This is a genomic window from Mesorhizobium erdmanii (genome assembly GCF_013170725.1).
Lineage (GTDB): Bacteria > Pseudomonadota > Alphaproteobacteria > Rhizobiales > Rhizobiaceae > Mesorhizobium > Mesorhizobium erdmanii.
In genome coordinates this window covers 4,027,927-4,084,372 of record NZ_CP033361.1, presented here as the reverse complement: position 1 = coordinate 4,084,372, position 56,446 = coordinate 4,027,927, and the positions used below count along the sequence as shown (strand labels likewise).

At 62.7% G+C, this 56,446-nt stretch carries 55 protein-coding genes and 1 tRNA gene (2 of these 56 running past the window's edge); 32 read left to right on the top strand and 24 right to left on the bottom strand.

The window, feature by feature from the left end; all coding sequences use genetic code 11:
* The 7 genes from EB233_RS19790 to EB233_RS19760 all read left to right on the top strand — a co-directional run.
* Positions 1–1,352, top strand: the 3' portion of a protein-coding gene (locus EB233_RS19790) for a pyruvate dehydrogenase complex E1 component subunit beta (RefSeq protein WP_064991396.1). It extends 46 nt beyond the left edge of the window; 1,352 of the gene's 1,398 nt are visible here — the last part of the coding sequence; its start codon lies off the left edge, out of view; its stop codon occupies positions 1,350–1,352.
* Between the two features lie 18 nt (positions 1,353–1,370).
* Positions 1,371–2,732, top strand: coding sequence for a pyruvate dehydrogenase complex dihydrolipoamide acetyltransferase (locus tag EB233_RS19785; RefSeq protein ID WP_171892245.1), 1,362 nt, complete (start codon positions 1,371–1,373; stop codon positions 2,730–2,732).
* Between the two features lie 131 nt (positions 2,733–2,863).
* Positions 2,864–3,499 carry an SGNH/GDSL hydrolase family protein gene (locus EB233_RS19780; protein WP_064988728.1) on the top strand — a complete coding sequence of 212 codons (636 nt, stop codon included), beginning with the start codon at positions 2,864–2,866 and terminating at the stop codon, positions 3,497–3,499.
* Between the two features lie 14 nt (positions 3,500–3,513).
* Complete coding sequence (gene lpdA / locus EB233_RS19775; RefSeq protein WP_064988860.1) at positions 3,514–4,962, top strand: dihydrolipoyl dehydrogenase; 1,449 nt, start codon at positions 3,514–3,516, stop codon at positions 4,960–4,962.
* Between the two features lie 99 nt (positions 4,963–5,061).
* Positions 5,062–5,319: a GlsB/YeaQ/YmgE family stress response membrane protein gene (locus EB233_RS19770; RefSeq protein ID WP_027054263.1), complete on the top strand. Its 258-nt coding sequence runs from the start codon at positions 5,062–5,064 to the stop codon at positions 5,317–5,319.
* Between the two features lie 142 nt (positions 5,320–5,461).
* Complete coding sequence (lipA, locus tag EB233_RS19765; RefSeq protein ID WP_027054262.1) at positions 5,462–6,427, top strand: lipoyl synthase; 966 nt, start codon at positions 5,462–5,464, stop codon at positions 6,425–6,427.
* An 8-nt stretch (positions 6,428–6,435) separates the two neighbouring features.
* Complete coding sequence (locus EB233_RS19760; protein ID WP_064988727.1) at positions 6,436–6,891, top strand: type II toxin-antitoxin system RatA family toxin; 456 nt, start codon at positions 6,436–6,438, stop codon at positions 6,889–6,891.
* A 15-nt stretch (positions 6,892–6,906) separates the two neighbouring features.
* On the opposite strand, the gene EB233_RS19755 is transcribed toward EB233_RS19760, so the two are convergent.
* Together EB233_RS19755 and EB233_RS19750 are read right to left on the bottom strand one after the other, a co-directional pair.
* Entirely contained in the window at positions 6,907–7,389 is a 483-nt protein-coding gene (locus tag EB233_RS19755; RefSeq protein ID WP_064988726.1) for a CinA family protein, read from the bottom strand.
* A complete protein-coding gene (locus tag EB233_RS19750; RefSeq protein ID WP_064988725.1) occupies positions 7,386–8,624 on the bottom strand; it encodes a bifunctional 2-C-methyl-D-erythritol 4-phosphate cytidylyltransferase/2-C-methyl-D-erythritol 2,4-cyclodiphosphate synthase in 1,239 nt (412 codons plus the stop codon). Before EB233_RS19750 ends, EB233_RS19755 begins: the two co-directional genes overlap by 4 nt.
* 242 nt (positions 8,625–8,866) lie before the next feature.
* Here EB233_RS19750 and dusB point away from each other — a divergent pair, with 242 nt between their 5' ends.
* The 8 genes from dusB (at position 8,867) to hflX (ending at position 19,005) form a co-directional block, all read left to right on the top strand.
* On the top strand, positions 8,867–9,895 hold the full coding sequence (gene dusB, locus EB233_RS19745; protein ID WP_064988724.1) for a tRNA dihydrouridine synthase DusB: 1,029 nt from the start codon (positions 8,867–8,869) through the stop codon (positions 9,893–9,895).
* Positions 9,892–11,034 (top strand): two-component system sensor histidine kinase NtrB, encoded by a 1,143-nt coding sequence (locus EB233_RS19740; protein WP_064988723.1) that lies wholly within the window; start codon positions 9,892–9,894, stop codon positions 11,032–11,034. Before dusB ends, EB233_RS19740 begins: the two co-directional genes overlap by 4 nt.
* Positions 11,031–12,491: a nitrogen regulation protein NR(I) gene (gene ntrC / locus EB233_RS19735; RefSeq protein ID WP_019858034.1), complete on the top strand. Its 1,461-nt coding sequence runs from the start codon at positions 11,031–11,033 to the stop codon at positions 12,489–12,491. The genes EB233_RS19740 and ntrC overlap by 4 nt, the downstream gene beginning before the upstream one ends.
* A 129-nt stretch (positions 12,492–12,620) precedes the next feature.
* The gene (locus EB233_RS19730; protein WP_064988722.1) at positions 12,621–14,906 is read left to right on the top strand and encodes a sensor histidine kinase NtrY-like; all 2,286 of its coding nucleotides are present in this window, start codon (positions 12,621–12,623) and stop codon (positions 14,904–14,906) included.
* Positions 14,896–16,257, top strand: a complete 1,362-nt coding sequence (gene ntrX / locus EB233_RS19725; RefSeq protein ID WP_010909346.1) for a nitrogen assimilation response regulator NtrX — start codon at positions 14,896–14,898, stop codon at positions 16,255–16,257. Before EB233_RS19730 ends, ntrX begins: the two co-directional genes overlap by 11 nt.
* 101 nt (positions 16,258–16,358) lie before the next feature.
* Complete coding sequence (locus tag EB233_RS19720) at positions 16,359–17,222, top strand: D-amino-acid transaminase (RefSeq protein WP_027054255.1); 864 nt, start codon at positions 16,359–16,361, stop codon at positions 17,220–17,222.
* A gap of 145 nt (positions 17,223–17,367) precedes the next feature.
* Positions 17,368–17,613, top strand: coding sequence for an RNA chaperone Hfq (hfq, locus tag EB233_RS19715; RefSeq protein ID WP_006202172.1), 246 nt, complete (start codon positions 17,368–17,370; stop codon positions 17,611–17,613).
* Positions 17,614–19,005, top strand: coding sequence for a GTPase HflX (gene hflX / locus EB233_RS19710; RefSeq protein WP_064988721.1), 1,392 nt, complete (start codon positions 17,614–17,616; stop codon positions 19,003–19,005).
* Positions 19,006–19,059: 54 nt separating this feature from the next.
* Here the strand turns inward: hflX and mazG are convergent, their stop codons facing one another.
* Positions 19,060–19,884: a nucleoside triphosphate pyrophosphohydrolase gene (gene mazG / locus EB233_RS19705; RefSeq protein WP_027054253.1), complete on the bottom strand. Its 825-nt coding sequence runs from the start codon at positions 19,882–19,884 to the stop codon at positions 19,060–19,062.
* Between the two features lie 80 nt (positions 19,885–19,964).
* Positions 19,965–21,149, bottom strand: a complete 1,185-nt coding sequence (locus EB233_RS19700; RefSeq protein WP_064988859.1) for an amino acid aminotransferase — start codon at positions 21,147–21,149, stop codon at positions 19,965–19,967.
* Between the two features lie 171 nt (positions 21,150–21,320).
* On the opposite strand from EB233_RS19700, the gene EB233_RS19695 reads away from it, so the two are divergent.
* The 5 genes from EB233_RS19695 (at position 21,321) to EB233_RS19675 (ending at position 25,103) form a co-directional block, all read left to right on the top strand.
* Positions 21,321–21,914 (top strand): histidine phosphatase family protein, encoded by a 594-nt coding sequence (locus EB233_RS19695; protein ID WP_064988720.1) that lies wholly within the window; start codon positions 21,321–21,323, stop codon positions 21,912–21,914.
* Positions 21,915–21,998: 84 nt separating this feature from the next.
* Positions 21,999–22,550 carry a sigma-70 family RNA polymerase sigma factor gene (locus EB233_RS19690; protein ID WP_064988719.1) on the top strand — a complete coding sequence of 184 codons (552 nt, stop codon included), beginning with the start codon at positions 21,999–22,001 and terminating at the stop codon, positions 22,548–22,550.
* Complete coding sequence (locus tag EB233_RS19685) at positions 22,547–23,320, top strand: anti-sigma factor family protein (RefSeq protein WP_064988718.1); 774 nt, start codon at positions 22,547–22,549, stop codon at positions 23,318–23,320. The genes EB233_RS19690 and EB233_RS19685 overlap by 4 nt, the downstream gene beginning before the upstream one ends.
* A gap of 23 nt (positions 23,321–23,343) precedes the next feature.
* A complete protein-coding gene (locus tag EB233_RS19680; protein WP_027054249.1) occupies positions 23,344–24,060 on the top strand; it encodes a Bax inhibitor-1/YccA family protein in 717 nt (238 codons plus the stop codon).
* Positions 24,061–24,227: 167 nt separating this feature from the next.
* A complete protein-coding gene (locus tag EB233_RS19675; protein ID WP_064988717.1) occupies positions 24,228–25,103 on the top strand; it encodes an aldose 1-epimerase family protein in 876 nt (291 codons plus the stop codon).
* Positions 25,104–25,148: 45 nt separating this feature from the next.
* Here EB233_RS19675 and EB233_RS19670 read toward each other — a convergent pair whose 3' ends face one another.
* The 8 genes from EB233_RS19670 to EB233_RS19635 form a co-directional block, all read right to left on the bottom strand.
* Positions 25,149–26,057, bottom strand: coding sequence for an agmatinase (locus tag EB233_RS19670; protein WP_064988716.1), 909 nt, complete (start codon positions 26,055–26,057; stop codon positions 25,149–25,151).
* Between the two features lie 406 nt (positions 26,058–26,463).
* Positions 26,464–27,282, bottom strand: coding sequence for an MBL fold metallo-hydrolase (locus tag EB233_RS19665; RefSeq protein ID WP_064988714.1), 819 nt, complete (start codon positions 27,280–27,282; stop codon positions 26,464–26,466).
* A gap of 3 nt (positions 27,283–27,285) precedes the next feature.
* Positions 27,286–28,080: a TatD family hydrolase gene (locus EB233_RS19660; RefSeq protein ID WP_064988713.1), complete on the bottom strand. Its 795-nt coding sequence runs from the start codon at positions 28,078–28,080 to the stop codon at positions 27,286–27,288.
* The gene (gene metG, locus EB233_RS19655) at positions 28,080–29,630 is read right to left on the bottom strand and encodes a methionine--tRNA ligase (RefSeq protein ID WP_064988712.1); all 1,551 of its coding nucleotides are present in this window, start codon (positions 29,628–29,630) and stop codon (positions 28,080–28,082) included. The genes EB233_RS19660 and metG overlap by 1 nt, the downstream gene beginning before the upstream one ends.
* 139 nt (positions 29,631–29,769) lie before the next feature.
* Complete coding sequence (locus EB233_RS19650) at positions 29,770–30,825, bottom strand: DNA polymerase III subunit delta' (RefSeq protein ID WP_064988711.1); 1,056 nt, start codon at positions 30,823–30,825, stop codon at positions 29,770–29,772.
* A complete protein-coding gene (gene tmk / locus EB233_RS19645; protein WP_027054212.1) occupies positions 30,822–31,496 on the bottom strand; it encodes a dTMP kinase in 675 nt (224 codons plus the stop codon). Before tmk ends, EB233_RS19650 begins: the two co-directional genes overlap by 4 nt.
* A gap of 181 nt (positions 31,497–31,677) precedes the next feature.
* Positions 31,678–32,844, bottom strand: coding sequence for a D-alanyl-D-alanine carboxypeptidase family protein (locus EB233_RS19640; protein ID WP_064988710.1), 1,167 nt, complete (start codon positions 32,842–32,844; stop codon positions 31,678–31,680).
* An 83-nt stretch (positions 32,845–32,927) separates the two neighbouring features.
* Positions 32,928–34,151 carry a septal ring lytic transglycosylase RlpA family protein gene (locus tag EB233_RS19635; RefSeq protein WP_064988709.1) on the bottom strand — a complete coding sequence of 408 codons (1,224 nt, stop codon included), beginning with the start codon at positions 34,149–34,151 and terminating at the stop codon, positions 32,928–32,930.
* A gap of 272 nt (positions 34,152–34,423) precedes the next feature.
* Here EB233_RS19635 and EB233_RS19630 point away from each other — a divergent pair.
* Positions 34,424–34,513: transfer RNA gene (locus EB233_RS19630), tRNA-Ser, on the top strand.
* 689 nt (positions 34,514–35,202) lie between these two features.
* Here the strand turns inward: EB233_RS19630 and EB233_RS19625 are convergent.
* Complete coding sequence (locus tag EB233_RS19625; protein ID WP_064988708.1) at positions 35,203–35,580, bottom strand: hypothetical protein; 378 nt, start codon at positions 35,578–35,580, stop codon at positions 35,203–35,205.
* Positions 35,581–35,928: 348 nt separating this feature from the next.
* On the opposite strand from EB233_RS19625, the gene EB233_RS19620 reads away from it, so the two are divergent.
* The gene (locus tag EB233_RS19620; RefSeq protein WP_064988707.1) at positions 35,929–36,135 is read left to right on the top strand and encodes a Flp family type IVb pilin; all 207 of its coding nucleotides are present in this window, start codon (positions 35,929–35,931) and stop codon (positions 36,133–36,135) included.
* Between the two features lie 120 nt (positions 36,136–36,255).
* Here EB233_RS19620 and EB233_RS19615 read toward each other — a convergent pair whose 3' ends face one another.
* Positions 36,256–36,465, bottom strand: a complete 210-nt coding sequence (locus EB233_RS19615) for a hypothetical protein (RefSeq protein WP_064988706.1) — start codon at positions 36,463–36,465, stop codon at positions 36,256–36,258.
* Between the two features lie 116 nt (positions 36,466–36,581).
* The gene (locus EB233_RS19610; protein WP_064988705.1) at positions 36,582–36,836 is read right to left on the bottom strand and encodes a hypothetical protein; all 255 of its coding nucleotides are present in this window, start codon (positions 36,834–36,836) and stop codon (positions 36,582–36,584) included.
* A gap of 172 nt (positions 36,837–37,008) precedes the next feature.
* Here EB233_RS19610 and EB233_RS19605 point away from each other — a divergent pair, with 172 nt between their 5' ends.
* From EB233_RS19605 to rimO, 5 genes are all read left to right on the top strand, one after another.
* Positions 37,009–37,806 (top strand): sterol desaturase family protein, encoded by a 798-nt coding sequence (locus EB233_RS19605; RefSeq protein ID WP_064988704.1) that lies wholly within the window; start codon positions 37,009–37,011, stop codon positions 37,804–37,806.
* Between the two features lie 60 nt (positions 37,807–37,866).
* Entirely contained in the window at positions 37,867–38,565 is a 699-nt protein-coding gene (locus EB233_RS19600; protein WP_027054208.1) for a DUF2161 domain-containing phosphodiesterase, read from the top strand.
* A gap of 56 nt (positions 38,566–38,621) precedes the next feature.
* The gene (locus EB233_RS19595) at positions 38,622–39,029 is read left to right on the top strand and encodes a DUF930 domain-containing protein (protein ID WP_064988703.1); all 408 of its coding nucleotides are present in this window, start codon (positions 38,622–38,624) and stop codon (positions 39,027–39,029) included.
* Between the two features lie 186 nt (positions 39,030–39,215).
* Positions 39,216–39,902, top strand: a complete 687-nt coding sequence (locus EB233_RS19590; protein WP_064988702.1) for a TerC family protein — start codon at positions 39,216–39,218, stop codon at positions 39,900–39,902.
* A gap of 163 nt (positions 39,903–40,065) precedes the next feature.
* Positions 40,066–41,379, top strand: a complete 1,314-nt coding sequence (gene rimO, locus EB233_RS19585; protein WP_064988701.1) for a 30S ribosomal protein S12 methylthiotransferase RimO — start codon at positions 40,066–40,068, stop codon at positions 41,377–41,379.
* A gap of 76 nt (positions 41,380–41,455) precedes the next feature.
* On the opposite strand, the gene EB233_RS19580 is transcribed toward rimO, so the two are convergent.
* The 8 genes from EB233_RS19580 to EB233_RS19545 form a co-directional block, all read right to left on the bottom strand.
* Positions 41,456–42,523 carry a BMP family ABC transporter substrate-binding protein gene (locus tag EB233_RS19580; protein ID WP_064988700.1) on the bottom strand — a complete coding sequence of 356 codons (1,068 nt, stop codon included), beginning with the start codon at positions 42,521–42,523 and terminating at the stop codon, positions 41,456–41,458.
* 51 nt (positions 42,524–42,574) lie between these two features.
* Complete coding sequence (locus EB233_RS19575) at positions 42,575–43,495, bottom strand: ABC transporter permease (protein WP_064988699.1); 921 nt, start codon at positions 43,493–43,495, stop codon at positions 42,575–42,577.
* Complete coding sequence (locus tag EB233_RS19570) at positions 43,495–44,625, bottom strand: ABC transporter permease (protein ID WP_064988698.1); 1,131 nt, start codon at positions 44,623–44,625, stop codon at positions 43,495–43,497. The genes EB233_RS19575 and EB233_RS19570 overlap by 1 nt, the downstream gene beginning before the upstream one ends.
* Positions 44,622–46,199: an ABC transporter ATP-binding protein gene (locus tag EB233_RS19565; RefSeq protein ID WP_064988697.1), complete on the bottom strand. Its 1,578-nt coding sequence runs from the start codon at positions 46,197–46,199 to the stop codon at positions 44,622–44,624. The genes EB233_RS19570 and EB233_RS19565 overlap by 4 nt, the downstream gene beginning before the upstream one ends.
* A 133-nt stretch (positions 46,200–46,332) precedes the next feature.
* Entirely contained in the window at positions 46,333–47,310 is a 978-nt protein-coding gene (locus tag EB233_RS19560; RefSeq protein WP_064988696.1) for a quinone oxidoreductase family protein, read from the bottom strand.
* A gap of 22 nt (positions 47,311–47,332) precedes the next feature.
* Positions 47,333–48,154, bottom strand: a complete 822-nt coding sequence (pcsA, locus tag EB233_RS19555) for a phosphatidylcholine synthase (protein WP_027054199.1) — start codon at positions 48,152–48,154, stop codon at positions 47,333–47,335.
* A 23-nt stretch (positions 48,155–48,177) separates the two neighbouring features.
* Positions 48,178–48,792, bottom strand: coding sequence for a DUF1326 domain-containing protein (locus EB233_RS19550; RefSeq protein ID WP_064988695.1), 615 nt, complete (start codon positions 48,790–48,792; stop codon positions 48,178–48,180).
* A 14-nt stretch (positions 48,793–48,806) separates the two neighbouring features.
* Positions 48,807–49,736 (bottom strand): DUF2182 domain-containing protein, encoded by a 930-nt coding sequence (locus EB233_RS19545; protein WP_081293961.1) that lies wholly within the window; start codon positions 49,734–49,736, stop codon positions 48,807–48,809.
* A 70-nt stretch (positions 49,737–49,806) separates the two neighbouring features.
* Between EB233_RS19545 and EB233_RS19540 the strand changes: the two genes are divergently transcribed.
* Positions 49,807–51,021, top strand: a complete 1,215-nt coding sequence (locus tag EB233_RS19540) for a UbiH/UbiF family hydroxylase (protein ID WP_064988694.1) — start codon at positions 49,807–49,809, stop codon at positions 51,019–51,021.
* 148 nt (positions 51,022–51,169) lie between these two features.
* Entirely contained in the window at positions 51,170–51,493 is a 324-nt protein-coding gene (gene hspQ / locus EB233_RS19535; RefSeq protein WP_027027770.1) for a heat shock protein HspQ, read from the top strand.
* A 101-nt stretch (positions 51,494–51,594) separates the two neighbouring features.
* On the opposite strand, the gene EB233_RS19530 is transcribed toward hspQ, so the two are convergent.
* Complete coding sequence (locus EB233_RS19530) at positions 51,595–52,224, bottom strand: invasion associated locus B family protein (RefSeq protein WP_015317881.1); 630 nt, start codon at positions 52,222–52,224, stop codon at positions 51,595–51,597.
* A 233-nt stretch (positions 52,225–52,457) separates the two neighbouring features.
* Here EB233_RS19530 and EB233_RS19525 point away from each other — a divergent pair, with 233 nt between their 5' ends.
* From EB233_RS19525 to EB233_RS19515, 3 genes are all read left to right on the top strand, one after another.
* The gene (locus EB233_RS19525; RefSeq protein WP_064988693.1) at positions 52,458–54,275 is read left to right on the top strand and encodes an extracellular solute-binding protein; all 1,818 of its coding nucleotides are present in this window, start codon (positions 52,458–52,460) and stop codon (positions 54,273–54,275) included.
* Positions 54,276–54,291: 16 nt separating this feature from the next.
* Positions 54,292–54,972 (top strand): DsbA family oxidoreductase, encoded by a 681-nt coding sequence (locus tag EB233_RS19520; protein ID WP_064988692.1) that lies wholly within the window; start codon positions 54,292–54,294, stop codon positions 54,970–54,972.
* 832 nt (positions 54,973–55,804) lie between these two features.
* On the top strand, positions 55,805–56,446 hold the 5' portion of the coding sequence (locus EB233_RS19515) for an ABC transporter ATP-binding protein/permease (protein WP_027054193.1). Its footprint extends 1,251 nt past the window's final position; 642 of the gene's 1,893 nt are visible here — the first part of the coding sequence; its start codon is at positions 55,805–55,807; its stop codon lies off the right edge, out of view.

The window sequence follows — 56,446 nt, the reverse complement described above, 5'->3', positions numbered from 1 at the left end:
AGGGCAATCTTTCCAAGTGGTTGAAGAACGAGGGCGACAAGGTCGTCGCCGGCGACGTCATCGCCGAGATCGAAACCGACAAGGCGACGATGGAAGTCGAAGCCGTCGATGAAGGCACGATTGGAAAGATCCTGATCGCCGCCGGCACCGAAGGCGTCAAGGTCAACACGCCGATCGCGGTTCTGCTGCAAGACGGTGAAAGCGCCGCCGATGTCGGCAAGTCCGCTGCTCCCGCCAAGGCGGAAGCGCCTGCGAAGGCCGAGGCTCCAGCCGAGGAGAAGGTGGAGGCTGCGAAGCCAGCCTCCGCCCCGGTCGCGGCCGCGCCGAAAACCGAAATCGCCGCCGATCCCGACATTCCGGCCGGCACGGAAATGGTCTCGACCACGGTGCGCGAAGCGCTGCGCGATGCCATGGCCGAGGAAATGCGCCGCGACGGCGATGTCTTCATCATGGGCGAGGAGGTCGCCGAATACCAGGGCGCCTACAAGATCACCCAAGGCCTTCTGCAGGAGTTCGGACCGCGTCGCGTCGTCGACACGCCGATCACCGAGCATGGTTTTGCGGGCGTCGGCGTTGGCGCTGCTATGGCCGGCCTGAAGCCGATCGTCGAATTCATGACCTTCAACTTCGCCATGCAGGCGATCGACCAGATCATCAACTCGGCCGCCAAGACGCTCTATATGTCGGGCGGCCAGATGGGCGCGCCGATCGTGTTCCGCGGACCGAACGGGGCTGCCGCCCGCGTCGCCGCCCAGCATTCGCAGTGCTATGCCGCCTGGTACAGCCACATTCCGGGCCTGAAGGTGGTGATGCCGTATACGGCAGCCGACGCCAAGGGGTTGCTGAAGGCGGCGATCCGCGATCCGAACCCGATCATCTTCCTCGAGAACGAGATCCTCTACGGCCAGTCCTTCGACGTGCCGAAGCTCGATGATTTCGTGCTGCCGATCGGCAAGGCGCGCATCCACAAGCAAGGCAAGGACGTCACCATCGTCTCGTTCGGTATCGGCATGACCTATGCGGTGAAGGCGGAGGCGGAACTGCGCGGTCTGGGCATCGACGCCGAGATCATCGATCTCAGGACCATCCGCCCGCTCGACCTCGACACGATCATCGCCTCGGTCAAGAAGACCAACCGTTTGGTCGTGGTCGAGGAAGGCTTCCCGCAGAGCTCGGTCGGCGACCATATCGCCAACCAGGTTTCGCAGCGCGCCTTCGATTTCCTCGACGCGCCGGTCATCACCATTGCCGGCAAGGACGTGCCGATGCCTTATGCGGCAAACCTCGAGAAGCTGGCGCTGCCGAATGTCGGCGAGGTCATCGAGGCGGTCAAAGCCGTCGCATATCGCTGAACCGGGCGGGAGGACAAAATGCCAATCAACATCACCATGCCGGCGCTCTCCCCCACGATGGAAGAGGGCAATCTGTCGAAGTGGCTGGTCAAGGAAGGCGACAAGGTTTCGCCGGGCGATGTCATCGCCGAGATCGAGACCGACAAGGCGACGATGGAGGTCGAGGCCGTTGATGAGGGGACGGTCGCCAAGCTCGTCGTTCCCGCCGGCACCGAAGGCGTCAAGGTCAATGCTCTGATCGCCGTGCTTGCGGCCGAGGGCGAGGACGCGGGCGCCGCAGCGAAAAGCGGCGGCGGTGCTGCGCCCGCGAAGGCCGAGGCGCCGAAAGTCGAGGCTCCCAAGGCCGAGGCGCCAAAGGCCGAACCTGCTGCCGCGGCCGCTCCGAAGGCAGAGACGGCTCCGGCCGCCAATGGTCATGCAGTCGGCGAGCGCACCTTCGCTTCGCCGCTCGCACGCCGCATCGCCAAGGAAGCCGGGGTCGACGTATCTGCCGTGACCGGCACCGGCCCGCATGGCCGTGTGGTGAAAGCCGATGTCGATGCCGCGATTGCCGGCGGCGGTGCCAAGGCGACACCCGCGGCCAAGGCTTCTGCGGGCGCTCCGGCTGCTGCCGCCCCTGCCGTGAAGGCGATGTCGGACGACCAGGTGCTGAAGCTGTTCGAGGAGGGTTCCTACGTCCTCGTCCCGCACGACAACATGCGCAAAACCATCGCGCGCCGCCTCGTCGAGGCCAAGACCACCATTCCGCATTTCTACCTGACGCTCGACTGCGAGCTTGACGCACTGCTGGCGCTGCGCACACAAATCAATGCGGCGGCTCCGATGAAGAAGACGGATAAGGGCGAGGCCCCGGCCTACAAGCTGTCGGTCAACGACATGGTGATCAAGGCGATGGCTATGGCCTTGAAGGCGGTGCCGGATGCCAATGCGTCGTGGACCGAAAGCGCCATGGTCAAGCACAAGCATGCCGATGTCGGCGTTGCCGTGTCGATCCCCGGCGGCCTGATCACGCCGATCATCCGGCATGCGGATGAAAAGACGCTGTCCACCATCTCCAACGAGATGAAGGATCTGGCGAGCCGCGCCCGCAGCCGCAAGCTGAAGCCGGAAGAATATCAGGGCGGCACTACGGCCGTCTCCAATCTCGGCATGTTCGGCATCAAAGACTTCGCCGCAGTCATCAACCCGCCGCATGCGACGATCCTGGCTGTCGGTGCGGGCGAAGAGCGGGCGGTGGTCAAGAACGGCGAGATCAAGATCGCCACCGTCATGTCGGTGACGCTGTCGACCGACCATCGCGCCGTCGATGGCGCCCTCGGCGCGGAACTGCTGGTCGCCTTCAAGCGGCTGATCGAGAACCCGATGGGCATGCTGGTCTAGGGAAGGGCAAGGCGGTGCGGATCATCCTCACCTCCTTCAGGGCCTTCCGGCTTTCTCTGGTCCTGGGCGGCATTGTGACGGTCGTGCGCTGGCGGGTGCGCGGGTAGCTCAAATGAAGGCAGATTGAACGCATGAAGACGGTGCTTTGCTACGGCGACTCGCTGACTTGGGGCTACAATGCCGAGGGTGGCCGTCATGCGCTTGAGGACCGCTGGCCAAGTGTGCTGCAGGCTGGCCTCGGTGGCGGCGTGCAAGTCATCGCCGATGGCCTCAATGGCCGCACCACCGCCTTCGACGATCATATGGCCGGGGCCGACCGCAACGGTGCCAAAACGTTGCCCACGGTTTTGGCGACACATGCCCCGATCGACCTGATCGTCATCATGCTCGGCGCCAACGACATGAAGCCCTGGATCCACGGCAACCCCGTTGCAGCCAAGTATGGCATCCAGCGGCTGATCGACATCGTGCGTGGCCATGACTATCCATTCAACTGGGCCGCGCCGCAGATCCTGATCGTTTCCCCGCCTCTTGTCACCCGGACCGAGAATGCCGATTTCAAGGCGATGTTCGCCGGCGGCGATGACGCCTCGAAATTACTTGCACCGCAATACGCGACACTCGCCGACGAAGCCGGCTGCGGCTTCTTCGATGCCGGTACGGTGGCGGTGACCACGCCGCTCGACGGCGTCCATCTCGACGCCGAAAACACGCGAAACATCGGCAAGGCGCTGACATCGGTCGTACGCGTCATGCTGGAATTGTGATCAAGGAGAAAACCGTGGCTGAGAATTACGACGTCATCATCATCGGCTCCGGTCCCGGCGGCTATGTCACGGCGGTGCGTTCCGCCCAGCTTGGCTTCAAGACGGCGATCGTCGAGCGCGAGCATCTTGGCGGCATCTGCCTCAACTGGGGCTGCATACCGACCAAGGCGCTGCTGCGCTCGGCCGAGATCATGCACTATTCCGATCATCTGAAGGATTATGGCCTCAAGCTCGAAGGCGGCAAGATCAGCGCCGACACGGCGGCCGTGGTTGACCGTTCGCGAAAAGTATCGTTGAGGCTGAATGGCGGCGTGGCCTTCCTGATGAAGAAGAACAAGGTCGACGTCATCTGGGGCGAGGCGAAGCTTTCCAAGCCTGGTGAGATCGTCGTTTCCAAGACGGCCAAGAAGCCGATGGAGCCGCAGCCGCCGGTGCCGAAAGGCGTCAAGGGCGGGGGCACCTACACCGCCAAGCACATCATCTTGGCGACCGGCGCCCGGCCGCGCGCGCTGCCCGGCATCGAGCCGGACGGCAGACTGATCTGGACCTATTTCGAGGCCATGGTGCCGAAGGAAATGCCGAAGTCGCTGCTGGTGATGGGCTCGGGCGCCATCGGCATCGAATTCGCCTCCTTCTACCGCACCATGGGCGCCGACGTGACGGTTGTCGAACTGCTGCCGGCGGTGATGCCGGTCGAAGACGCCGAGGTCTCGAAATTCGCGCAGAAGCAGTTCGAGAAGCAAGGCATGAAGATCATTCTCGAAGCCAAGGTCACCAAGGTCGAGAAAGGGGCCAACTCGGTCACCGCGCATGTCGAGATGAAGGACGGCAAGGTCGAGAAGATCACCGCCGACCGCATGATCTCGGCCGTCGGTGTGCAAGGCAATATCGAGGGCCTCGGCCTTGAAGCGCTTGGCGTGAAGACCGATCGCGGCTGTGTCGTCGTCGACGGTTACGGCAAGACGAACGTGCCGGGTATCTACGCCATCGGCGATGTCGCCGGCCCGCCCATGCTTGCTCACAAGGCCGAGCATGAGGGCGTGGTCTGCATCGAAAAGATCGCCAGCTTTCCCGGCGTGCACGCGATCGACAAGCTCAAGATCCCCGGCTGCACCTACTGCAATCCGCAGGTCGCCTCGGTCGGCCTGACTGAAGCGAAGGCCAAGGCCGACGGCAAGGATATCCGCGTCGGCCGCTTCCAGTTCGCCGCCAACGGCAAGGCGATCGCGCTTGGCGAGGACCAGGGCTTCGTCAAGACCATCTTCGACAAGAAGACCGGCCAGTTGCTCGGCGCTCATATGGTCGGCGCCGAGGTGACCGAACTGATCCAGGGTTTTGTCGTGGCGATGAACCTCGAAACGACCGAGGAAGAGCTGATGCACACCATCTTCCCGCATCCGACGCTGTCGGAAATGATGAAGGAAAGCGTGCTCGACGCCTATGGCCGCGCCTTGAACGCGTGATAGATTCGCTTCAGGAGACTCAACTGCGGAAGCTGCGGGATCTCGACGGCAAGGCAGTTCGTTTCCAGATGCATTTTTACATGCGCAAGGAGAAGGCATATGCACTTGAACGGCGTGGGCTGGATCGCAGCCATCATCATCGGCGGCCTAGCAGGCTGGTTCGCCGAAATGGTCATGAAGAGCAACACCGGCATTTTCATGAACATTATCATGGGCATCGTTGGGGCGGTGGTGCTGAATGCCATCCTGCAGGCGCTCAACATCGGCGTGTTCGGCGTCGGCTGGACCGCCTATCTGATCACAGGCTTCATCGGTGCCTGCCTGCTGATCTGGGTCGGTCGCCTGGTGCGTCGCTAGTCGATAGCGTTCCTGGCTATGCGAAAACGGCTGTGGCGGCATGCGCCGCCTCGGCCTTTTTCTTTGTGTCGAAAAGTCCTAGATGACGTAAAAGTGACGATCGCCGGCAGACAGGCGGTCGCAAGAAGAGCCAGGGTTTGAGATGGTCACTGTCCTCGACACGATCGCCAACGCGCCGCGGCTGCGGCATCCCGAGAAGGCGCACAAGCCCGACCAGGAGGTGTTGCGCAAGCCGGACTGGATCCGCGTCAAGGCGCCGGTCTCAAAGGGCTATGCCGAGACACGCGAGATCGTGAAATCCCACAAGCTGGTAACGGTCTGCGAAGAGGCGGGTTGCCCGAATATCGGCGAGTGCTGGGAAAAGAAGCACGCCACCTTCATGATCATGGGCGAGATCTGCACGCGCGCCTGCGCCTTCTGCAATGTCGCCACCGGTATTCCGACCGCGCTCGACCCCGACGAGCCCGCGCGGGTGGCACACGCGGTAAAGCAAATGGGCCTGACCCACGTCGTCATCACCTCGGTCGACCGCGATGATCTCGCCGATGGCGGTGCGCAGCATTTCGCCGATGTCATACGGGCGATCCGGGCGGCGACGCCGTCGACCACGATCGAAATCCTGACGCCCGATTTCCTGCGCAAGGACGGCGCGCTGGAGATCGTCGTGGCAGCGAGGCCCGACGTCTTCAACCACAATCTCGAAACCGTTCCGTCGAACTATCTGAAGGTCCGGCCGGGCGCCCGCTATTTCCATTCGATCCGGCTGTTGCAGCGGGTCAAGGAACTCGATCCGTCCATCTTCACGAAGTCCGGCATCATGGTTGGCCTGGGCGAGGAGCGGAACGAAATCCTGCAACTGATGGATGATCTGCGTTCGGCCAATGTCGACTTCATGACCATCGGCCAATATCTGCAGCCGTCGAAGAAGCACCATCCGGTGATCCGCTTCGTCACACCCGAAGAGTTCAAGTCCTTCGAGACGATCGGTCGGACCAAGGGCTTTCTGCTGGTGGCATCGAGCCCGCTGACACGCTCCTCGCACCATGCCGGCGACGATTTCGCCCGGCTGCGCGCTGCGCGGGAAGCGCAACTCCAGAAGTCATTCTAGCCGGTTTTATGCCGAAATTCGAAGCCACCCGCCGCGTTGCCCATACGCCGCAGCAGATGTTCGCGCTGGTCGCCGACATCGAGGCCTATCCGCAGTTTCTGCCGCTTTGCGAAGCGCTGACGGTGCGTTCGCGCAAGGAGCGCGACGGGCGCACCATTCTCGTTGCCGATATGAGCATCGGCTACAAGGCGATCCGCGAGACCTTCACCACGCAGGTGCTGCTGAAGCCCGACGAAGAGACCATCGACGTCAAATACATCGACGGGCCGTTCAAATACCTCAGCAATATCTGGCGCTTCGACCCGACCGATAGCGGTTGCGAGGTTCACTTCTTCATCGACTACGAGTTCAAGAGCCGTATTCTCGGCGTGCTGATGGGAACGATGTTCGACCGCGGCTTCCGCATGTTTTCCGAGGCCTTCGAGAAACGCGCCGACGTGATCTACGGCGCAAACCCCAACTGATCCGGACTGTGATTGTCAGTCCAGCGCGCGCAGGCCGAGTTGCAGCGCGTGTCTCACCGTCTCGTGGCGGATTAATTCGCGGCCCTTGTGGCCGAACAGCTGGCGCTCGGCGACTTCAGGCCGGCCAGCCAGGGCGATCCCGAACCAGACCAGGCCGATCGGCTTGTCCGCCGACCCTCCGCCGGGGCCGGCAATGCCGGTAACGGCAAGTGAGAGGCTCGCGCGTGAATGCGCCAGCGCGCCGGCCGCCATCTCCAGCACCGTTTCGCGCGACACCGCGCCATGCGCGTCGAGAGTTGCGGCGGAAACGCCGAGCATCTCCATCTTGGCTTCGTTGGAATAGGTGATGAAGCCGCGGTCGACCACGGCCGACGAGCCGGCAATGTCGGTGAGCGCGGCGATGATCAAGCCGCCGGTACAGCTTTCCGCCGTCGCCACCATGATGCCGCGTTTCTGACAGGCGCCAAGCAGGGCGATGGCGAGTTCGGCGTTGCTCATTCCGGCACTTCTCCGGGAAACACCACGCTGGCGGTGGCGATCGCCGCAATGCCTTCCTCGCGGCCGACGAAGCCGAGCTTCTCGTTGGTTGTCGCCTTGATCGAGATGCGGTCGGCGGAAATGCCCAGCATCCGCGATAGCGCCGATGTCATTGCCTGGCGGTGCGGGCCGACGCGCGGCGCCTCGCATATCAGTGTGATGTCGGCATTGGCGATGCGCCCGCCGCGCCCGCGCACCACTTTGGCCGCGTGTTCGACGAAGATGCGCGACGCTGCACCCTTCCACTGCGGGTCGGACGGCGGAAAATGCGTGCCGATGTCGCCATCACCACAAGTCGCCAGCAGTGCATCGGTCAAAGCGTGCAGGCCGACATCGGCATCGGAATGGCCGGAGAGTTTCTTGTCATGCGGAATGGCGACGCCGCACAAGGTGACATGGTCGCCGGGTTCGAAGGCATGGACGTCGTAGCCGTTGCCGGTGCGAATGTCGGGGAAGTGTTGCCGTTCGCTGGAAAGCCGCTCGTGCGCCATGGCGATGTCCCGTGCCCAGGTGAGTTTGACATTGTCCGGCGAGCCCGGAACGAGTTGGACTGGAATATGCGCCCATTCGGCGATGGCCGCATCGTCGGTGAAGTCCTTTCTGCCCAATTGATGCGCCCTGTCATGCGCCGCAAGGATCGGCCGGTAGGGGAAACCTTGCGGTGTCTGGGCCGCGTGCAGTCCGCTGCGGGAAACGGTTTCCGCGACCGCGCCCGACGCCGACTCGCGCTTCAGCGTGTCGGCGACGGGCAGGGCAGGCAACGCCGCCTCGTTCTCGCCGATGGCGGCGATGGTGCGGTCGATCAGGTCCGCATCGACGAACGGGCGCACGGCATCGTGAATGAGAACCTGGTCAGGCGCGTGGTCTTTCAGCGCCAGCAACCCGAGCCGGACGGACTCCTGACGCGTGGGCCCCCCAATGACGGTGATGACACGCCGAGCCTGGTTCTCATTCACGAGGCCGCCCGCCGCATGCTGAAACAGTTCGCGGTCGTCTGCATGGATGGCGACGACAATCCGGCCGGTTCGCGGATGGGCGAGAAACATCTCCAGCGTATGCGCAATGACGGCGCGTCCGCCGATATTCTGGTACTGCTTGGGTCCGTTGGCCTGCCCGGCACGAGCGCCGCGGCCGGCGGCGACGATCACCACCGCAACCCCACCCGTCGCGCTCGAGTTTTCACTTCCGTCGGTCATGGCGATTGGCTTAGCGCACGATCCCCAAAAGTGTAATTGGTTTTCCGAAAAGATCGTGCGTCAAATATGAACTCAAAAGCGTCCTTCGCCGGTTTTGATGGATACGCGATGCCCTGGTCGCGGCAAAAACCGAAGGGCGGCTTTTTCCCAATTGCGCCTTAATGTGGCGTCATTCCGCGTTGCACATTGTGGCCGATATGGCTAGAGAATGTGCAACGAATGGACGTGCTTGGTTTTTGTGCATGGTTAACTCAGCCAAATTGGCCGCGCCTCTCGATGTCGGCGGCGTGGAAATCCGCAATCGCGTATTCCTTGCGCCGATGTCGGGTATTACTGACGAGCCTTTCCGGCGGCGCGCCCACGCTCATGGCGCCGGCTTGGTCGTGTCCGAAATGGTGGCGAGCGGCGAACTCGCCAAGGGCAGGGCCGGCTTCGACCTGCGCATACGTCATTCCGGCCTCCCCGTCCATATGGTGCAGCTCGCCGGCCGTGAGGCCGTGCACATGGCCGAAGCCGCGCGCATGGCTGCGGGCGAGGGTGCCGACATCATCGACATCAACATGGGCTGCCCGGCCAAGAAGGTCACTGGTGGCTATGCCGGCTCGGCATTGATGCTGGATCTCGATCACGCGCTGTCGCTGATCGAGGCCGTGGTCGGCGCGGTCAAGGTGCCGGTGACGGTCAAGATGCGGCTCGGTTGGGACGAAGCTGCGCTCAATGCGCCCATCCTCGCGCGCCGCGCCGAGCAGGCGGGTGTCAGCATGGTGACGGTGCACGGCCGCACGCGCTGCCAATTCTATCAGGGCAAGGCCGACTGGCGCGCCATCGCCCGCGTCAAGGAAGCGGTGTCGATTCCCGTCGTTGCCAATGGCGATGTCTGTTCCCCGGCCGAGGCCGCCGCCATTCTCGATCAATCCGGCGCCGATGCCGTGATGGTCGGCCGCGCGCACTATGGCGCGCCCTGGGTCGCCGGCGGCATCGCAACCGCCGCTGCTGGCGAAACGGCGACCAACGTCCCGCGAGATCCCGCGGCTCTGGCCGACTATGTCGTCGCCCACTACGAGGACATGCTGGCGCTCTATGGCGTCGAAAGCGGCTTGCGCCAGGCGCGCAAGCATCTCGGCTGGTATCTCGATCGCCATGCCGTTGGCGTCGCCGACGACGACCGAAAAGCCATCCTGACCACGTTCGAGCCGGGCCGCGTCATTGCCTCGCTGCGAAATGTTTTCTCGCGTGATCCGCAACCCTTGAGCCTGCGGAGCGCCGCATGAACGCTATCGCTGGCCAGGGGTCTGAAATGGCTGATGCCGCCCAGATAGTCCTCAACACGATCCGCCGCCCGGTGATCATGATCAGCGACGAAGGCTTCATCACCTTCGCCAATGCCGATGCAGAGGACTTTTTTCGCTCCAGCGCGACCATGCTGGCGCGCAATACTTTGTCGAAGTTGATCCCCTTCGGCAGCCCGCTGCTGACGCTGGTCGATCAGGTGCGCGAACGCCGGGCACCGGTCAACGAGTATCGGGTCGATGTGTCGTCGCCACGCCTCGGCATCGAGAAGGTCGTCGATCTCTATGTCGCGCCGGTGCCGGAATTCCCGGGCTCCGTCGTGGTCATGTTCCAGGAGCGGTCGATGGCCGACAAGATCGACCGCCAGATGACGCATCGCGGCGCGGCGCGCTCGGTGACCGGCCTGGCGGCGATGCTCGCCCATGAGATCAAGAACCCGCTCTCCGGCATTCGTGGCGCCGCGCAACTGCTCGAACTGTCCGCTTCCGATGAGGACCGCGCGCTGACCCGACTGATCACCGACGAGACCGATCGCATCGTCTCGCTGGTCGATCGCATGGAGGTCTTTTCCGACGAGCGTCCGATCGACCGCTATCCCGTCAACATCCATGTCGTACTCGACCATGTGAAGGCGATCGCCAAGAATGGTTTTGCAAAGAAAATCAAGATATTGGAGGACTATGATCCATCATTGCCTCCGGTGTTCGCCAATCGCGACCAACTGATCCAGGTGTTCCTCAACCTGGTCAAGAACGCCGCCGAGGCGATCGGCGGCGATCCGCAGGGTGAGATCGTGCTGTCGACCGCCTTCCGGCCCGGCATTCGCGTTTCGGTTCCGGGCACGCAGGACCGCGTCTCGCTGCCGCTGGAGTTCTGCGTGCGCGACAATGGCTCCGGCGTCTCGGAGGACATCCTGCCGATCCTGTTCGATCCCTTCATCACCACCAAGCCGAATGGCTCGGGGCTGGGGCTGGCACTTGTTGCCAAGATCGTCGGCGAGCATGGCGGCATCATCGAATGCGAATCGACCCCACGCGGAACCACCTTCCGCATCCTGATGCCGGCCTGGAAGGAAACGCAGCTTGGTGCCGATGAAGACGGCGAAGGAGACCGCAAATGACCGTTCGCGGCAATATTCTCGTCGCCGATGACGATGCGGCGATCCGCACCGTGCTCAATCAGGCTTTGTCTCGCGTCGGCCACGAGGTGCGCGTCACCTCCAATGCCTCGACTTTGTGGCGGTGGGTAGCGGCAGGCGAGGGCGACCTCGTCATCACCGACGTGGTCATGCCGGACGAGAACGCCTTCGACATGCTGCCCCGCATCAAGAAGGCGCGGCCCGAGCTGCCCGTCATCGTCATGAGCGCCCAGAACACGTTCATGACGGCCATCCGTGCATCCGAGACCGGCGCTTATGAATATCTGCCAAAACCGTTCGACCTGACCGAGTTGCTCAACATCGTCAACCGGGCGCTGTCGGAGCCGAGGCGGCCGAAGATCGACGCGCGGCCGGATGAGCAGCCCGAAACGATGCCGCTGGTCGGCCGCTCGGCGGCCATGCAGGACATCTACCGCATGCTGGCGCGCATGATGCAGACCGACCTGACGGTGATGATCTCCGGCGAATCCGGCACCGGCAAGGAACTGGTGGCACGCGCGCTGCATGAATATGGCCGCCGTCGCGGCGGTCCATTCGTCGCCATCAACATGGCGGCGATCCCGCGCGACTTGATCGAATCGGAATTGTTCGGTCACGAGAAGGGCGCTTTCACCGGCGCCCAGAACCGCTCCACCGGCCGTTTCGAGCAGGCCGAGGGCGGCACGCTTTTCCTCGACGAGATCGGCGATATGCCGATGGAGGCGCAGACCCGCCTGCTGCGTGTCCTGCAGCAGGGCGAATACACGACCGTCGGCGGCCGCACGCCGATCAAGACCGATGTGCGCATCGTCGCCGCCACCAACAAGGATTTGCGCACGCTCATCAACCAGGGTTTGTTCCGCGAAGACCTGTTCTATCGCCTCAATGTCGTGCCGCTCAGGCTGCCGGCATTGCGCGAGCGTTCAGAGGACGTGCCCGACCTCGTGCGTCACTTCTTCAAGCTGGGCGAGATGGAAGGCCTACAGACCAAGCGCATCTCGTCCGGCGGCATCGAACTGATGAAGCGCTACCCTTGGCCGGGCAATGTGCGCGAACTGGAAAACCTCGTTCGCCGGCTGGCGGCGCTCTATTCGCAGGACGAGATTTCCGCCGAGATCATCGAGGCGGAACTCAAGACCGGCGAGCGCCCCGTGGTCCCCGGCGGCGGCAACCTCATCCCCGACGACCTCTCCATCGGCCAGGCGGTGGAGCATTTCCTGCAGCGCTATTTCGCCTCGTTTGCCGGCGAATTGCCGCCCGCCGGCCTCTATCAGCGGATCCTGTCCGAAGTCGAATATCCGCTGGTCCTGGCCTCGATGACGGCAACCCGCGGCAACCAGATCAAGGCCGCCGAACTGCTGGGGCTGAACCGCAACACGCTGCGCAAGAAGATTCGCGAACTGGGCGTCAACGTCTATAAATCATCGCGGCCGGGCTGAACGCCGATCTGACGCACTCTTTTTCAGGGGACTGAGCGGCGAAAGATTTCCGCCATTGTCACACTTGTTGCATAATCGCCACAATGCGTTGCATAGATCGGACGCAATCATTGGCTCCCAGACGGCGACATGGCTCCGCAGGCACCTGTACTCAACCAACCGCTTTTCAGCGAACCCGGCGCGCGAGACGGGCGCCGCCTGCTGGCACTGCCCGGCATCGTGGCGGTCGTCGGCGCGCTGGTCATGGCGGCCATTTCGTTCACCATCCTGGTCGGCGCGACGCCGATCGCGCCTGACGCCAGGACGACCTGGGCGCTGATCGCGCTCAACGCCGCCTTCGTGCTTTTCCTCATGGCGCTGGTCGGACGCGAGGTGCATCGCATCGTCATGGCGCGCCGGCACGGCAAGGCCGCCTCGCGGCTGCATGTGCGCATCGTTGCCATGTTCGCGCTGGTTGCCGCCATACCCGCCATCATGGTGGCGATCATCGCCTCGATCACGCTCGATATCGGCCTCGACCGCTGGTTCGAGATCCGCACCAAGACGATCGTCAATTCCTCGCTGTCGATCGCCGATGCCTATGTCCAGGAAAACGCCCGAAATCTGCAGGGCACGACGCTGTCGATGGCCTATGATCTCGATGCGTCGCGCACGCTCTACGGCCTTGATCGCACAGGCTTTCTCGACCTCCTGAACAAGGAGGCGGTGGGTCGGTCGCTGGCGCATGCGGCGCTGATCAAGCCCGATGGCTCGTTCGTCATGAGCGCCCAGACCGATGCCGATTTCGCCATGCCGGAGCCGCCGGAAGGCTCAGTCAGCAGCGCTAGCGAGGGCAAACCGGTGCTGATAGAGCCGCGCACCCGCAACATCATGGGGGCCATCGTCAAGCTACGCGAGATCGAGGGTCTCTACCTCTACACCATCCGCCTGGTCGATCCCGAGGTGATCAAGGCCCGGCAGATCGTCAGGTCCAACACCGACGAATACCGCAATCTCGAGGACAACAGGCGCACGTCGCAGGTCGCCTTCGCGCTGCCCTACCTGTCGCTGACCCTGATCATCATCCTGTCGGCGATATGGACCGGCATTGCCGTTGCCGACCGTCTCGTGCGGCCGATTCGCCAGCTCATCGGTGCGGCCGATGAGGTGGCGACCGGCAATCTCGACGTCGCGGTCCCGGTCAGGCCTTCCGATGGCGACGTTGCCTCGCTCGGCGACACGTTCAACAAGATGCTGCTGGAACTCAAATCGCAACGCAACGAGATCCTGTCGGCGAAGGACTTGATCGACGAGCGGCGGCGCTTTTCCGAGGCCGTGCTCGCCGGCGTCACCGCCGGCGTCATCGGCGTCGATCCCTACGGCATCGTCACCATCGTCAACCGTTCGGCCGAATCGATGCTGGCTATCTCCGCCAGTGCCGCGCTCGGGCAGAACCTCTCCGCCGTTCTACCGCATGTCGGCCGCGTCTTCGAGATCGGCCGCCAGTCGGGCAAGCCCGTCTACCGCGAGCAGGTGACATTCTTCCGCGCCGGCACCGAGCGCACCTTCAATGTGCAGATCACCATCGAGGCGGGCGACGACGGTTCTGAGGAAAAATCCTACGTCGTGACGGTCGACGACATCACCGATCTGGTTCAGGCCCAGCGTTCTTCCGCGTGGGCCGACGTGGCGCGCCGCATCGCCCACGAGATCAAGAACCCGCTGACGCCGATCCAGCTTTCGGCCGAGCGCATCAAGCGCCGCTACGGCAAGGTCATCACCGAGGACCGCGAGGTTTTCGACCAGTGTACCGACACCATCATCCGGCAGGTCGAGGATATCGGCCGCATGGTCGACGAATTCTCCGCCTTCGCGCGTATGCCCAAGCCCGAGATGAAGGCCATCGATCTGCGCGAATCACTGCGTGAGGCGTCTTTCCTGGTCGAAGTGAGCCGCGCCGACATCACCTTCGAGCGGATATTCGGCAACGAACCGCTCAAGGGCACGTTTGACAGCCGCCTTTTGGCGCAGGCTTTCGGCAATGTGATCAAGAACGCCGCCGAGGCGATCGACGGTCTGGAACAGAAGGACGGTTCGCACGGCATAATCCGGATTCAAGCCGCCCGTCAGAATGGCGCTATCAGAATCGACGTCATCGACAATGGCAAAGGCCTGCCGCGCGAGAATCGCCAACGGCTGCTCGAGCCCTATATGACCACACGCGAGAAGGGCACCGGACTTGGCCTCGCTATCGTCAAGAAGATCGTGGAGGACCATGGTGGCAGGCTGGAACTTCATGATGCGCCCGCGGATTTCCATGGCGGACGTGGCGCGATGATCAGCATCATCCTGCCGCTCGCGGCTGTCGCGCCATCACGCGGCGAAGGCAAGACGGAACACGAAAGAGAAACTGAAAAGGTCGGTAATGGCGTCTGATATTCTCATCGTCGATGACGAGGAAGACATCCGCGAGCTCGTCGCAGGAATCCTGAGCGACGAAGGTCACGAAACCCGCACGGCCTTCGATGCCGACAGCGCGCTGGCGGCCATCGCCGATCGTGCGCCGAGGTTGATTTTTCTCGACATCTGGCTGCAGGGCTCGCGTCTGGACGGCCTGGCGCTGCTCGACGAGATCAAGACCATGCATCCGACCCTGCCGGTGGTGATGATCTCCGGCCACGGCAACATCGAAACGGCGGTCTCGGCCATCCGGCGCGGTGCCTATGATTTCATCGAGAAGCCGTTCAAGGCCGACAGGCTGATTCTCATTGCCGAGCGCGCGCTGGAAACCTCGAAATTGCGGCGCGAGGTTTCCGACCTCAAGCAGCGCAGCGGCGAGACCTTCGACCTGATCGGCATGTCATCGGCGATGAGCCAGCTGCGCCAGACCATCGAGCGCGTCGCGCCGACCAACAGCCGTGTCATGATCATCGGTCCTTCCGGATCCGGCAAGGAACTGGCGGCGCGCGCCATCCACACGCTGTCCGCACGCAAGGGCGCGCCGTTCGTGACGCTGAGCGCTGCCAACATCACGCCAGAGCGCATGGAGATCGAGCTGTTCGGCACCGAATCGAACGGTGTCGAGCGCAAGGTCGGCGCGCTGGAGGAAGCGCATCGAGGCATTCTCTACATCGACGAAGTGGCCGACATGCCGCGCGAGACGCAGAACAAGATCCTGCGCGTGCTGGTCGAGCAGCAGTTCGAGCGGGTAGGGGGTACAAAGCGGGTCAAGGTCGACGTCCGCATCATCTCTTCGACCTCGCAGAACCTGGAAGCCATGATCGCAGACGGGCGTTTCCGCGAGGATCTCTACCACCGCCTGGCGGTGGTTCCGGTCATGGTGCCCGGACTGGCCGAGCGGCGCGAGGACATCCCCTACCTCGTCGATAACTTCATGAAGCAGATCGCCCGCCAGGCCGGCATCAAGCCGCGCCGCATCGGCGACGACGCGCTTGCCGTGCTGCAGGCGCACAACTGGCCGGGCAACGTCCGCCAGTTGCGCAACAATGTCGAGCGCCTGATGATCCTGGCGCGCGGCGACGACGTCGATGCGCCCATCACCGCGGACCTCCTGCCGTCCGAGATCGGCGATGTCATGCCGCGCACGCCTAACCAGTCCGACCAGCACATCATGGCGCTGCCGTTGCGCGAGGCGCGCGAACAGTTCGAGAAGGATTATCTGATCGCCCAGATCAACCGCTTCGGCGGCAACATCTCGAAGACCGCCGAGTTCATCGGCATGGAGCGCTCGGCGCTGCACCGCAAGCTGAAGTCGCTGGGGGTTTGACTCGCGCGCCGCCCAATTCGCCGCTCGTGGGCCAACCGTTTGCCGGTTACGGCGGCGGTGGAATCGCATAAGACAAGCCCGAGAATTTCCAGGGGTCGCCAATGCCACGCATTGCCTATGTCAACGGGCGCTACGTCGCTCACGCGGACGCTTCCGTGCATATCGAGGATCGCGGTTATCAGTTCGCCGACGGCGTCTATGAGGTCTGCGAGGTGGCGCGGGGCTTCATCGTCGACATGCCGCGCCATCTTTCCCGGCTCAACCGCTCGTTGACCGAACTGTCGATCGCCTGGCCGGTCGCGCGCAACGTGCTGCCGCTGATCCTGCGCGAGGTGGTCAATCGCAACCATGTCGTCAACGGTCTGGTCTATGTGCAGGTGACGCGCGGTGTTGCCAGCCGCGATTTTGTCTTCCCGTCGGCGGACACCAAGCCCTCCCTCGTGGTCACTGCCAGGAAGGCGGACCCCGCCGCTGGTGCGAAGCGAGCCGAGACCGGCATCGCGGTCATTACCGTGCCCGAGAACCGCTGGGACCGTGTCGACATCAAGAGTGTCGGTCTGCTGCCCAATGTATTGGCCAAGCAGAAGGCCAAGGAGGCCGGTGCGCAGGAGGCGTGGTTCGTCGATACCGCCGGCAACGTCAAGGAAGGCGGCTCGTCTAACGCCTGGATCGTCACCCGGGACGGCGTCCTGGTCACCAGGCCGGCCGAACATGGCATCCTGCGTGGTATAACTCGCACCACCATGTTCGAGGTGGCGGCGAAGCTCGGCCTGAAGATCGAAGAGCGAGGCTTTTCCGTCGCCGAGGCCAAGGCGGCGCGCGAGGCGTTCATCAGCTCCGCAACGACAATTGCCATGCCTGTCGTGGCCATTGACGGCGATCCGGTGGCCAACGGTCACCCCGGCTCTGTGACACTTTCGTTGCGGCAAGCCTTTTTTGACATTGCGGAAAAAAGTCCAGCCTGATAACCGCACAGGTGGAATGAACATCAATATATCTCGTTCTGCTTGTCGTTACTGACGACAAGACGGTGTTTGCGAGCTTGACATGTGCCCGACAATTTGGCGCATTGGCTTGTAAACCGAAGGGGATCGGCGAAAGACAAGAACAATGGCGGAACGATCGCAAAACCTTCAGGACCTGTTCCTGAATTCAGTTCGCAAGAGCAAGAACCCGCTCACCATCTTCCTCATTAACGGCGTGAAGCTGACCGGCGTGGTCACTTCGTTCGACAATTTCTGTGTGCTGCTGCGCCGCGACGGTCACTCGCAACTCGTCTACAAGCACGCCATTTCCACGATCATGCCGAGCCAGCCGGTTCAGATGTTCGATGGCGAGGAAAGCCAGGGCGCCTGATTGGCACGTGAGAAGGACGCGGACGGCACGGTTCGCGGAAAACCAGCGCATCATCCCGGGACGGAAGCCAAGGGGCCGACCCGGGCTGTCGTCATCGTACCTGTGCTTGCCCGCCAGCCGCGCGGCGACGACGACACGAACCGTCCGCGACTGACGCGATCGGCCGACGCTCGCCATGACGAAGCGGTCGGCCTTGCCCGGGCTATCAACCTCGACCCTATCCATACGGCAGTCGTGACTGTCAACGATCCACGCCCGGCGACCTTGCTCGGCAGCGGCAAGGTCGAGGAGTTCGCCGAAATCGTCAAAGAGGGGCACGCCGAACTGGTCATCGTCGACCATCCGCTCACGCCCGTGCAGCAACGCAATCTCGAAAAGGAACTGAACGCCAAGGTGCTCGACCGCACCGGGTTGATCCTCGAGATTTTTGGCGAGCGCGCCCGAACCAAGGAAGGCACGCTGCAGGTCGAACTCGCCCATCTCAACTACCAGAAAGGGCGCCTAGTGCGCAGCTGGACCCACCTCGAGCGCCAGCGCGGCGGCGCCGGCTTCCTCGGCGGTCCCGGCGAAACCCAGATCGAATCCGACCGGCGGCAATTGCAGGAAAAGATCATCAAGCTGAAGCACGAGCTGGAAACGGTGCGTCGCACCCGCGACCTGCACCGCGCCAAGCGCAAGAAAGTGCCGTTCCCGGTGGTGGCGATCGTCGGCTACACCAATGCCGGCAAGTCGACGCTGTTCAACCGGCTGACTGGAGCGGATGTGCTGGCGCAGGACATGCTGTTTGCCACGCTCGACCCGACGTTGCGCCGCGTGCGCCTGCCGCATGGTACGCCGATCATCCTGTCGGATACGGTCGGTTTCATCTCGGACCTGCCGACGCATCTGATCGCGGCGTTTCGCGCGACGCTGGAAGAGGTGGTCGAGGCCGATCTCGTCATCCATCTGCGCGACATTTCCGATCCCGACACGGCGGCACAGGCCGAGGATGTCGAACGCATCCTGGCCGACCTTGGTGTCGACGCCGGTGATACCAAGCGCGTCATCGAAGTGTGGAACAAGATCGATCTGCTGGACGAAGGCAACAGGAGCAGGCTGCTTGCCGATGCCGCCGATGGCAGCAGGGGTCCGCCGATCGCCGTATCGGCGATATCAGGCGAGGGCATCGACGCGCTGAAAGCGCTCGTCGAGACACGCATGGCTGGCGAGCTCGAAGACCTGACGGTAACGATCGAGCCAGCGCAGTTCGGTCTTGTCGACTGGCTCTATCGCAATGGCGATATCGTTTCGCGCACTGACAATGAAGACGGCAGCGCCACCATCTCGCTCAAGGCCACGCAAAGCGCCCGCGAAGAGATCGAAAGCCGATTGCGGCGTAAAAACAACGGCTAACCCAAGGTAATTCCAGCAAAGCTGTATCGCGGTTTCCCATCGGAACTGCCGAGCTTAATTTGCAGTTTTTGCTTCCTGCCAGAGCGCTTCCATCTCGGCCAAGGTGGCTTTCTCCAGCGTGTTGCCGGACTTTTCCAAAGCCTGTTCGACATAGTGGAAGCGCGACCTGAATTTCTCGTTGGTGCCGCTCAGCGCCGCTTCCGAATCGAGCTTGAGATGTCGCCCGAGATTGACGACGGCGAACAGCATGTCGCCGAACTCGTCCTTGATCGAGGCCGTGTCGCCCTTGGCCAAGGCCTCGCGCAACTCGCCGATCTCTTCTTCGATCTTGTCGAGGATGGGGGCTGCCTCGCTCCAGTCGAAGCCGACACGGGCGGCCTTCTCCTGCAATTTGAGTGCTCGCGTGAGTGCGGGCAGGGCGACGGGAACGCTGTCCAGATACCCTTTGCCATTGTCTTCCGGGTCGAGGCCGCGCGCGAGCCGGGCTCGCCGCTTCTCCGCCTTTTCCTGCGCCTTGATCTTTTCCCACATGCCCTTGGCCATGCCGGCGCTGCGGGCTTTCTCGTCGCCGAAGACATGCGGGTGGCGACGGATCATCTTCGTCGTGATCGCCTGGACCACATCCGGGAAGGCAAACTCACCGGCTTCCTCAGCCATCTGCGCATGATAGACGACTTGCAGCAGGAGATCCCCGAGCTCGTCACGCAGATCGTCGAGGTCGCCGCGCGCGATGGCATCCGCCACCTCATAGGCTTCCTCGATCGTATAGGGCGCGATGGTCGAGAAATCCTGCTCGATGTCCCACGGGCAACCGGTCTTCGGCGCGCGCAGCGCCGCCATGATCTCGATCAGGCGCGAAATGTCCTTGGATGGCGTCATAGAGCGTATGCTATCGCGCCGCCCGGCGCCCGGCCAACGCTGTCAGCCGGCGAGGAGGGCTTGTCCACAGGCGAGCCGCTTCAGTCGAGCACGGAGACGATCGCCTTGGCGAGGTCGTCCATCCCATCCTCAGGCAGTCCGGCGACGTTGATGCGGCTGTCGCCGACCATGTAGACGCCATGTTCGGCACGCAGCCGCTCGACCTGCCCTTCCGTCAGGCCAAGCCGCGAGAACATGCCGCGATGGCTGGCGACGAAGTCGAAACGGTCGGAGTTGGACTGCCGGCGCAGCGCCTCGGCGAACTGGACGCGCAGCCGAAGCATGCGCAGGCGCATCTCTTCCAACTCGGCTTCCCAGTCGGCGCGGAGGCTGGCGTCTTCGAGCACGATGCGCACCGCGGCCGCACCATGGTCCGGCGGCATCGAATACATGGCGCGTGCCGCCGACAGCATCTGGCTCATCGCCACATCGGCCTGCGCGCTGTCCCTGGCCAGAACCATCGCCGCGCCGACACGGTCGCGGTAGACGGCAAAATTCTTCGAGCAGCTCGACGCGACAACCATTTCGGGCACTTTCGCAGCCAGCAGGCGCAGGCCGAGCGCGTCAGCCTCGAGGCCATCGCCAAAGCCCTGATAGGCGATGTCGACGAAGGGCAGCAGTCCGCGCTCGACGACCAGATCGGTGACGGCCTGCCACTGGGCCGCATCCAGATTGGCGCCGGTCGGATTGTGGCAACAGCCATGCAGCAGCACCACGTCGCCGCGCTCTGCCGTCAGCAACGCCGCCAGCATGTCGTCGAAACGCACAAATCCCGAAGCCGCATCGAAATAAGGGTATTCGCGGATCTGCAGGCCGGCGGCACGCATCACCGGCATATGGTTAGGCCAGGTCGGGTCCGACAGCCAGACAGTGGCGTCCGCACGCGTCCGCTTCAGCAATTCCGCCACCAGGCGCAGCGCCCCGGAGCCGCCAGGCGCCTGCGCCGCCCGGATACGCGTCATGTCCGCGCCCGGACCGAAGGCGAGCTTGGCCATCACCGCGTTGAAGCCGGCATCACCGGCAAGGCCGAGATAGGTTTTGGTGTCCTGGCTGTTCAGCAGCCGCTTTTCAGCCTCACGCACCGCACGCATAACCGGCGTCTTGCCGTCGCGATCCTTGTAGACGCCGACGCCGAGATCGACTTTGTTGGTGCGCGGATCGGCGCGGTAGAGGCCGATCAGGGCCAGGATCTTGTCGGCGGGGGCTGGCTGCAGGTCTTCGAACATCATTCTGGTTCCGTTTGCGCGGCGGAGTGATACGCAAATCGAAGGTGATGCACCAGCGCTTTTAGTTGCGCAAAACATAAGGCGGCACCCAGGGCGCGGCCTTTCGATCGAAACATAGCCGCAACGCAGCGTATGCGTCGCTTCGAATGCGGCTAAAGGGATTGCTGGCTGATGCTCGTAAGGCTGACGATGATCTGCAACGGCGCCACGGCCGCGACAAGGCGGGGTTCGTTTCCGCTCGACGAGCCGTTGGACCCGCGGTCGCTGACGCTGGCGAAGGCGATGCGCGGCATGCTGCGCCGTGCCGACCGTGTCTGGACAGCGCCGGCGCTTCGCGCCCGCCAGACCGCGGAGGCACTGGCGTTGGATGGATCGGTGGACCCGCTTCTGGCGGACCAGGACCATGGAAGCTGGGCCGGCAAGGGATTTGACGACGTCCAGGCGCAACAGCCCGAGGGCATCGCTGCATGGCTCACGGACCCCCACGCAGCACCGCATGGCGGCGAGTCGCTGGCCGACGTCGCTCATCGTTCGTCCGACTTCATGGACCGCTTGGTGGCCGAGCGGGGCCACACAATCGCGCTGACCCATGCCAGCGTTATTCGAACCGCGATCCTGCATGTTTTGGGTGCGCCGCTTGCCGCAAGCCGGAAGATCGACATCGAGCCGCTGAGCGTCACGGATTTTCGCAGCGACGGCCGCAGATGGGTCTTGCGCGCCTGCGGCGTAACTTTTCCCAAATCGGCAAAACCACTTCGCCCCTGAAAGCCAGGCTGGGCAAGGCGCGGCGAACGAAATCGGCTGACCTGACACAAGAAAAACCGGACGGCTCGGGATTAAAATCCCCACATGCTCCGTAAACAGGGCATGAAACGGTCGATGCCACGCTTTGACATCATAGGACAGCTCGGATCGCTGCGGCGCTACGCGCAGTCGTTGACGCGCGACAGCGCGGATGCCGAGGATCTCGTGCATGACGCTCTGGTACGCGCCTATGAGCGTCGCGGCACCTTCCGCTCCGGCGGAAACCTGCGGGCCTGGCTGCTGTCGATCGTCCATAACGCGTTTGTCGACCGCATGCGCTCGCGCCGCTCGGAAGCGGCACGGATCGAGCAGGCCGGATACGTCACCGACACCGCCACGCCGGCACCGCAGGAGCATTCGGTGCGCCTGGCGCAGGTGCGGGAGGCCTTCTTCAATTTACCGGAAGAGCAACGTTCGGCGCTGCATCTGGTCGCCATAGAGGGGCTTTCCTATCAGCAGGCGGCCAATGCGACCGGCGTGCCGCTGGGCACGTTGATGTCGCGCATCGGCAGGGCGCGTGCCGCCTTGCGCCAGATGGAGGACGCCGCTCCAGGGCGCGGCAAGAACCATCTCAGGATTGTCGGAGGTGAGCAATGAACGCTCTTGTCGACCCGGTCACCGACGCCGATCTCGACGCTTATGTCGACGAGCAGCTCGATGTCACCCGCCGCATCGAGGTCGAGGCATTCCTGTCGACACGTCCGGGGGCCGCCGCACGCGTGATGTCGGATCTACGGACCCGTGACGAACTGCGCGTGGCGCTTGCCGGTTCGAAAGGCATGCCGCGCCCGGCGACCGCTGACGCGGCACGCCGGCTGGAGAGGGGGCTTGTCCGTGGCCGCATCTTCGGCGCCTTGCAGCGCGCTGCCGCGGTTGCCGCTTTCGTTGCCGCCGGCTGGCTGGCGAACGGCATCATCGGTCCGATGTCGGTGACCAAGGTCGTCGCTTCGCCGCAGCCGCCTGCCTATGTCGATGAGGCGGTGCGCGCGCACAGAACCACGCTGGTGCGCGAAACCATGCCTTCGCAGCCGGTGGCGCCCAATTACAATGCCGGCGAGATCCGTGCCGCCACCGCCATCGTCATGCCGTCGCTGCCGAAGGACTGGAAGGTACGCGACGTCCAGATCTATCCGTCGCGCTTCGGCCCGAGCGTCGAGATGGCGGTCGACACCGGGGACATGGGCCTGGTGTCGCTGTTTGCGATCCGGCCGGGAACCTTCGACGTGGTCAAGCCGACCGTCGCGCCCTCGGGCGATATTTCCTCGGCCTATTTCCAGATCGGCGAAGTCGCCTACGCGGTGGTCGCGAAAAGCGGGGTCCATGACCTCGACCGCGCCGCCGAGACGCTCGCCAGAACGCTCTACTGACCGATCCACAAAGGAGACTGAGAATGAACACGCCCAATCTGGGATATCGCGTCGGCACCGGCGCTCAGGCCGGAGCCGTCTTCGACGAGGGCCTGCGCCAGCACATGCTGCGCGTCTACAACTATATGGGCCTTGGCCTCGTGGTCACCGGTCTGGTCGCCTTCATGGTGTCGTCGACGCCGGCGCTCTATGTCCCGATCTTCTCCAGCCCGCTGAAGTATGTGGTGATGCTGGCGCCGCTCGCCTTCGTCCTGCTGTTTTCGTTCAAGATGCAGACCATGTCGGCGGCCAGCGCGCAGATGATGTTCTGGGCCTTCTGCGCTGTGATGGGCCTGTCGCTCGCTTCCGTGTTCCTGGTTTTCACTGGAACCAGCATCGCACGTACCTTCTTCATCGCCGCCACCATGTTCGGCGCTACCAGCCTCTATGGCTACACGACCAGGCGCGACCTGACGCAGTTCTCGTCGTTCCTGATCATGGGCTTGATCGGCGTCGTGATCGCCAGCATCGTCAACATCTTCCTTGGCTCGACCGCGCTGCAGTTCGCCATTTCGGTGATCGGCATCGCCGTCTTCATCGGGCTGACCGCCTGGGACACGCAGACGATCAAGGAACAGTATGCCGAGAATTTCGACGCCGAATCGCGTCAGAAGCTGGCCGTCTTCGGCGCCTTCTCGCTCTATCTGAACTTCATCAACATCTTCCAGCTGCTGCTGAATTTCACCGGCGAGCGCGAGTAACGACTGTCCGCCGTGGGCAAGGGCGGGGTTCTCGCCCTTGATGCGGAGAGGTGGCCGGAGGAGAGATCCTCCGGCCACAATCCGTTCCGGCAGGACCAAGTGCGGCTTGAGTCCTCAAGAGCCTTTGCTAGTCTGCCTCGCGACAGCCTTCAAAACCGCGAGGACACATGGAACAGGACAGCCATACGCTTCATGGCGACGGTATCTCGGCTGTAATTGTCGGGCAGGGCGCCGAACTGGTTTCGCTGCGGGATGAGCAGGGGTTTGAGTTCCTGTGGCAGGCCGGGCCGGAGTGGCGCCGCCATTCACCGGTGCTGTTCCCGATCGTCGGCCGGCTGAAGGGCGACCAACTGCGCCATCGCGGCCGGACCTACCCGATGACGCAGCACGGCTTCGCCCGCGACAAGCCGTTTGTGTGGGCGCAGAGGGGGCCTCGGTCCTGCACGCTGGTGCTCACCCACGACGCCGATACGCGCGCGCATTATCCCTTCGCGTTTCGCCTTGCCGTGACCTATACGCTGGGCCGCCAGCAGCTTGCGGTGGCCTTGGAGGTCACCAACACCGGCGACGAGCCATTGCCGGCTTCGGTTGGCGCACATCCGGCCTTCAACTGGCCGCTATTGCCCGAGCTTTCCAAGGAAGCCTATCGGCTGGATTTTGCCGAGGCTGAGCCGCAGCCAATTCGCCGCCTCAAGGATGGGCTGCTGTTGCCAGCATCCCGGCCGACGCCAATCGAAGGCAGGACGCTGGCACTGGCCGAAAGCCTGTTCGACGACGACGCCGTCATCCTGGATCGGCCCGCGAGCACCAGCGTGCGCTACGCCGCGGACCATGGTCCGGCGATCGAAATGTCATGGCAGGGGGCAGAGGAACTCGGCATCTGGTCCAAGCCTGGCGGCGCGCCGTTCCTCTGCATCGAGCCCTGGCATGGCATCGCAAGCCCCGTCGACTTCGACGGCGAATTCAGCGACAAGCCCGGCGTGATGCTGATCGAGCCAGGCGCGACGCGTTCGCTGAGCTACTGGATTAATGTGGGCCGCTAGCCGGCGCGACCGCGCCGGCTCGGACAAGGACGCTCGAACCAGCATTCAGCCGATCTGCCGGACGATTGTGCCGATCACGTTGACGAGAAGGCGCGCGGCGGTCAGCGCCGACAGGCCGTCGATGTCGGCGGGCGGATAGAGCTCCACAAGGTCGAACCCGGCGATTTTGGCGCGCTTGCCGAGCCCCGCGATCAGATCGATCGCCTGCGTGTAGGAGAGGCCGCCGGGCGTACGCGCCGCCACGCCCGGCATGATTCCTGGGTCGAGACTGTCGCAGTCGAAGGTGACGACGACCCGCGCGCCTTCCGGAATATGCTGAAGGGCGGTTCCCACGCCCTGAGCATGGACCTCGCGTGCTGTGACGAAACGGCTGCCATAGTGCCGCGCCGCTTCGATTTCGGTACGGCGCGCGCTGCCGACGCTGCGCAGCCCGACCTGCACCATGCCGGCGACATGCGGCATCTCGCTCGCCCGGCGCATCGGGCTCGAATAACCGTAGCGTTCGCCATGCACCTCGTCGCGCCAGTCGATATGGGCATCGACCTGCAGGATCCAGACCGGCCCGTGATCGGCAAAGCCGGCAAGGAACGGGATGACGACGGAATCGTCACCGCCAAGCAGGATCGGCACCGCCGGCAAGGACAGCACCTCGCGCGTCTTCGCCTCGATCCGGGCCCGGTTGCCGGCATTGTCGTGCAGGCGAGTCGCGATGTCGCCGGCGTCGACGCAACAGACCGGCTTGCCGTCGAACAACGGGCCGCCGAGATCGAAATCCCAGTGCTCGAGAAGCGGGGCATCACCCTGGCTGGCTGCCCGGATGGCGTCGGCCGCCAAGGCATGGCCGCTGCTGTCCTTGCCGGGATAGGTGCTGCCGTGGCCGGCTCCGAAGATCACGGCACGGGGCATGCCGCCGTCGGTGAGGCGATCGGGGAGGCCGAGAAACGATGCGGTCATTTGATGGTCCTGACGATGGTGCGAACAGGGAGGTTATCGCGGCAAACGGCGTTCGCAAAGCAGCACACGAAAGTCGCATAAGATAGATTATGGAACTTACGTGTTGGCCAACGCCTGGGAATTGCTGCGGATTTTCATAGGCTTGGCTCGACCGAAGCGTGTTGCCTTGAGCTGATGGCCCGCGCTACGCTGCGTGGATGACGACAGCAAAGCGTGAGATTGAATCGGCGATCGAGGTGTTCGTGCACGGCTTCAGCACGGGCAGAAGCCGCATCTTTCCCTACGAGGCCAGCCGCGTTGGACCGTTGGTGCGCGATGCCGAGCGCAACAATCCTCGCGACTACCGTAGCGAAGAATGGGTCGTCCATGAAGTCAGGCCGAACGCCCGCATGAGATGCCGTTCGTATCACGCTGACTCATAAGGGATTTCGACCACCATGCCGTCATGGGCCGGCACCACGGTGTCCGGCGTCTCGGCCATCACCGTGGCGTAGTCCAGCGGCACATGCATATGCGTGAGCACGGCATTTTTGGGCGCCAGTTTCTCGATCCAGCCGAGCGCCTGGCCAAGCGACAGATGGCTGGGATGGGTGTTGTACTGCAGCGCGTCGATGACCAGCATTTCCAGGCCGCGCAGCCGGTCGGCGGTGGTATCGGGAAAGCCGCTGATATCAGGGCAATAGGCCATGCCGCCGATGCGAAAGCCGAGCGAGATAATGTCGCCATGGAACTGCGGCAGCGGCTCGAGGGTGAGGGCACCCCCCTCGCCTTTGATCACCACGGGCTTTGCGTGGTCGATGATATGGGCCCGCACGATCGGCGGATAGGAACTGCCCGGCGGCGTCTCGAAGCAATAGCCGAATGCCTGCCGCAGGCGCAGCATCGTCGGCTGGTCGGCATGGATGTCGATCAGGTGGCGCTGCTCGAGCACATAGCCGCGCAGATCGTCGATGCCGTGGATATGGTCGGCATGCGGGTGCGTGTAGACGACGGCATCGATGCGTTTGACCGAGGCGAGCAGCATCTGCTCGCGGAAATCCGGCCCGGTGTCGATGACCACGGTGGTACGGCCGCCATCGGCTGCAATCCGTTCGACCAGCGCTGCGGTGCGCATGCGCCGGTTTCTCGGATTGGCCGGGTCGCAATTGCCCCAGTCGCCGGTGATGCGCGGGATACCTGGTGACGAGCCGCAGCCGAGAATGGTGAGGCGCAGCCGGTCCGTCATCGTTCAGGCGCTCTGCGTGGCCGGCCGCGGCATCTTGCCGAACAGCCGGAAGAAATTGTTCGTGGTCAGATCAGCGATTTCAGTCTCACTGACACCGATCGTCTCCGCCAGCACCTTGGCGGTGTGCGCGACATAGGCCGGTTCATTGCGCTTGCCGCGAAACGGTATCGGCGCCAGGTAGGGTGCGTCTGTTTCGACGAGCAGCCGGTCATGCGGCACGTCGGCGGCGACGGCGCGCAGTTCGGCCGAATTCTTGAAGGTCAGGATGCCCGAGAACGACACGTAGCCGCCGAGCGAGACGCCGATTTCGGCGAGCCGGCGCCCCGACGAAAAACAATGCAGGATGAAGGGGAAGGCGCCCTTCCCTGTTTCATCATCGAGAATTGCTGCCATGTCGGCATCGGCGTCGCGCGAATGAATGACGAGAGGCAGGCCGGTCTCGCGAGCGGCGGCAATGTGATGGCGAAAACCCTGCGCCTGCGTATCGCGTGGCGCCTTGTCGTAGAAGTAGTCGAGCCCAGCCTCGCCGATCGCCACCACCTTCGGGTGAGCCGACAGACGCACGAGTTCGGCGGCGGTGACGTCGAGTTCTTCCGCCGCATTGTGGGGATGGGTGCCGACGGAGCAGTAGACCTCTTCGAAAGCATCAGCGATTTCAAGTATTTGCTGAAAGCGCTTCACACGGGTCGATATCGTCACCATGCGACCGATTCCGGCCGCCTTGGCGCGGGCGACAATGGCCGCCCGCTCCTCGGCGAAATCCGGAAAGTCCAGATGGCAATGGCTGTCGACGAGCATCAGGCGCTCGCCTCGGGCTTGTCGTAGCGCGGAAAGACCCCCTCCGGCGCCGGCAATGGGGTGCCGGGTACAAGCGCATAGTCGGCGTGGACATGCGCGAAGTGACGATTGTCGGCCGGCACCGCCAGCAGGTCGAGCAGCTTCGCCGCCGATCCCGGAACGAAGGGTTGGCACAGCACCGCCACGCGCCGCACAACTTCGGCGGTGGTCCACAGCACCGTCTCCATGCGCTCCGGGTTGGTCTTCCTCAGAGCCCAGGGTTCCTGTCCGGCGAAATAGCGATCGGCTTCCGCCACCACTCCGAAGATCGCCGCCAGCGCCAGATGAATGCCTTGCTCGGCCATCGCCATGCGCGCGGTGGCCAGGGCGGCCACCGCCTGATCCAGGATGGCGCTGTCGGCGTCCGTCATCTCGCCGCGCTTCGGCACCACGCCGCCGCAGTTCTTGGCGATCATCGAGAGCGAGCGCTGCGCCAGATTACCGAGGCCGTTGGCAAGGTCGGCGTTGGTGCGGTTGACGATCGCTTCATGGCTGTAGCTGCCGTCCTGGCCGAACGGCACTTCGCGCAGGAAGAAGTAACGCACCTGGTCGAGGCCGTAGTGTTCTACCATGGTGAACGGGTCGATGACGTTGCCGACCGATTTCGACATCTTCTCGCCGCGGTTGAACAAAAAGCCGTGGCCGAAAACGCGCTTCGGCAGCGGGATTCCGGCCGACATCAGGAAGGCCGGCCAGTAAACCGTATGGAAGCGCACAATGTCCTTGCCGATAATGTGCGCGTCGGCTGGCCAGAACCGCCATTTCTCATCATTTTCATCGGGATAGCCGACGCCGGTGATGTAATTGGTCAACGCGTCTACCCACACATACATCACATGCTTGTCATCGCCTGGCACCGGCACGCCCCAGTCGAAGGTGGTGCGCGAGATCGACAGATCCTTCAGTCCCGATTTGACGAAGCTCATCACCTCGTTGCGGCGCTCGGCCGGTCCGATGAAATCGGGCTGGCTTTCGTAAAGCGCGATGAGCTTGTCCTGGTAGGCCGAAAGGCGGAAGAAATAACTCTCCTCCTCGACCCATTCGACCGGCGTTCCCTGCGGCCCATAGCGGACATTGTCGGGACGGACTTCGGTCTCCTCCTCGCCGTAATAGGCTTCATCGCGCACGGAGTACCAACCGGCATAGCCGCCCTTGTAGATGTCGCCGTTGGCGTCCATCGCCTTCCAGATCGCCTGCGAGGACGCGTAATGGCGCTCTTCGGTGGTGCGGATGAAATCGTCGTTGGAGGCATTGAGCGCCGTCGCCATGCGCTTGAAGTCGGCCGAATTGCGGTCGGCCAGTTCGCGCGCCGAAATGCCTTCGCGCTTCGCCGTCTGCAGCATCTTGATACCGTGCTCATCGGTGCCGGTGAGGAAGAACACTTGCTTGCCGTCGAGCCGCTGGAAGCGTGCAAGCGCGTCGGTGGCGATCAGTTCGTAGGCATGGCCGATATGTGGCTTGCCGTTGGGATAGGAAATCGCTGTCGTGATGTAGAAAGTGTCGCGTGACATGAATGAACCATCATGAATATCTGAATGGAAGCCGTGGCGGTGGATATCGCATCGGAATGGCGATTGCCATCCCGGTGCCGATGCATGCCACTCAAAAGTTGCCCCGGTTTTGGGGCAACGGCATGCACCAAAAAGGCCGTCACATTCGCATCGCAGAATTCAGGCGGTCGATCATGTTCAAGGCGTGCTGCTTCTTGTCGAGATTGTAGGTATCGGTTTCAGATATAGCGTCCAGCGCCTCATGCCAAGTGTCCGATAGTGTCTTCGCCCTTGCGAGATCGCCGGCCAGGGCAGCCCGGCTTGCCGCATCCGACAACAGGTCGAGCGCACGACGGTTGAAGATATCGAACTGGATCGCCTGGTCGCGTCCAGCGACGGCTTCGGCAAGCCGATAGGCTCCGCCAATGTCGCCTCTTCCCTTCGCTACCAGCGCATCGAGCGTCTCGGCGATTTCCAGCCCGCCATATTGCGTCAAAAGGATCGCGTTGCGCGCGCTGCCCCCTGCCCGCTCGACCAGTGCTGTCCTTGCGGCCGGATCGTCCGGCGGGGGCGGTTCGGCCGTCCGCAGCACCGCCAGCAAATCGTCGGCGTCGAGCGGTGTCAGGCGTATCACCTGGCAGCGCGAACGGATCGTCGGCAGCAGGCTGCCCGGCGCATGGACGATCAGAATGAACAGCGTTCGTGCCGGCGGTTCCTCGAGATTCTTCAGCAAGGCGTTGGCGGCATTGGCATTCATGTCATCGGCCGGGTCGACGATGACGACCCGGTAGCTGCCGTCATGCGAGGTCATCGACAGGAAGCGGCTGACCCTGCGGATCTCGTCGACGGTAACGACGGTCTTGAAGCTCTTGGTCTTGTCGTTCAGCGGCCGGGTCAGATGCAGCACGCCTGGATGCGCGCCGGTCGCGATCTGACGAAACAGTGGCGAGGCCGGATCGGGTACGGCAAGGTTTTCCGGCGCTTGTTCGAAGGCTGGATGCCTCAGCAGATGATGGGCCAGATGGAAGGCCAGCGTCGCCTTGCCGATGCCGACCGGTCCGGCGAATATCAACGCATGCGGCAGCTTTCCCGAGCGATAGGCGGTGGCGAGCATCTCGGCCGCCTGCCCGTGCCCGACCAGACGAGGCGTTTCGGACGGTTCGGGCACGCCGTCCAGCGTATCATGCTGTTCGGGCGCGATGCGTTCGAAGATCATACCGGTGCGACCTGCCTGTTGCGTGCGGGTGCCCTCGCCTCCAGAGCCGCGAAGACGGCGGCGGTGACGACGTGCTCGACCGTATCGGGATCGGCGGATGCGTCGATGACGATACAGCGTTCCGGCTCTGCCGCGGCGATCGCCAGAAAGGCATCGCGGCGGGCCTGGTGGATGGCCAGCGTCTCCTTCTCGAAGCGGTCCGCGCCGGCATCGCTGCCGCGCCGCACCGTCGCGCGCCTGAGGCCCTCGGCCGGATCGATATCGAAGATCAGCGTCATGTCGGGCATCATGCCGTTGATGGCGACTTGCTCCAACTCAGCCATGAACGCCGGGTCGATCCCGCCGGTGACGCCTTGGTAGACCCGCGAGGAATCCAGGAAACGATCGCAAAGCACGACGGAGCCGCGCTCGACCGCCGGCCGGATGACTTGCTCGACATGATCGGAGCGAGCGGCGGCGAAGAGCAGCGCTTCCATCTTCGGTCCGAATGGCTCCGCGGCGCCTGAAAGCAGCACATGCCTGACCGCTTCGGCGCCAGGCGAGCCGCCCGGTTCGCGCGTCAGCAGGACGTCATACTTCTTGGCGCGCATCTTCCTTGCCAGCCGCTCGATCTGCGTCGACTTGCCTGCGCCTTCGCCGCCTTCGAAGGTGATGAAAAATCCGCGCGTCAATCGAAACGGCCTTTGTCCAGGTTGGAGTGGATTGTTGCGCTCTAAAGCGCGCCGCATCGAAACGAATCAACGCGCCTTAAGCTTTTGTTTTCATGCATGTCGTTGTCCCAAAACCGCTACGCACCCTTGGGCGACATGCATTAGATAGTCCGCGTTCGGGGAAACGTCCATGCCGTGGGTGTTATCGCAGCCAGCCGATTGCCAGTTCCTTGACGGCATCGAGCGCGCGCTGCGGCAACGTGCCGACGGCGATCGACTCAGCCGCGAAAAGCGGCGTCTCCTGGCTCAGCGTGTCGCCGATCCAGACGCGCAAAGCACCTACCGGCTGCCCCTCCTCGACGGGTGCGGCGACCGGGCCGGTGTAGACGATCCTGGCCGTCAGCTTGTCGCGGTTGGTGATCGGCAGGAAAATGGCGATCGGCCCTTTTGCCTTCAGCGTGACGCCGGATTTCGCACCGCCAAAAACCTGTGCCTCTCCGACCACCTCGTCCTTGGCGAAGATTTCGGTCTTCTCGAAGGAGCGAACGCCCCAGTCGAGCAGTTTGCGCGCCTCTTCGGCGCGTTCCTTGTCATTGGCCAGCCCGCTCATCGCCGCGATCACCCGTGTGCCGTCGTGGCTGACCGAAGCGACGATGCCGAAGCCGGCCGCCTCGCTCGCGCCGACCGCCAGACCGTCAGCGCCGATGTCCATGGCCAGCAGCGGGTTGCGGTTCCTCTGCGAGATCTTGTTCCAGGTGAAATCCTTCAAGCTATAGTAGCGATAGAAATCCGGGTAATCGCGCCATAGATGCAGGGCCAGCTGCGCCAATTCGCGCACGGTCGTCTGCTGGCCGTCGGCCGGCAGTCCGGTCGAATTGACGAAGGTCGACGTCTTCAGGCCAAGCTGGCGCGCGCGCTCGGTCATCTGCGCCGCGAAATTGTCCTCCGATCCGGCCATGCCTTCGGCGATGACGATGCAGCCGTCATTGGCGGCCTGCACGGTCACGCCCTGGATCAAATCCTCTAGCCGGATCGCCGATTTGAGCTTGGCGAACATCGTCGACGTTCCCGATGGCGCGCCGCCCTTGCGCCAGGCGTTTTCGCTCACCACGAACGTGTCGTCGAGTTTGAGGCGTCCGGACTTGATGGCGTTAAAAACCACTTCCATGGTCATCAACTTGGCCATCGAAGCGGGCGGAATCGGCTTGTCGGCGTCTTTCGAAAACAGCACCGTGCCGGTGTCGGCATCGATCATGAAGGCCTGGGTTGCCTTGGTCTCGAAAAGCTGCGCCTGGGCCGGAGCGAGGCAAAGCAGCAGCAAGGCCAGTCCGAGGAAGCCGGCAAATGGCGGAAAGGCGCGCAACTGCATGAAATCTCGACCCGTTCGCCGGTTTTGGCACAGCCAAGCTAGCAGGGTTTTTTCCGCCGGATCAACCGCGCGGGCAAAATAGATCAGTTGCGCACAGCCAGGGCGTCCGGTGCACCGTGCGACCATGCCGCCCGCAGCAACTCGTCCAGCCCGCCATGGCCATTCGGATAGAGATTGACCGCATACCAGTCATTGCCGTCGAGGTCGGAGCGCTGGATCTCCGTTCTGCCGAAAGGTTGAAGCGCCGCGGCCACGCGCTTGGCTTCCGCGGCGTCGTCGAACGTTCCAGCGGCAACGTAGTCGGCGCTGGACGGCGACGCCTGCGGATTAGACTTTTTCCACGACCGCAGGATGTCGGCGGGCGCCATGCCGCTATCGTCCAGCGCGGCAAAGACATCGGCGCGCTGCACGCGTTCATCCGCGTAGGACAGCGAAGCCATGGCGAACGGCGACTGCGCCGGCAGGCCGATGTCGGGACGTTCCGGCACGATCGGTCCGAAGTCGGGCAGCATCAGGTCGCCGAAAGCCGGCGCCTGCGCTGACAGGGATGGCTGCGCGGCGAATGCCTCGCCGGAATTCGTCAACTGGCCGGGGAACGGCACGGCAGCCGCGCCCACCGGCACGCTGGGCGACGGCCCGTTCATGGCCACCATGACGCCGGTCGGCAGGCCATCCGACGGATCCGGAATCCGGTTGCCCGGGTGATAGGATGCCATCAGATACTGGTCATCGTCGCCATCGAGCGGCGCGCGGCCGACATATTCGACCTTGACCTTAGCGGTGCCGACCTTGGCGTAGTCGAGCATCTGCGCCGCGCGCTCCGAGACGTCGATGATGCGGCCCTCATGATACGGCCCCCGGTCGTTGACGCGCACGATGACCGAACTGCCGGTTTCAAGGTTGGTGACGCGGGCGTAGCTCGGCAGCGGCATGGTCGGATGCGCCGCGGTCAGATGCGTCATGTCGTAGACTTCGCCATTGGCGGTCAGTCGGCCATGGAAGGCGTCGCCATACCAGGAGGCCAGGCCGACCTTGGCGTAACGCTTTTCTTCCTTCGGGTAATACCACTTGCCGCGCACCTGGTAGGGCTTGCCGAGCTGGTCACGGCCGCCGCCGCGCCGCATGAAATTGACGCGTGGGCTCGCCTTCACGCCATATTCGGTCTCGGCGAAATATTCCTTGGAGCGCGGCTTGGTGTTCACCATCGCTTTCGGCTCGGGCTGCGAGGCGCAAGCCGCCAGCAAGGCAGCCGACGCGGCAAGAAGCGTGAGCGTCGAAGCGCGACGAAGACGCGTCGTAGCCTGCATTTTTCCCGAAATCCCCTACAGTCTCAATCAAGACGCCGTCGTTTGAACAGCAGAGGAGCCAAAACACTCGCTCGACATTACCAACGAAGCCTTGAACCCCGATCCTTTGTGCACAGGAATTGTTTATCACGATATTAACCGATTGTGGCCGGAACCGGGCAAGATTGTGGCGTCACCTCTCCCTCGACCGGCTGGGAACGCACGCGCGCACGCATGCCGGTTGACAGGCCTTTGCCGGGCACACTAGAGCAGTCGCATGTGACGCAGTCACTGGAGGGATGGCCGAGCGGTTTAAGGCACCGGTCTTGAAAACCGGCGTGGGCGCAAGTTCACCGTGGGTTCGAATCCCACTCCCTCCGCCATATAGCGTTGAAATATCTATATAATCTTTCGCTTTACTGATCCTGCGCACAAGATTGCGAACATGGCAAATCCAGTTACCGTTAAGAATTCCGTCGTCGAACAGATTTCGGTCGGGACTTTTGGTGCGCTCGGTGGATTCGGGCAAGCCGGGCTGGTAATGCACCGGAAATCCGGAATTATTCCCCTTTTGCCGTAGACATCGCCGACGCGCATCAAGTTGCGAGCCGCTGGACCCCGAAAGCCATGCCAACGTCATCCCATTTCCGCGACGCCGCAAGGCATAGTGACGCGGCCGCGTGCCTTTCCCTTGCATTTTAGCTAATTCGAATGTGAGTGTGATCGGAAATTCGAGCGGGGGCTCATGATCGCAGACCTGTTTCTCACCGGAATTGCCGGGTTCGCAATCCTTATTCCGCTGTACTTCATCCTCAGATAGATGCGTTAAAGCCAAGAAGGGCGGCCCGCCAGCGCGCCATCCCGCCGACCGCCTCCGCGACACCGCCGAAGCGCCCCGCGCGTCCTGGCGCCTCTCCCAGGCGGGCAAGGAACCGCTGTTCAGACCCATAGCCCACTGCCGCAGGTGACACAGGGCAGCGGGCCATTGGTTCGGCGGGTGGAGGCCCGCTGAGCAGGGAGTGCAGTCCGCTGCCGACATTGACCATAAGCCAGCCTTGGCTCGATCTGCGACTTACGGATTCGTAAGGGGAGATACGATCGCTTGCGCGTCCTGGCGGCTCGCTGTGGCGGCAAGGAAGCGTTCTGCCGACTCTGCGCGGTGTCGCGCTAAGGCCTCCTGCTGCAGGCGCTCCCGCTCGAGGCGATATTCCTCAGGCAGCGGCTGCCAGTCTTTCGGCTTCAGCTTCACGCACCATTTTTCGCCGCGGTAGCCCCAGTGGACGATGCCGACGAGATCCGAGCCGTCGAACCAGCATGAGACGTTGAGCTTCGCGAAGTGCAGCGGCCTCGCCGCCCACCAGACCTTTTCTATATGGGTGTCGCCGTCGCTGTCATGTTTCCAAGGCGCCCAGCCTCGACCAGGCCGCTCGACAAGCTCGTGATCCTGCAAAGGGGCACCTCATCGCTGGAAGGTGTCTTGGATATGCATAAGTCGCCGCTTATCGGCAAGCCGCGCGAGGACGATCAACCAGGTTGTGAATAGCGGGCTATATCTGGAGAGAAATCGCGCCAGGACGGCGTCGCCGACACTACGCAAATGGTTAAAATCAGATTTCTATAATATTAGCAGACACTTAATACTTACCAACTCTGCTGCCCAAGCAACCGAGGGTTAACTGATTGTTAAACCACAGTTGACTCGCCCCGTACGCCAGGGAAGGATCGATTTCAGGACTGGGGGACGACCACCTACAGGGGCGCCTTTGTCCGGGTGTAAATGGGTAACAGGGGAATTCAAATGAAGAAGCTCTACACGCAGTTTCGCGACGACGAAGACGGCGCCGCGATGGTCGAATATTCGATTCTCATCGGCATCATTGCCGCAGCCTCCATCGTTGCTGTCATCGCGATTGGCGGCTGGGTTGGCAGTCAGTTCACCGGCCTCTGCACGAAGCTGAACGGCAAGGGTCTGAACGCCGCGGGCACCGGCACCGGCACCTGCTGATCGGGAAGTGATAAGGGCCGGCGTTTTTTGCGCCGGCCCTTTGCTCGAACCGGTCGCTGTTTGGATAGGCCTTCTTGGGTTTAGATCGCGGTCGAAGTATCCCCATTTCTCACATCCCGCCTAGTCATCGCCAAGATAGGCGATCACCACTCCAAAGTCAGCTTGGCCGTGAACGTAGTGAAATTTGACGTCCCAATTGCCGCTATCATGCATGCGCTCGATCGTCCTCATCAGAGCAGCGCCGCCCTTGCCGAACCTCGTTGACAGCAGGTCATTGACCGCACGGACTCCCCCGGCGCGATAAGCTTTTACGAAATCATCATCCGGCATGGCTAACACCTCCGCTCGCGACTTATATTAGCCGATCCTTACGAGGATTCACATCGATGGCCACCACGCGATCGCCAGCACGACGGCAAGCGACGCGATGAAGGCGTAGAGCGGCATCAGGCCGCCTGCATATAGCCGGCGACCGAGAGCACGTCCTGCTCATCCGTCAGCGTCAGAACGGCACGGGCGTGCTGCTTGGCTATCGCCAACGTTTCCGGGCTATTGATCGTGACGCCTTCGCCCTCCACGAACGTCACTTGGCCGGCGCCGGACTGGATGACTTCCAGTGACGATCCCGAAGGGAGGTTTCGCGTGAAGTCGGTTGTCACCAGGATCGATACCGCGCTGCCGCTGGTGGTCTTCAGCGTCAAACCGGCATCCTCGGCGGAAAGCGTGCAACGATGTGACACTCTGGCAAGCGCCTCGGTCGCAGGCCTGGCCGGGAGACCGGCATCAAGCCTTTGGAAAGGAGAAATGTGGTTCTGTCCGCAAGCTGAAGCGCGAGCGGGTGCTGGCCGACGGCAAGGCAATAGAGGCGAACGAATGGACATATTTGGCATCAAGGCGCTGTTGATCGCCGCATTGATCTTCATTCCGTTCGAACACCTGTTCCACGAACGGCCTCAGAAGACCCTACGCAAGGGCCTGGGTGTCGATCTGATCTATGTGCTGTTCAACGGCCTCATCATAAAGGTGGCCATCGTTCTGATCGCGGCCAACACACTCGACGCCGCGGCAGTCCTGGTCCCGCAATCGACGACGCAGGCCGTCGGCGGCCAGCCGGTCTGGCTGCAGGTCGCGGAGATCATCCTGATCACCGATATCGGCGTCTACTGGACACACCGGGCCTTCCACGAAATCCCCGCGCTTTGGAAATTCCACGCCGTTCACCACGGCATTGATGAACTGGACTGGCTCGGCGCCTTCCACTCCCACCCGGTCGATGCCATCCTCACGAAGGCAATATCGCTGACGCCGGTCTTTTTCCTCGGTTTCTCCGAAGCCTCGATTGCGCTGTTTTCGTCCATCTATTTTGGACACACGCTGCTTGTTCATTCGAACCTGCGGATTCCGTTCGGTCCCCTGAAGTGGCTGATTGCCAGCCCACAGTTCCATCATTGGCACCATGCCAACCAGCGCGAAGCCTATGACAAGAACTTCGCCGGGCAGTTGCCTGTGCTCGACATGGTGTTCGGCACCTACAATGCCACTGGCAATAAAGTGCCGGAAAAATACGGCGTCGATGATCCGATCCCGTCCAGCTACTTCGGCCAGGTCAGCTATCCGCTCCTGCCCCCGGACAAACGATCGGATCGTCCAGTGCCGAGCACCGAAGCCTGACATCGACGGCATCCCGAAGCCGAAAGGCTTTTTCTCGTCGAATCGGCTAAGCCTTGAGGCATGAACGAGACCTCACTCTATGCTCCGGTGAAGCGGTTCCTCGAAAATCTCGACTTCGTCGTGAAGGGGGAGATCGGAGGCTGCGACATCGTCGCGCTGCGCGAGGGCGAGCCACCGGTGGTCGTCATCTGCGAACTGAAACTGCAGTTCAACCTCGAACTGGTGCTGCAAGGCGTCGACCGCGCGGCCGCTTGCGACGAAGTGTGGCTGGCGGCGCGCATGTCGGCGCGGGGAAAGGGGCGCGAAAGCGACGCCCGATTCCGCAACCTCTGCCGTCGGCTTGGCTTCGGCGTGCTTGGCGTGACGGCCAATGACAAGGTCGAAGTGCTTGTCAGTCCCGCCGCGCCGGAACCGCGCAGGAATGCACGGCGGCGATCCCGCCTGGTCGACGAGCATCAGCGCCGCCGCGGCGATCCCGTTGCCGGCGGAGGATCGCGCAATCCGATCATGACCGCCTATCGCCAGAGCGCCCTCACCTGTGCCGCCGCGCTTGTCGACGGACCCAAAAGGCCGCGTGACCTGAAGGCCCTGACGCCGATCGCACCGAAAATCCTGCAGCACAACGTCTATGGCTGGTTCGCGCGCGTCGACCGCGGCCTTTACGATCTCACCGATGCCGGGCGCGCCTCGCTGGTCCGTTGGCCGCAAGCCGCGCACGATGCGCCTCGACACGAGATTTTGATTGCGTCTTCCCCCTGAATAAGGGTGCTTTCCGAGCATGAAACGCCCCTCTTGGTTGATTTATCAGACAAAATATGCTGCTAGTCCCGCCCATGAAGACACTCTGCATGATGGCCATTGCGTCCTTGACGCTGGCCTTCCCGGCCAGCGCAATGGACAATGCCTTGCGTGCCGGGCTGATGAAACTTGATCCGCAAACGCGCCTGGAGCAGCGGTGCGATGCCGAAATCCTCGACCGGATCACCCACGACGATAGCAAGTTCAAGGCCGATCGTGTCGTCGCCTACGCCTTCGCGACACCCGAGATGAGCGCCGATGCGATCCGAAGCCCTGGCGCGGCGTTCCGGAGCAAGGGACAGTGGTACCGGCTTAAATTCAAATGCCAGACCGGGCCGGACCATATGGAAGTCCTGCAGTTGCGCTATCGCATCGGCGATGAGATCCCGGAAGCCGACTGGGCGAAATACAATCTCTACGATTAGTTTTTTCGCGGGGCCGTGTCCGCATCGGCTGGCGAGCCGGCAACGGCTGAAAATCTCCTGTAACGCCCCGGCCACGAAAGTGGTTTTCCAGTGTTGTCTGCCGCGGCGTCTTGACGCCAGCGGACCATGCCTTTAGGCCCGTCTGGACAATCGACAACGAACACTCGGCGAAGGGCTTCCAGGTCGATGGAAATATTTACCGCCGCTGGCATATCGGCTCTTTTTCAGGTCATCGCCATCGACCTTGCGCTCGCGGGTGACAATGCCATCGTCATCGGCCTCGCCGCGGCTGGCCTGCCGGCCGATCAGCGCAAGCGCGCCATTCTCGTCGGCATAGCGGCGGCCACCGTGCTTCGCATTTTCTTCGCCCTGATCACGCAATGGCTGCTGACCATAGGCCCCATGCTGCTGCTCGCCGGCGGCCTGCTTTTGCTGTGGGTGTGCTGGAAGATGTGGCGCGAATTGCGCGTCAGCCACGATGACGAGCGCAACGCCACCGAAGCCCTGTCGAACGGTGATTTCGACAAGGACGGTGTCATTGGCGGCAAGGGCCAGCGCAAGACCTTCTCGCAGGCGGCCTGGCAGATCGTCATCGCCGACGTGTCGATGTCGCTGGACAACGTACTGGCCGTGGCCGGCGCGGCCATGAACCACCCGACGGTGCTGATCATCGGCCTGGCCCTGTCGATCGCCCTGATGGGCTTTGCCGCGTCGTTTGTCGCGCGCCTGCTGCACAAATACCGCTGGATCGCCTATATCGGCCTGGCGATCATCCTCTATGTCGCGGTCAAGATGCTGCTTGACGGGGCCGTACAGCAATTCCCGGAGCACTTCGGTTTCCTGGAGCCCTGGTTCGGATCTGGGGGCCACTGAACCACCCGAAGACGCGGAGCAGGTTGTCGGCCGGTTTGCTTGATTGCGGAAGCCATGCTATTGCGCCGCGCGTATTGGCTCCTGCCACGCGCCACAGACCGACATTTACAGCGACTTGAGGCCGGACCAGCATTTCGGCCCGTGCCCCATTGGAAACTTGCCTATGTCCGCCCCTCGCGTCAGTTTCGTCAGCCTTGGATGCCCGAAGGCGCTCGTGGATTCCGAGCGCATCATCACGCGCCTGCGCGCCGAGGGCTACGAGATCGCCCGCAAGCATGACGGCGCCGATCTCGTCGTGGTCAACACCTGCGGCTTCCTGGATTCCGCCCGCGACGAATCGCTCAACGCCATCGGTTCCGCGCTTTCGGAAAACGGCAGGGTCATCGTCACCGGCTGCCTCGGCGCCGAGCCGGAGGTGATCCGCGAGAAGCACCCCAATGTGCTGGCGATCACCGGCCCGCAGGCCTATGAGAGCGTGATGGCCGCCGTGCATGAGGCAGCACCCCCCTCGCACGATCCGTATATCGATCTGCTGCCACCGCAAGGCGTCAAGCTGACGCCGCGCCACTATGCCTATCTTAAGATTTCGGAGGGCTGCAACAACCGCTGCACCTTCTGCATCATTCCCGCACTGCGCGGCGACCTCGTCTCGCGCCCCGCCGCCGATGTGCTGCGCGAAGCCGAGAAACTGGCCAAGGCCGGCGTCAAGGAACTCCTCGTCATCTCGCAGGACACCAGCGCCTATGGCATCGACATCAAGTACCAGACATCCATGTTCGGTGACCGCGAGGTGCGCGCGAAATTCCTCGATCTTTCGGAGGAACTGGGCAAGCTCGGCATCTGGGTGCGCATGCACTATGTCTACCCGTACCCGCATGTCGCCGACGTCATCCCGCTGATGGCCGAAGGAAAGATCCTTCCCTATCTCGACATTCCGTTCCAGCATGCCTCGCCGCAGGTGCTGAAGAACATGCGCCGGCCGGCGCATGGCGAAAAGACGCTCGAACGCATTCGCGGCTGGCGCGACGTGTGCCCGGATCTCGCTATTCGCTCGACCTTCATCGTCGGCTTCCCCGGCGAGACGGACGAGGATTTCGAGATGCTGCTCGACTGGCTGGACGAGGCCAAGATCGACCGTGCCGGCTGCTTCAAATACGAGCCGGTCAAGGGCGCCCGCTCCAACGACCTCGGCCTCGAGCAGGTTCCGCAGGAGGTCAAGGAAGCACGCTGGCACCGCTTCATGCAGCGCCAGCAAAAGATCTCGGCAACGCAACTGGCAAAAAAGGTCGGGAAGCGCCTGCCGGTGCTGATCGACGAGGCGCACGGCAACGCTGCGAAGGGTCGCACCAAATACGACGCGCCCGAGATCGACGGTTCGGTTCATATCCAGTCGCGCCGCCCAATGCGTGCCGGCGACATCGTCACCGTCAAGATCGAGCGCGCCGACGCCTATGATCTCTACGGTTCGGCTGTCTGAACCTTTTCAGGATTGCTCCCGGGAAAATGAAAAGGGCGCCTCGCGGCGCCCTCTCCATATTCTGGTGTGCCGACGCTTACTGCGGCAGCTTGTCGTCGACGCCCTTGATGTAGAAATTCATGCCGAGCAGCGTGCCGTCGTCGGCGACTTCGCCGTCCTTCAACCACGCCGAGCCGTCCTGCTTGGCGATCGGTCCGGTGAAGGGGTTCCAGCCGCCCGCGATCTTCTTCTCGGTCGCTTCGGCCATCGCCTTCACGTCGTCGGGCATGTTGGTGTAGGGGGCGAGCTTGACCGCGCCGTCCTTGATGCCGAGCCAGACATTGTCCGGCTTCCAGGTGCCGTCGATGGCCGCCTGCACACGGCTGATGTAGTAAGGGCCCCATTCGTCGGTCAGCGAGGTCAGCTGCGCGTTCGGCGCGAACTTGATCATGTCGGACGACTGGCCGAAGCCGTGCAGCTTGCGCTCCTCGGCCACCTGCAGGGCGGCGGTCGAATCGGTGTGCTGGACGATGATGTCGGCACCCTGGTCGAACAGAGCCTTGGCGGCGTCGGCTTCCTTGCCCGGATCGAACCAGGAGTTCACCCAGACGATCTTGGCCTTGAAGTTCGGATTGATCGACTGCGCGCCGAGCATGAAGGAGTTGATGCCCATCACCACTTCCGGGATCGGGAAGGAGACGATGTAGCCGGCGACGCCGGACTTCGATTCCTTGGCGGCGATCTGGCCAAGCACGTAGCGGCCTTCATAGAAGCGGGCATTGTAGATGCCAAGATTGTCACCGGTCTTGTAGCCGGTGGCGTGCTCGAACATCACCTTGGGAAACTTCTTGGCGACCTTTACTTCGGCGTCCATGAAACCGAACGACGTGCCGAAGATGATCTTGCAGCCTTCGCGCGCCAGGCGCTCGAAGGCACGGTCGGCATCGGGGCCTTCGGAGACGTTCTCGAGATAGGCGGTCTCGACCTTGTCGCCGAGCGCCTTCTCGACCTCGAGCCGGCCCTGGTCGTGCTGGTAGGAGTAGCCAAAATCACCGATCGGGCCGGTGTAGACCCAGCACGCCTTCAACTTGTCGGCAGCCTCCGCTGACGCGGCCAGCGACAATGCCGCTGTCGTCGTCATCAGGGCAATAAGCAGTTTTTTCATTGTGTTACCTCTCTGAGTTTGAGCCTTGGAGCTTCCCGTTTGTTATTGTTGTCAACGATCCGGAACGAATGGCTGCCCCAAGGAAGCCGGCGTGTTCATCATCGTCAGACGCTTGTTGCGCGAGATTAGAACGAGAACCACGACAGTTGCCAGATAGGGCAGAGAAGAAAGCATCTGCGAAGGCACTGGAATGCCAAAAGCCTGTGCATGAAGCTGGCCGATCCACACCGCGCCGAAGATGTAGGCGCCGGCCAGCACCCGCCACGGCCGCCACGACGCGAACACGACGAGCGCCAGTGCGATCCAGCCGCGGCCCGCGCTCATGTTTTCGACCCATTGCGGCGTGTAGACCAGCGACAGGTGGCCACCGGCCAGACCGGCGCAGGCGCCGCCGAAGATCACCGAGAGGTAGCGATAGCGGATGACCTTGATGCCAAGCGCATGCGCCGAGGCGTGGCTGTCGCCGATCGAGCGCAGCGTGAGGCCGGTGCGCGTCTTGAACAGAAACCACATCACGGCGGCGGTCAGCGCGATCGAGATGTAGAAGATCGGATCCTGGCCGAACAGCAGCTTGCCAACGATCGGGATCGAGCTCAGGCCGGGAATGTCGAGGTTGGGCAGCCTCACCCCGGGCTGGCCGACGAAGCTCGTCCCGATCATGCCGGAGAGGCCGAGGCCGAGCAGCGTCAGCGACAGGCCGGTCGCCACCTGGTTGGTGGCGAGCGACAGCGTCATGACGGCGAACAGCAGCGAAAACACCGCCCCCATGGCGATTGCCGCCAGAAGGCCGATCCAGGGCGATCCGGTCAGGTAGCCGGCCCCAAAGCCGCCGACCGCGCCCATGATCATCATGCCTTCGACGCCGAGATTGAGCACGCCGGAGCGTTCGACCACCAGTTCGCCGATCGCCGCGATCAACAACGGTGTCGCGGCCGTGGCGATGGTCAGGAGGATGTTGACGGTGATGTCCATCAGCGGGCTTCCTTCAACTTCGGCGTGGCTTCGAGCTTCGCCGCGCCGTCTTGTTTCGTCAGCGCCAAGCCGATCAGGCGGATGCGGTAGTGGATGAGCGTGTCGCAGCCGAGCACGAAGAACAAAAGCATGCCCTGGAAAACCCGCGCCACCTTGTCGGAAATGCCGAGCGCGCTCTGCACCGCCTCGCCGCCCAGATAGGTCAGCGCCAGCACGAGGCCCGCGGCGATGATGCCGAGCGGATTGAGGCGGCCAAGGAACGCCACGATGATGGCGGTGAAGCCGTAACCGGGCGAAATGACCGGCTGCAACTGCCCGATGGCACCGGAGACTTCCGAAATGCCGGCAAGGCCGGCCAGCGCGCCCGACAGCAGGAAGGCGAAGAACACCATGCGGTTGAGGCCGAAGCCGGCGAAGCGCCCTGCCCGCGGGCTGGAACCGAGCACGCGCACCTCGAAGCCTTTCAGCATGCGGCTCATCAGGATCCAGATCAGCACCGCGGCGACCAGCGCGAAGACAAAGCCCCAATTGGCGCGTCCGGCGTCCGGCATCAGTTCCGGCAGCACGGCGGAGTCGCCGAACTGGATCGTCTGCGGGAAACCATGGCCCTGCGGATCGCGCCATGGGCCGCGCACCAGCCAGTCGAGGAAGAGCTGCGCGACGTAGACCAGCATCAGGCTGGTCAGGATCTCGTTGGTGTTGAAGCGGGTCTTGAGCAAGGCCGGGATCGCCGCATAGGCCGCACCGCCGACCATGCCGAGCAGAAGCATCAGCGGCAGCACCAGCGGCCCTTCGAACTGCGGAAACAGCACCGGGATGGCGGAGCCGAAGATGGCGCCGAAAACGAACTGGCCCTCGGCGCCGATGTTCCAGATGTTGGCCTTGTAACAGACCGACAGGCCGACCGCGATCAGGATCAGCGGTGCCGCCTTGATCGCCAGCTCGTGCAACTGCCAGACTTGGCTGATCGGCTCGATGAAGTAGATCCGGAACGCGGTCAGCGGATTGACGCCGAGCAGTGCGAACATGATCGCCCCGGCAATGATCGTCAGCGCGAAGGCGATGAACGGCGACAGGGCCGAAAACAGCGCGGAGCGCTGCGGACGTTTGACGAGTTCGAGGCGCATCATGCCGTCTCCAGCGTATGTTCGGCGTGGCCGGGCTCGGCGCCACCCATCAGCAAACCGACCTTCTCGAAGGTTGCTTCGGCGATCGGCATCGGCTTGGACAGCTCGCCATTGTGCATGACCGCGATCGCATCCGATATTTCGAACAGCTCGTCGAGATCCTGGCTGATCACCAGCACCGCCGATCCGCTGCGCGACAGCTCGATCAGCGCCTGCCGGATATTGGCGGCGGCACCGGCGTCGACGCCCCAGGTCGGTTGGTTGACCACCATGACGCTTGGCCGGCGATCAAGCTCCCGGCCGACAATGAACTTCTGCAGGTTGCCGCCTGAAAGCGCTGCCGCTTCCGGATCCGGCGCGCTCTTGCGCACGTCCATCGCCTCGATGATGCGTTGCGAGGCGGCGTAGACGGCGCCGCTCTTCACCATCCCGCCAGTGCCGACGAAAACCTTACCGTCCGTGGCATGGCGCGACAGCAACAGGTTTTCCGAGAGTTTCATGCGCGGCGCGGCGCCATGGCCGAGGCGCTCCTCCGGCACGAAGGCGGCGCCCAGCAGGCGCCGTCCGGTGATGGTCAGCCCACCCGCATCCTTGCCACGGATGCGTACCGAGGCTGCATCCTGCTGCAGCACCTCGCCGGAGACGGATTCAAAGAACTCGCCCTGGCCATTGCCGGCGACACCGGCGATGCCGATCACTTCGCCGGCACGGACATTGAGGGTGATGTTCTTGAGCGGAATGGAAAACGGCGTCGCCGGCTTGCGGCTGAGTCCGCGGATTTCGAGCAGCGGCTGCGCGGTTTCGATGCCCTCGACCGGCGCTCGCACGACGGCCTGCACCTCGTTGCCGACCATCATGCGGGCGAGCGACGCCGCTGTCTCCTCGCGCGGGTTGCAATGACCGACCACCTTGCCGTGTCGCAGCACGGTGGCACGGTCGCAGATGCGTTTGACCTCTTCCAGCCGGTGCGAAATGTAGAGGATCGATTTACCTTCCGCCCGCAGCCGCTCCAGCGTCTCGAACAGCTTGTCGGCTTCCTGCGGCGTCAGCACCGAGGTCGGCTCGTCCAGGATGATGAGCTGCGGCGTCTGCAGCAGGCAGCGGATGATCTCGATGCGCTGGCGCTCGCCGACCGACAGGTCGCCGACCAGCGAGTCCGGATCGAGCGGCAGGCCGTAGCTGTAGGAAAGCGCCCTCGCCTTCGCGGCGATGCTGCTGATCGGCGAGCCGTCATCGAGCGAGAGCGCGATGTTCTCGGCCGCGGTCAGCGCCTCGAACAGCGAAAAATGCTGGAACACCATGCCGATGCCGAGCTTCTTGGCGGCACCCGGGCTGGTGATGCGCACCGCCTGCCCGTTCCAGAAAATCTCGCCGGAATTGGGCTCCAGCGAGCCGAACAGCATCTTGACCAGCGTCGACTTGCCGGCGCCGTTCTCGCCGAGCAACGCGTGGATTTCACCCTTGGCGATGTTGAGGTCGATATGATCGCACGCCGTCAGCGTGCCGAATATCTTGGTCAGGCCACGAACCTCAAGCAGGTTCGCCCCATCATGATTTGCACTCACAGTGCCTCCCATCTGGTTAGCCAGATATGTTCTGTGTTCCCGCAAGCATGGTAGGCGCCGCCGGCTCTAGACGGAAAGCGGCACGCGTCTTGAAAGAGCTTCAAGAATTTCAGCGGAATTTCAAGGGATAGCAAGCCTGGCGGGACTAAGGAATGAGAATGGTCGTCCCCGTCGTCCTGCGACCCTCAAGATCCGCGTGCGCCTTGCCGGCGTCCTTCAGCGCATAGCGCTGGTTGATCTTGATCTCGACGGCGCCGCTGAGCACCACTTCGAACAGCGCCGCCGCGGAGGCGTCGAGGTCCTCGCGTTTCGCGTTGTAGACGAACAGCGTCGGCCTTGTGGCGAACAACGAGCCCTTCTGCGCCAGCAGCGACATCGAGAAGGGCGGGATCGGCCCCGAGGATTGGCCGAAGCTGACGAACATGCCGAGCGGCTTCAGGCAGTCGAGCGAGGCCGGAAATGTGTCGTTACCCACCGAGTCGTAAACGACGTCGCATTTCCTGCCGCCGGTGATGGCGGCAACGCCGGCGACGAAATCCTGCTCCTTGTAATTGATGACATGGTCGAAGCCGTGCGCCTTGGCGAGCTCGATCTTGTCGGAGGAGCTTGCCGTGCCGAGGACGGTGGCGCCGAGATGCTTGGCCCATTGCCCCAGAATGAGCCCGACGCCGCCAGCCGCGGCATGGAACAGGATCGTGTCGCCAGCCCTTACCTTGAAGGTCCGGCGCAGAAGATATTCGGCGGTCATGCCTTTCAGCATCATCGCGGCCGCCTGTTCGTCGCTGATGCCGTCTGGAACCTTGACCACCCGGCTGGCATCGATGACGCGCTCTTCGGCATAAGCGCCTGTCGTCACGGCATAGGCGATCCGGTCACCCGGCTTCAGCCAGTCAATATCCTGGCCAACCTCCAACACCACGCCGGCCGCCTCGCTGCCGGCAACGAGCGGAAATCCGCCGGGCGGCGGATAGAGGCCGGAGCGATGATAGACGTCAATGAAGTTGAGGCCAATCGCCGTATGCCTGACCAGGATCTGGCCCGAGCCCGGCTGGCCGGGATCGTTGTCCTCATAGGTCAGAACTTCCGGGCCGCCATGAGCGTGGATGCGGATCGCTTTGGACATGGATTAAGCTTCCTCTGGAAGGTCAGGCTTTCTTGGCGCCGAGATTTGGAAATAGCTGCATGACGCCGCCAATGCAGGCGAGGTAAAGCCCGCTGATGGTGATGCCGATCTTGATGAAAGTGCTGACTTGTTCGCCCAGCACGCCGATCTCATCGTAGAAAGCCGCAAGAGCGGCCTGCGCAAGCGCGAGCGCGCCGAAGGCGCACCACAAAAGCGTCATGGTGAGATTGATGGGCCGCAGCCGCACGACCCGCACCGGATGGATGAAATTGATCGGGATGAAGGTCAGAATGCCGGCCACCACCACAACCGCGAACGACACCCATTGTCCCGGCTCGATGACGAACAGCGTGAACACCACCATGTTCCAGACCACGGGGAATCCCTTGAAGAAATTCTCCTTCGTCTTCATGCCGGTATCGGCATAATAGATGGCGCTGGAGACGACGATGATCGCCGCCGATAGGAACGACAGCCCCTCACCCATGAAGCCGCGCTGGTAGAGCGCGAAGGCCGGGATCAGCACATATGTGACGTAGTCGATGATGTTGTCGAGGAGCTCGCCCGACCAGGTCGGCAGGATTTCCTTGACCTCGAGCTTCCTGGCGATCGGTCCGTCGATACCATCGACGAACAGGGCCAGTCCAAGCCACCAGAACATCGCCGTCCAGCGTTCCTCGCTCGCCGCCACCAGCGACAGGAAAGCGAGGAACGAGCCCGACGCCGTCAGCAGATGAACGGAGAATGCCCTCGCCTGCGGCCAGGTGACTTTCTTCTTCGGCCGCGGAATCCGGTCCGTGATCTTCTTGGCGGCTTTGCGTGCCGCCGTGTTCCTGGCCGACATGTTTCTGGCCGATGTGTTCTTGCTCACGGGCCCCGCCAATCCAGCTTGCAGATTTCGGCCGAGCGGCCGGCAAAGTTCCAGTTGCGGCCAAAGGCCCGCATCTTGCTCTTGTCGGACCTCGCCACGATGATCTCCGGCGCGATCCAATATTCTGAATTCGTGATCACCGTATCCTTCTCGCGATCCTTGCCGGTGATCGGCGTGACCGCTCCATCGATGATCTTCGGTATCTGGAAGATACGGGTCTTGTCCCGCGTCTCATAGGTGATCGGCACCTGTTCGACACCCAGGAATTTTCCAACCAGGATCGACAGCAGCGAGGTTGTCCCGCCCGCCTTGCCGGTGAAGATCTTCGTCAGTGCCTTGACGGCGTAGACCGAAGCACGTTTGTCGATGAACAGGCCGGCGGTCCAGTTGCCACGGCTCATATAGCCCGGGATTTCCATGATCAGCCCAAGGTTGAGGCCGGAGAGGTCGACCTCGCCGAAGTGACCGGCATCGATACGGAAACCCGCCCAGGTCTGGCAGTAGCCCTCGGTCGGTGGGTGGCTGCCGAGCGACAGCACGCAAGGGCAGAAAACCGTGCAATTGCAGGAGAGTACGAGCTCCCCTTTCATCGCCCAGCTCTGATCTGTCATTGAAGTTCCCCCACTCACAGCGAGACTACTAGCAGCGCGGCTGCCCAGACAAGCAGTATCGCACCGGCCAGCCGGGTTGGAAGACGGCCGCTCGTCTGTTTTTCAATCAGGGTGAACAGGCCGATCAGTGCCATCCAGAAGATGTTCATGACGCCGACCGCGAACATCACGAGCATCAGCGCCCAGCAGCAGCCGAGGCACCAGAGGCCTTGCGCGACACCGAGCCGAAGGACGCGGATGGCTTTGGCGCTCCAATTCGAAAACAGGACCGAGAACGGGTTGCGACATTTATTCAGGCAGGCCTCCTTGAGGCCGCTGAATTGGTAGAGACCGGCAACCAGCAAGGCGAGCGCGCCGGCTATACCAAGCAGCGGATCGTACATGTCGCCGGACGCGGCGAATGCATGCAGGCCGAGTGTCAGCGCCGAAAACAGCATCGAGGCAGCGAGCCAGACGCCGAGATAGCCAGCAACCAGCACCAGCGGGTGCACGACCGGCTCGCCCTTGATCCGGGCTGTGTCGGCGATCTCGCAATAGGTGCGTATCATCGGTGCCGCGGACGGCAGCATCGCGGCGATTGCCATCAGGAACCACATCAGGGTGAGTGCCACGGCACGCAGACCGATGCTGGCGTCCAGCGGCGCCGGCGACAGGCAGAGCGCGAAGAACCGTTCGAGGAAATCGGGCAGCGGCAGCTGCGGCAGGCCGCGCAGGAGCGTGTCGCCGGGCGCGCTGCCCCGAGCCTCGGCACCGCGAACGGCCATCGAGGCCAATGACAGCCAGGCGAGCAGAATGCCGGCGCCGACAACGATATTGACCGTCAGACGCGGGTGGCGCGCGATATCGGCCATGGCGCGGCCGGCGCGGTCGAGATGGCTGAAATCGTCCTGGTGGCCGGTCATGACACCCGAATGGGCCGAATCGCCGCGTTGATCAAGCCGCATGATCTGACCTATATGCTCATCGACTGGCAGGCCTGGTGGCCCGCCCCGCATCGCAAGCCGGAAGCCGATCTTGGAGCATCAGCAAACAGCGCCGATACTGATTGCCGGCACCGGGCCGGCAGGCCTGATCGCAGCACTGGCTTTCGCCGATGCCGGCTTCCCGGTGACGCTTGTCGGGCCTGAGGCGTCGCCCCCCGATGGCCGCACCACGGCGCTGATGAACCCAGCCCTGAAGGTCCTGGAGCGGCTTGATGTCCTCGCAGATATCAAGCCCAAGGCCGCGCCTTTGAAAGTCATGCGCATCGTCGATGCGACCAGACGGCTGATCCGCAGTCCCGTCGTCACCTTCCGGGCCAGCGAGATCGACGAGGACCAGTTCGGCCTGAACCTGCCCAACAGCGTCCTTGGCCCGGCGCTTGCTGGCAAGGTGGCCGCGCATTCGGGGATCGAATGGCGCAGATCGATGGTGACGACCTGGCGTCTCGATGCCGACGAGGCCCATGCGACCCTCGCCGACGGCAGTGAGGTTGGCGCATCGCTGGTGGTCGCCGCCGATGGGCGCCAGTCGCCGGCGCGCGAGGCAGCGGGCATTTCGACCGGCTCGCGGGCCTATCCACAGGCCGCGCTCGTGCTCAATTTCGGCCATGGAAGCGAGCATGCCTTCACCTCGACCGAGTTCCACACCGAGACTGGCCCGTTCACGCAGGTTCCGTTGCCCGGCAAGCGCTCGAGCCTCGTCTGGGTGGTGAAACCCGAGACCGCAAAGGAGCTCGCCGCACTGGATGACGCAACGCTCTCAATGCGGGTCGAGCAGCAGATGCAGTCGATGCTGGGACGCGTGACGGTGGAGCCCGGCCGCCAGATCTATCCGCTTTCGACGGTGACGCCCCTGCGTTTTGCGCGAGACAGGGTAGCGCTTGTCGGCGAAGCCGCGCATGTGTTTCCGCCGATCGGCGCGCAAGGTCTCAACCTTGGCATCAGGGATATCGACGATCTAGTTGGAATTGCTAACGAAAATCGAGGCGATCCTGGCAACGCCAAGGCTCTCGCAGCCTACGATTTCAAGCGCCGGCCCGACATTCTGGCGCGCAGCGGCGCGGTCAACCTGCTCAACATGTCGCTGCTCTCCGACATGCTGCCGGCGCAGATGGCCCGCGGCGCCGGCCTCGGCGCGCTCGGCGGCTTTGCGCCGCTACGCGCCTTCTTCATGCGCGAAGGGCTTCGTCCCGGCAGCGGTTTTGCAGCACTTGCGGGCCGCCCGCGAAAACCAATGCGGCAGCAGTAGCGACTTTGCGGATTTATCGCGACATCGCGGCATCGATCAAAAACCTTTGCTCCGCATTCTGCGTAGCTTGAAGGCGTTCAAGCGCTTCGGGATTGAATTCGCTCGGAGTCTGCGCCAAATAAACTCAAGGAATTCAGTGGTGAGTACGATGAAAACAGCCAAATTCGCGATTGGACAGGTGGTTCGCCACCGGCTGTTTCCGTTTCGAGGCATCATTTTCGACGTCGATCCGCAATTCGCCAACACCGACGAATGGTACGAAGCCATCCCCGCTGATGTGCGACCGCGCAAGGACCAGCCTTTCTACCATCTCCTCGCCGAGAATTCGGAAACCGAATACATCGCCTACGTGTCGGAGCAGAATCTGCTTGAGGATCAGTCGGGCGAGCCAGTCCGCCACCCGCAGATCAAGGAGATGTTCGACAAGAAGCCGGACGGACGCTACGAGCCGAAACGGCAGTCCAGGCACTGACTTTCGAGCCATCCGTCAGGAAATCGAACCATGGCCTGGAACGAAAAAAGCGGGGCATGACCCCGCTTTTCCTTTGATTCGAGAAAGACCCGAACCGGTGATCAGTTGGCGGTCTTGGCCTTGTCCTGCTCGTCCTTGAGCTTCTTGGCGAAGTCCTGGTTGTTCTTGGCGACAAAGTCCTGGAGCTTCTTCTGCCGGTCCTCGATGTCCGACTGCTGCAGCGGCGGGCCGTCATAGGCGCCGCTGAAGCCCTGCAGGGCGATCTTGATCGGGTTGGCCTGGTTCTGGAAATTGATCGAGGTCAGCGTGATGCCCTGACCTTTCTTGAACGAGGCGACGAGCTGGTCGGTCAGCGGCACCTCGGCCACGCAACGATCCGGGAAGCAGATGACATAATCGAGCTTCTGCGCCTTGCCGGTGTCGATCTGCAGGCCAATGCCGGGAGGCACGAGGCGACCGGTCGGGACCGTAACCTGGAACACCTTGCGGTTCACCTTGCCCTTGAGTTCGATCAGGCTCACACCGGTGACGAGCTGGCCGTTGCCGGCGGTAACGATGTTCTGGACATTGCAGATGTCGACGTCTTCCTGCTTGGTGCAAGCCTTGAACCAACCCTGTGGAATCTGGGGCTGCTGCTGTGCGGAAGCAGAGGGAAGTCCTGCACCCAGAAAGCCGACCACGCCCGCGGCCATGACCGAAAGGCGGTACGCATTGCTGTTCAGGCTCGTCATGTCGTGCACTTCCTCTCAAATGATCCCGGAACCGGCTTCTGTGCGCCGTGTGGTCCAGCTACCTGTTGCCGAAATGAGGCAACAGAATGACTTCGGACGGCGTGTTACACTGCAAGCGGTGCTGAATCCAGCCCGCTCACTTGTAATTCTTGATGACACCATTGGCCGGCACACAGCTGCCTCATGCTAGGGTGCGCACCGAATCATCAAGCCGACCTGTTAAGGAGACGGTCATGGGCCGCGTTCTTGTTTGGCTGATCACCGCGATATCATTTCTCACCCTGTCGCTGCCGGCGCTGTCCGAGCCGAAATATGCGATCGCCATGCAGGGCGAACCCGCCCTGCCGCCCGATTACGCCCATTTCAACTACGTCAATCCCGACGCGCCGAAGGGCGGCAGCATCACTTATTGCGTCGTCGGCAGCTTCGACAACCTCAACCCTTTCATCCTGAAAAGCCTGCGCACGACGGCCCGCGGCATGATGGACACGATCTACGGCAATCTGATCTTCGAGCCGCTGATGCAGCGCAATGCGGATGAGGCTTTTACCCTTTATGGGCTGCTTGCCGATACCGCCGACATGGACCCGGAGCGCAAGAGCATCGAGTTCCACCTCAACCCGAAGGCCAAATGGTCGGATGGGCAGCCGGTGACGCCGGAGGATGTGCTGTTCACCTATGATGCCTACACTCAAAAGGGCCGCCCGCCCTACAGCGACCGCATGGCCAGGATCGCCAAGCTGGAAAAGACCGGCGACCACAGCGTGCGCTTCACCTTCAACGACAAGGCCGATCGCGAGTTTCCCTTGATCATCGCGCTGACCCCGATCATCCCCAAGCATGCGTTCGACATGGAGACGTTCGACAAGACGACGCTGAAGCCGTTGATCGGCAGCGGCCCCTACACGATCGCGCAGGTGACCCCCGGCCAGCGCATCGTCTTCAAGCGCAACCCGGAATATTGGGGCAAGGACGCCCCCGCCAAGCGCGGCTTCGACAATTACGACCAGATCACCATCGAATATTTTCTAAACGCCAACGCCAAGCTGGAAGCCTTCAAGAAGGGCCTTTGCGCCATCGACGACGACAGCGATCCGGTGAAGCGCGAGCGCGATCTCGACTTTCCCGCCTTCCACAGAGGCGAGGTCGTCTCTGAAACCTTCGACACCGGCATTCCGCCTGTCGTGACCGGTTTCCTGTTCAACACCAGGCTACCGAAATTCGCCAACCCGGTGGTTCGGCGCGCGCTCGGCATGCTTTACGATTTCGAATGGGCAAACAAGAACCTGTTCGGCGGCAAATACACGCGCACGATGAGTTATTGGCAAGGCTCCGAGCTTTCCGCGCTCGGCCATCCGGCCGACGACCGGGAAAAGGCGTTGCTGGCGCCCTACCCCGGCCGCGTACCGGCCGAGATCATGGACGGCACCTGGAAACCGCCGGTGACCGACGGTTCGGGCCAGGACCGCAAGGTGCTGAAGGCGGCTTTCGATCTCTTGAAAAGCATCGGTTACCTTGTGCAGGACGGCACGATGCTCGATCCCGACGGCAAACCTTTCGCATTCGAGATTCTGACCGCTTCGCAGGACGAGGAGCGCCTGGCTGGGATCTACCAGCGCACGTTGGAGAAGATCGGCATCAACGTCAGCATCCGCAGCCTGGACGGCGATCAGATCCAGTCGCGCAAGCAGCGTTTCGATTTCGAGGCTCTGATCGGCTCGAGCGGCTTCAACAATTCGCTGTCGCCTGGCATCGAGCAGATCGGGCGTTGGTCGTCCGCCGCGGCGAAGACCGAAGGCTCGTTCAATCTCGCCGGCGTTGCCGACCCGGCGATCGATGCGGTAATCGACGCCATGTTGCGCGCTCGCTCCAAGGAAGACTATATCGCCGCGGTTCGCGTTCTCGACCGGCTGCTGATCTCGGGCAACTACATGGTGCCGACGCAGTACAACACGCAGCAGTGGCTTGCGTACTGGAATTACCTGGAACATCCGAAGAAGACGCCCATATTCGGTTATCAGCTGCCGACATGGTGGCGCAAACCGAACTGAAGATCCGGAGATCGAGATGAGCGAAGCGAACGCCATAACCGTCGATGTGGTGTCGGATGTCGTCTGCCCGTGGTGCTTCATCGGCCAGAAGCGGCTGGACAAGGCGGTTGCAGCGGCTGGCGATGTCGATGTCCATATACGCTGGCGGCCGTTCCAGCTTGATCCGACCATTCCACCGGGTGGCAAGGACCGTCGCGAGTATATGCTGGCCAAGTTCGGCAGCGACGAGCGCATTCGCGAGATCCATGCTCGCATCGAGCCGCTCGGCGAGGCAGAGGGCATTTCCTTTGCCTTCGAAGCCATCAAGGTGGCGCCGAACACGCTGGATGCGCACCGCCTGATCCGCTGGGCGGGTGCTGCCGGCGAAGCCGTGCAGAACAGGCTGGTCCGTCGCCTGTTCCAGTTGAATTTCGAGGAAGGTGTCAACATCGGCGACCACTCCGTGTTGGTGGAAGCGGCCCGCGACGCCGGCATGGACGCCTCCGTGGTGGCCACCCTCTTGCCGACCGACGCCGATGTCGAAGCGGTGCGCACCGAGATCGCCACGGCATCGCGCATGGGCATATCAGGCGTGCCGTGCTTCCTGCTCGAAGGCAAATATGCCGTGATGGGCGCACAGGACGTCGATACGCTGGCCGATGCAATCCGCCAGGTGGCGGCCGCCAAGGCGCGCGGAGAATTGGACAAGGTTGGCTGAGGCAAGCCGGTCTTGCCCTGTGCGAGAAGACGCGGCGGTTACTTCACCTTGCTGACGAAAAATCCATGGCCATTTGTGGCGATGCAGTCAGTTCCTTCGTCGATGACTGGCAGAAGAAGGGCCCGGCGCTCCAGCCCTCGCCGTAGGCGAGCCTTGTGACATCGTGCTGAACCTCGATCTGGCCCTCGGTGCCGGCAGCAATCCTCTGTTTGGCTGCATGCGCCAAAGATACCCAAGCGAAAAGAGGCAGACAGGCGGCGAGAACGAAAGCTTCAAGTGCGGGCGCGCGCGTGCATCGTGAAGCTTCCCTGTTGGACAACCATGGGTGTCGACAACGGCCGGAGGGTCTGCGCTACCGACCGCGCCGAAGCTCACATCGGCTCCCGGCTAGGGCGACAACGGCAAGCGATCAGACATCGAGGGCGGCACATTTTCGCGGCTTTTGGTCAGCCCGGAATGAAAAACCGGCCTGCCAGACAAGCTAGAACGAGTCACAAAATCGTGTGAATACCTTCCCCAAGGGAAGCTGTGACGGACTCGTTGGCAAATCTGTAACCATCTGACATCATTGCGATAAAGCGCTTGATCGCCTGTTCCCATGCAACCTTCGAAAACACCATTCTGTTGCCTTGCCGACACGGCTGGAACTTCGATCTCTGCGCCCCCCTACAAAAATTAATGGAAAATGATCAATTGGTGTTACCATCCGTAACAAAACAAAAAAGGTTTGGGCGGGATCGTGATTCGGATCGGCAGACGATCGCAGGAGTCAGTACCGGATAGACTACACGGCGGCGCCCCAGGGCTGTCGCATTTGACGCCGGTATCCTCGATGCGCAGTTTCTGGGGGCTGATGAAGGCCTACTGGTTGTCCGAGCGCTGGAAGGAAGCCTGGACCCTCACCGTGGTCATCGCGCTCCTGACGGCGCTCTCCAGCAAGGCCGGTGTCTGGTTTGCCGTGGCTTTGGGCGAGTTGGGCAATTCGATAGCCTTCTTCCACGATGCGGCAAACCCGAACCCGCTGGAGACAATTCTCACCAATGCCGGTGTACTGGTCTTGCTGGTCGTACTCAAGGATGCCGGCTTTACCGGCGTGCGCGGTCTTGTCTCCGCGACCTTGCACCGAAAGTGGCGTGGCTGGCTGAATAGCCAGTTCAATCAGGCTCTGCTCGACGGCAATCATACCCATTTCCATGCCCAGCATGGCTCGGCGGCAGGCGGCATCGTCGCGCCCGACAACATCGACCAGCGTATCCAGGAATCGATCAAGGACATGACCGGCGGGGCGATTGGTCTCGCCATGGGCGTTCTGGGTGTCGCGACCTCGCTCTACTTCATCGGCGAAAATCTGATTGGATCCTCGGTCGAGGTTAAGGGACTGGAGTTCCTCGGAAGTTATGGCAGCGCGGTACTGGCTTTCCTCGCCGTCGCCATTTACGTCCCGCTGAACACTTGGATCGCCGTCAAGCTTGGG

Coding starts and splice junctions, on each gene's coding strand:
- EB233_RS19580 (WP_064988700.1), bottom strand. CDS start 42,523: ATGAAAAAACTGCTTATTGCCCTGATGACGACGACAGCGGCATTGTCG.
- lipA (WP_027054262.1), top strand. CDS start 5,462: ATGGTCACTGTCCTCGACACGATCGCCAACGCGCCGCGGCTGCGGCAT.
- ntrC (WP_019858034.1), top strand. CDS start 11,031: ATGACCGTTCGCGGCAATATTCTCGTCGCCGATGACGATGCGGCGATC.
- EB233_RS19750 (WP_064988725.1), bottom strand. CDS start 8,624: ATGACCGACGGAAGTGAAAACTCGAGCGCGACGGGTGGGGTTGCGGTG.
- mazG (WP_027054253.1), bottom strand. CDS start 19,884: ATGACGCCATCCAAGGACATTTCGCGCCTGATCGAGATCATGGCGGCG.
- dusB (WP_064988724.1), top strand. CDS start 8,867: ATGGTTAACTCAGCCAAATTGGCCGCGCCTCTCGATGTCGGCGGCGTG.
- EB233_RS19565 (WP_064988697.1), bottom strand. CDS start 46,199: ATGGGAGGCACTGTGAGTGCAAATCATGATGGGGCGAACCTGCTTGAG.
- EB233_RS19700 (WP_064988859.1), bottom strand. CDS start 21,149: ATGTTCGAAGACCTGCAGCCAGCCCCCGCCGACAAGATCCTGGCCCTG.
- EB233_RS19780 (WP_064988728.1), top strand. CDS start 2,864: ATGAAGACGGTGCTTTGCTACGGCGACTCGCTGACTTGGGGCTACAAT.
- EB233_RS19675 (WP_064988717.1), top strand. CDS start 24,228: ATGGAACAGGACAGCCATACGCTTCATGGCGACGGTATCTCGGCTGTA.
- EB233_RS19695 (WP_064988720.1), top strand. CDS start 21,321: ATGCTCGTAAGGCTGACGATGATCTGCAACGGCGCCACGGCCGCGACA.
- EB233_RS19635 (WP_064988709.1), bottom strand. CDS start 34,151: ATGCAGGCTACGACGCGTCTTCGTCGCGCTTCGACGCTCACGCTTCTT.
- EB233_RS19530 (WP_015317881.1), bottom strand. CDS start 52,224: ATGACGAGCCTGAACAGCAATGCGTACCGCCTTTCGGTCATGGCCGCG.
- EB233_RS19590 (WP_064988702.1), top strand. CDS start 39,216: ATGGAAATATTTACCGCCGCTGGCATATCGGCTCTTTTTCAGGTCATC.
- EB233_RS19570 (WP_064988698.1), bottom strand. CDS start 44,625: ATGATGCGCCTCGAACTCGTCAAACGTCCGCAGCGCTCCGCGCTGTTT.
- EB233_RS19740 (WP_064988723.1), top strand. CDS start 9,892: ATGAACGCTATCGCTGGCCAGGGGTCTGAAATGGCTGATGCCGCCCAG.
- EB233_RS19730 (WP_064988722.1), top strand. CDS start 12,621: ATGGCTCCGCAGGCACCTGTACTCAACCAACCGCTTTTCAGCGAACCC.
- EB233_RS19690 (WP_064988719.1), top strand. CDS start 21,999: ATGCTCCGTAAACAGGGCATGAAACGGTCGATGCCACGCTTTGACATC.
- EB233_RS19685 (WP_064988718.1), top strand. CDS start 22,547: ATGAACGCTCTTGTCGACCCGGTCACCGACGCCGATCTCGACGCTTAT.
- EB233_RS19650 (WP_064988711.1), bottom strand. CDS start 30,825: ATGATCTTCGAACGCATCGCGCCCGAACAGCATGATACGCTGGACGGC.
- EB233_RS19665 (WP_064988714.1), bottom strand. CDS start 27,282: ATGACGGACCGGCTGCGCCTCACCATTCTCGGCTGCGGCTCGTCACCA.
- EB233_RS19560 (WP_064988696.1), bottom strand. CDS start 47,310: ATGTCCAAAGCGATCCGCATCCACGCTCATGGCGGCCCGGAAGTTCTG.
- EB233_RS19640 (WP_064988710.1), bottom strand. CDS start 32,844: ATGCAGTTGCGCGCCTTTCCGCCATTTGCCGGCTTCCTCGGACTGGCC.
- EB233_RS19785 (WP_171892245.1), top strand. CDS start 1,371: ATGCCAATCAACATCACCATGCCGGCGCTCTCCCCCACGATGGAAGAG.
- EB233_RS19545 (WP_081293961.1), bottom strand. CDS start 49,736: ATGCGGCTTGATCAACGCGGCGATTCGGCCCATTCGGGTGTCATGACC.
- EB233_RS19605 (WP_064988704.1), top strand. CDS start 37,009: ATGGACATATTTGGCATCAAGGCGCTGTTGATCGCCGCATTGATCTTC.
- EB233_RS19575 (WP_064988699.1), bottom strand. CDS start 43,495: ATGGACATCACCGTCAACATCCTCCTGACCATCGCCACGGCCGCGACA.
- EB233_RS19615 (WP_064988706.1), bottom strand. CDS start 36,465: ATGCCGGATGATGATTTCGTAAAAGCTTATCGCGCCGGGGGAGTCCGT.
- EB233_RS19760 (WP_064988727.1), top strand. CDS start 6,436: ATGCCGAAATTCGAAGCCACCCGCCGCGTTGCCCATACGCCGCAGCAG.
- EB233_RS19600 (WP_027054208.1), top strand. CDS start 37,867: ATGAACGAGACCTCACTCTATGCTCCGGTGAAGCGGTTCCTCGAAAAT.
- hspQ (WP_027027770.1), top strand. CDS start 51,170: ATGAAAACAGCCAAATTCGCGATTGGACAGGTGGTTCGCCACCGGCTG.
- pcsA (WP_027054199.1), bottom strand. CDS start 48,154: ATGTCGGCCAGGAACACGGCGGCACGCAAAGCCGCCAAGAAGATCACG.
- EB233_RS19670 (WP_064988716.1), bottom strand. CDS start 26,057: ATGACCGCATCGTTTCTCGGCCTCCCCGATCGCCTCACCGACGGCGGC.
- metG (WP_064988712.1), bottom strand. CDS start 29,630: ATGTCACGCGACACTTTCTACATCACGACAGCGATTTCCTATCCCAAC.
- EB233_RS19550 (WP_064988695.1), bottom strand. CDS start 48,792: ATGACAGATCAGAGCTGGGCGATGAAAGGGGAGCTCGTACTCTCCTGC.
- EB233_RS19755 (WP_064988726.1), bottom strand. CDS start 7,389: ATGAGCAACGCCGAACTCGCCATCGCCCTGCTTGGCGCCTGTCAGAAA.
- EB233_RS19660 (WP_064988713.1), bottom strand. CDS start 28,080: ATGCTCGTCGACAGCCATTGCCATCTGGACTTTCCGGATTTCGCCGAG.
- ntrX (WP_010909346.1), top strand. CDS start 14,896: ATGGCGTCTGATATTCTCATCGTCGATGACGAGGAAGACATCCGCGAG.
- EB233_RS19720 (WP_027054255.1), top strand. CDS start 16,359: ATGCCACGCATTGCCTATGTCAACGGGCGCTACGTCGCTCACGCGGAC.
- EB233_RS19680 (WP_027054249.1), top strand. CDS start 23,344: ATGAACACGCCCAATCTGGGATATCGCGTCGGCACCGGCGCTCAGGCC.
- EB233_RS19770 (WP_027054263.1), top strand. CDS start 5,062: ATGCACTTGAACGGCGTGGGCTGGATCGCAGCCATCATCATCGGCGGC.
- hfq (WP_006202172.1), top strand. CDS start 17,368: ATGGCGGAACGATCGCAAAACCTTCAGGACCTGTTCCTGAATTCAGTT.
- EB233_RS19525 (WP_064988693.1), top strand. CDS start 52,458: ATGGGCCGCGTTCTTGTTTGGCTGATCACCGCGATATCATTTCTCACC.
- EB233_RS19620 (WP_064988707.1), top strand. CDS start 35,929: ATGAAGAAGCTCTACACGCAGTTTCGCGACGACGAAGACGGCGCCGCG.
- rimO (WP_064988701.1), top strand. CDS start 40,066: ATGTCCGCCCCTCGCGTCAGTTTCGTCAGCCTTGGATGCCCGAAGGCG.
- EB233_RS19595 (WP_064988703.1), top strand. CDS start 38,622: ATGCTGCTAGTCCCGCCCATGAAGACACTCTGCATGATGGCCATTGCG.
- EB233_RS19520 (WP_064988692.1), top strand. CDS start 54,292: ATGAGCGAAGCGAACGCCATAACCGTCGATGTGGTGTCGGATGTCGTC.